Here is a 56,202-nt window from a genome sequence, read left to right on the forward strand (position 1 = left end):
GCGATGCGGTCACCCTCCACGACCATGGCGGTGGCGAAGGGGTCGGCGGGACTGTGCACCTCACCGCCGCGCAGCAGAACGGTGCGGGGAGAAGCCGGATCGGGGATGTGCTCGCTCATACCGGACAGTCTGGCCCCTGCGTGGGCACGCTCCGCACGCAGGGGGTGCCCCAGGGTGTGCTTCCGGTCAGATGCGCGGCGGGCGGGACTCGTACGGGGTGGACAGCACGACGGTGGTGCGGGTCGAGACCCCGGCGAGGCTGCGGATGCGGGTGAGCAGGTGCTCCAGTTCGAGCGGGGTGGCGACCCGGACCTTGAGGATGTAGTTCTCGTCGCCGGCGACGCTGTGGCAGGCCTCCAGCTCCGGGACCTCGGCGAGCCGGTCGGCGATGTCGTCGGGGGCGCTGGGATCGAAGGGTTTGACCGAGATGAAGGCGGTGAGCGGCAGGCCCACGGCTTCCGGGTCCACGATCGCGGCGTAGCCGCGGATCACACCGCGCTGCTCCAGGCGGCGCACCCGCTGGTGCACCGCCGAGGTGGACAGGCCGGTGGCCTTGCCCAGGTCGGTGTAGCTCATCCGCCCGTCCTTGACGAGCAGATCCACGATTTGTCGGTCCAACTCCTCCACCCGTTCAACCTACTGTGCGCGGGCGCGTATGCGCATCGCGCGCCGGATCGTGGACACCTCCGCGCCCTCTCGTGTGACCAATGCCACATGGGTGAACCCGTGTCCGCGGGGCAGCCGCGATTATGCGCGCGGCATGAAGGGAATTGCTGGTGGTGGCCAGGACCGCCCGTCAAGGAAGTCAGCGGTCCCCGCGGCCCACCCGAGGGGGATGGACATCATGCGACGCCTTCAGCAGGACTCCGCCGCCGCGAACATCGGCGCCCAGGAGGGCGACAGTTCCGGCGACGACGACGCGTACGACGCCTTCGACACCTTCGAGATCTACCGGGTGACCTGCCCCGACTGCCTGCAGCCGATCGCGCTGCTGGCGGACGAGGACACCCTTCCCGAGCACGCGCTGTGCCCGACTCCGTGGAACCCGTTCGGACTGACGGTGTGCCAGGGTTCCGGCCGCCCGGTGGCCGAGGCCCCGGAGACCGAGGACGCGCTGGACGCCCAGGAGCAGGACGCGGCCGTGCTGCTGACCCTGCCGGAGGGCCTGGACTGGCGCCGCCAGCCGTTCTCGCACATCGGCGGGCCCGGCACCCGTCCGCTGCGGGTGCCGCGGATGCGCCGCAGCGCCTGACCTCCCGCCCGCGGCCGTCCGGCGGCCGCGGCGGTCCTCGTACGCGTACGGGGCCCAGGGCCCGGCCTCAGCGGCTCACCAGTACCGGCCCTCGATCATCGCCTCCAGACTGGCCCGGTGAAGGATCAGCGCATCGGCGTCCTCCGGTACCGGCACCTCCCCGAAGTGCACCTGTCGGTAGGCCACTCTCAGCATCACGACGGCGTGCCGCAGCGCCGCGTAGAGGGTGTGGAACTCCATGTCGCGCGGGGTGTGCCCGGTGAGCCGGGCGTAGCGGCTCTCGACGGCGTCCCGGCGCAGCAAGCCGGGCAGTCCCCGCTGGCCGCTGCCCTCCGTGAGGTCCTGGAAGAAGCGGTGGAGGTAGATCATCCAGCCCAGGTCCAGTTCCCGGGGCCCGAGCGCGGCCATTTCCCAGTCGAGTACGGCGGCGGGTTCGAAACCGTCGTAGACGATGTTGCCGATCCGGGCGTCGCCCCAGGTCAGGACGGTCTCGCCGGGGTCGGCGGGCCAGTGGTCGGCGAGCCAGGCGAAGCCGCGCTCGATCAGCGGCGAGCGGGGCTTTCCCGCGACGACCCAGGCGTAGTAGGCGCGTTGGGCCGCGACGTGCCGCCGCAGGGCGCTCCCGGTTCCGGCGGCGGCCAGGAAGTCGGCCTCGGCGAGCGGGACTTGGTCGTGGAGCCGGGCGAGCACCCCGACGCTGGCGGCCTCCAGCCGGTCGCGTTCGGCGTCGGTGGCTCCGGAGAGCCAATTCCCCTCGTACGTATAGGGCATGACGTCCGGCGGCACCCGGCCGTCGGCCCGGGCCATGACGAAGAACGGGGCGCCGAGGTACGCCGGGTCCTCCTCCAGCCAGAGCGTGCGGGGCACCGGGAGGTCGGTGTGCGCGGCGACCAGCCGCATGGTGCGGTACTGGCGGGGCATGTCGTAGCGCGGGAAGACGGTGTACGCGGCCGGGTCGGCGGCCAGCCGCAGCGCGCAGGAGAGGGGGGTCCCTCCCGGTTCGAGCGCCGTCGAGAGCGTGGGGGACGGGGCCCCGGGGTGCTCGATGTCGAAGAGCAGCGTCTCGCTGGACATGCCGTTGGAGCCGGGGACGGTGGTGTGGGTGGCGCGGGCGCCGGGGAGTCGGGTACCGAGCCAGGCGGTGAGCCGGGAGGTGAGCTCGCCGGGGTCGCGGGTGGTGGTGCGGGGCCGGGGCGCGGTGCTCATCGGTCCGCCTCCGGGGCCACCGCCGCGTAGCCGGTGAAACCGCTGGGGTCGTGGCGCCCGAAGCTGCCGTGCTCGAAGATCCCGTAGCCGGTGCGGCCGTCGAGGGTGAAGCGGGCGGCGTGGTCGGTGACGCCGTAGGCGGCATGGGGGTGTGCCGCCGGGTCCTTGAGGTCGTAGCTGCGCCGGTCGGTCCAGCCGCGGCCGCGCCAGGTGCCGTGCTGCCAGTCACCGTCGGGGTCGGCGGGGGGATAGCCGGCGCCGACGGCCAGGGGCGAGGAGGTGAGGATCTCGGCGGTGAGGTCCAGGGGTTCGCGGGCCGGGCCGGTGAGGTGCACGACCGCGCGCTCGGGGTGCCGGGTGCCGGGCCGGTAGGTGATGTCCGTGTGGGGCCAGCCGAGTTGGGCGTCGGGGCGGTCCGGGCGGACCAGCCGCGCCTCGTTCAGGGTGCGGTACCCGTCGGCGTCCTCCTGGACGATGACCATGACGAACCGGTCGTCGAAGCGGACCGGGCACCAGATCCAGTGGAAGCCCTCGGGCCGCAGCTCCTCCCCGGCCCGGCCGGGGTCCTCGCCGGGGATCGGCCGCACACCCCAGCTGCGGTCGCGGGTCCCGGTCCACTCCCCCGCCGTGACGGCGATCTCCTCCCCCGCGACGCGGATGCGGCCGGTGCAGGTGCCCGCCTGGACGAACCGGCGGGCCTGGAGCGTCAGCCGGTCGCCGCGGTACTGGGTGTGGTGCGGTTCCCAGGTCGCCGGGAAGGCCGCGGTCCAGGTCAGGTCGTACGCCAGGCCGTCCGGGTCGCCGGGGTCCGCGGCGCAGGTCAGCCGCAGCCGGGCGAGCGGCTCCTCGACAATGATCGTGAGCGGGCCGACGGTGAGCGCCATCCGGTCGTCGGTGAGCGCGTCGGAGGCCCGTACGGCGTGCAGCCGGTCGCCGAGGCGGAGGGTGGCGTAGGCGTCGATCACCCCGGTGTTGGGGTAGACGCCGAGGCCGGCGATCAGCAGGGCCCGGCCCGAGTGGTCCAGGACGTGGAAGATGCACCGGTCGTAGGCGTTGCGGTCGCCGGTGGCGACGTGCCGCAGGGACAGCGGAACCTGGTGGATCGGGTATTCGTCGAGCGCGATGGGACGGTCGGACACTTCTCCTCCTGGGCGCTCGGGCAGGCCGGGCACCGCCCGGACTCGCGGGCCGCGGCGGGGAGTTGACGGTACGTCAGCTCGGCGCGGACGGCCAGACCCCGGTCGGGGTGAGGGGTGTCGACAGCGGCGGGCGGGCCGGGTACGCCGGCCCGCCCGGTGGGGATCAGCGGCCTTCCGGGCCCGCGAGGTGGCGGGCGATGACCATCCGCTGGATCTGGTTGGTGCCCTCGACGATCTGGAGGACCTTGGCCTCGCGCATGTAGCGCTCGACCGGGAAGTCGAGGGTGTAGCCGTAGCCGCCGAGGAGCTGGACGGCGTCGGTGGTGACCCGCATCGCGGTGTCGGTGCAGAATAGCTTGGCCATCGCCGCCTCCTTGGAGAACGGCAGACCGGCGTCGCGCAGCCGGGCGGCGGTGAGGTAGAGCGCCCGGCCGGCCTCGATCTGGGTGGCCATGTCGGCCAGCATGAAGCGCAGGCCCTGGAAGTCCACCAGGGGGCGGCCGAACTGCCGGCGCTCGGCGGTGTACGACAGCGCCTCGTCCAGCGCCGCCTGTGCGAGGCCGACGGCGCAGGCGGCGATGCCCAGGCGGCCGGAGTCCAGGGCGGACAGCGCGATGGCGAAGCCCTGGCCCTCGTCGCCGATGCGGCGGGCGTCGGGGACGCGGACGCCGTCGAAGTGCAGCTGGGCGGTCGGGGAACCCTTCATGCCCATCTTGCGCTCGGGGGCGGCGGCGCTCAGGCCGTCGGCGTCGCCGGGGACGAGGAAGGCGGTGATGCCGTGGGCGCCGCTGCCGCCGGTACGGGCCAGGACGGTGTAGAAGTCGGCCACGCCGCCGTGGGTGGTCCAGGCCTTGGTGCCGCTCAGGGTCCAAGTGTCGCCCTCGCGCTCGGCGCGGGTGGTCAGCGAGGCGGCGTCGGAGCCGGAGGACGGCTCGGAGAGGCAGTAGGCGCCCAGCAGGCCGCCACCGAGCATGGCGGGGAGGTGTTCGGCGCGCTGTTCCTTCGTGCCGTAGCCGGCGAGGGCGTGGCAGGCGAGGGTGTGCACGCTGACGCCGAGGCCGACGGTGAGGCGGGCGGCCGCGAGCTCCTCGACGACCTGGAGGTAGACCTCGTAGGGCTGGCCGCCCCCGCCGAATTCCTCGTCGTAGGGCAGTGAGAGCAGTCCGGATTCCGACAGCAGCCGGAAGGTCTCGCGGGGGAAGCGGCCGGCGTCCTCCTCCTCGGCGGCGGTCGGCCTGATCTCGCGCTCGGCGAGCTCTCGCACGAGCGTCATCAGGTCGCGGGCTTCCTCCGTGGGCAGCCTGCGGTCCACCGGCCGGGGGCCGTACTCGGTCATGGCGGCGCTCTCCTCCCTGTCGGGCGCTGCGGCGACACGCGCGCGGGGTGGGCGGCGGCGCCGTTTCCGTGGTGCCAGGCCGATGATCGCTTTCCGGGTCTCGGAAGGCGATGACCTGCGGCTGTGGCGCTAGGAGTATGCCCGATCGGCGGCCCCGCGTCACGGGTTGATCAACAGCGGGTACGGGTTCCGGCCCGCTACCCGGAAGGCACGCGGTGCCGCTACCGCCCCTCGGTGAAATTGGTCCGAACCATTGACGCACTGGTCTAGTCCTTCTACCTTCTCCTCAACGTTCAACGCGTTCATGCCAATTCGGAACGCAGGTCATCAAGGCTTCCCCCTCGCCCCCCTCCGAGGAGACGACATGCTCAGACCGCACCGGATGCGATCGCCGCGCCGGCTGATCGCCGCCGCCACCGCGCTGTGTACCGCGGCGCTGGCCGGCACCCTGCTCGCCGGACCGGCCTCGGCCCACCCGTCGGGCACCCACCACTCCTCCGCGGCCGCCGTCCCCACGGCGAAGCCGGCCGCGGCGGGCGGCAAGGTGGTCGGATACTTCACCAACTGGGGTGTCTACGACCGCAATTACCACGTCAAGAACATCGAGACGTCCGGGTCGGCGGCCAAGCTGACGCACATCAACTACGCCTTCGGCAACGTCCAGGGCGGCAGGTGCGCCATCGGTGACTCCTACGCCGACTACGACAAGGCCTACACCGCCGACCAGAGCGTCGACGGCAAGGCGGACACCTGGGACGCCGGTGCGCTGCGCGGCAACTTCAACCAGCTCAGGAAGCTCAAGAAGCTGCACCCGGGCCTCAAGGTGATCTGGTCCTTCGGCGGCTGGACCTGGTCCGGCGGCTTCGGCGAGGCCGCCAAGAACCCGGCCGCCTTCGCCCAGTCCTGCTACGACCTGGTCGAGGACCCGCGCTGGGCGGACGTCTTCGACGGCATCGACATCGACTGGGAGTACCCCAACGCCTGCGGGCTGACCTGCGACACCAGCGGGAAGGACGCCTTCACGGGCGTCATGAAGGCGCTGCGGGCGAAGTTCGGCCAGAACAACCTGGTGACCGCGGCGATCACCGCGGACGCCTCGGCCGGCGGCAAGATGGAGGCCGCCGACTACGCGGGCGCGGCCCAGTACGTCGACTGGTACAACCCGATGACGTACGACTACTTCGGCGCCTGGGACGCCAAGGGCCCGACCGCACCGCACTCCCCGCTCTCGTCGTACAGCGGCATCCCCAAGGCCGGCTTCAACACCACCGACACCATCACCAAGCTGAAGAGCCTCGGGGTGCCGGCGAGCAAGCTGCTGCTGGGCATCGGCTTCTACGGCCGTGGCTGGTCGGGCGTCACCCAGGACGCGCCGGGCGGCACGGCGACCGGCGCGGCGCCGGGCAAGTACGAGGCCGGCATCGACGACTACAAGGTGCTCAAGACCCGCTGCCCGGCCACCGGCAAGGTGGGCGGCACCGCCTACGCCAAGTGCGGTGACCAGTGGTGGAGTTACGACACCCCGGAGACCATCGGGACCAAGATGGCCTTCAAGAACGCCCAGGGCCTGGGCGGCACGTTCTTCTGGGAACTGAGCGGTGACACCACCAACGGCGAGCTGATCAAGGCCATCAACTAGCCGTCGGGACAAGGAACGCGGACGGGCGGGAGGTGGCGGCCTCCCGCCCGTCCGGCATGCCGCCCCGCCGGCCTCAGGCGGGCGGCCGCGGCGGGGCCGGGCAGGCCGGTTCGAACTCCTCGATCAGCCGGAGGGTGTCGCCCAGCCCGCGCACCAGCAGCGCCACCACCGTCTCGCGGGGCAGCTCCTGTTCCCCGATCCAGTCCAGGGTGACGCCCTCGACGCTGGAGAGCCAGCCGGTCAGCGCGGTGCGGGCGAGCGGCGGGATGTCGGTACGGCCCCAGGCGCCGAGCGCGATGGTGCCGAGCAACCGGGCACGCACCGTGTCGCGGATCGCCATGACCTCCGCGTCGAAGCCGACCCCGCCGGTGACGATGGTGCGGTAGGCGGCCTGGTGGTGCTGGGCGTAGCGCAGATAGCCGTCGACGGTGCGCTGGACGCGTTCGACCGGCGGCAGGTCATGGGTGGCGCCGGCCCGCTCGACGAGCTCGGCCACCGCGTCCTCGATGATCGCGAGGTAATAGCCGCGCTTGTTCGTGAAGTAGTAGTAGATCAGGCCCTTGGCGACGCCGGCCTGGCGGGCGATGTCGTCCATCGACAGCGCGTCGTAGGAGGTGTCGGCGAACAACTTCCGTCCGGTGGCTATCAGTTCGGCGCGGCGCGCCTGGGAGCGCACGGTGCCGCGAGCGGCCGGGGAGCCGCTCGCACCGCGCTGTTGACTCTTATTCAAAATCCGCCCTAGTCTCCAACTGCCAAGCGTTTCAGGCAGTATGACAGAGCGTCACCACCTGCGGCGGCCGCACTCCGCAGGGCTCCACCGGCACTTCCCTCGCGCATTCGACCGCTGCCCCGGGGAGGACGCAGTGAGCTCAACGACGAACATCTCGCCCGAGGGGCGAACCTCATGGAAGAAGACCGCCGTGGTGGCGCTGCCCGCGGTGTTCGCCGTGGGCGCGTTGGCGACGGTGATGGCGCAGGGCGCGCTGGCCGCCTCCTTCGCCGTCTCCGGCACCCACTTCCAGGTCTCGTCGGGCCGGCTGACCAGCAGCGGCCTGGCCTCGTACGTCCACACCGACCGGGACACCGACGGCCGGGGACACCCGGTGGCGCTGCTGGGCATCGGCAAGGCATCGCTCGCCGACATCTGCCAGTCGGCGCAGGTGCGGACGCCGGTGGGCACGGTCGTCTTCAAGCTGACCGCGGGCGGTCCGGCCGGTCCGGTCAGCGCCGACAGCCTGGTCATCGACGGTGCGGACCTGGTCGGCGACGCCCGGTTCGGCACCGCCCAGATCGGCCGGGACGCCTCCTCGCTGGACGCCGTACCGGGGGTGCACGGCCCGAAGGGCGCGTTCGGGCTCCAGGCCGGTGACATCGAGGTCGCCGGCGTCCGGTCCCACGCCTGGTCGGCCACCGGCGGGAACTTCCGCCTCAAGGGGCTGCGGGTGAGCGTGAGCCTGGACGGCCGGAAGTGTTTCTGAGCGCACCGCGCGCCCGGTGCGGGACCTGGCTGGAACGGCAGCTGCCCTGGCCGGACCGGCGGGCCCGGCTGCGCCGCTGGCGCCGGACCCGCCCGTTCTGGGCCGGGCTGCTGCTCCTGCTCGGCGGCGCGGAGCTGCTGCTGGTCCCGCTGTCGCCACTGGGTGTCCTGGTGAGCCTGGGCCTCGGCGGGCTGGCGGCGCTGGGCATCGGGCTGGCGCTGATGGTGGCGGGCCTGTTCCTGTGGTGCGCCCCCGCCGCGCACCACTACGTCAGCATCAACGCCCTGATCCTCTCCGTCCTCTCCTTCGCCGCGACCAACCTCGGCGGCTTCCTGGTGGGCATGGGCCTGGGGATCGCCGGCGGCGCCATGGGCTTCGGCTGGACCCCGGCCCGGCCGGAGGGCGCCGGCGGTGCCGAGGGCGGCGCCCGGGCACGGGACGCCGGCCGTACGGTCACCAAGGTGCTCGCCGTGGGTCTGCCGGCCGCGCTGCTCGCCGCGGTCGGCGGCCCGGCTCCGCAGGCCCGTGCGGCCGGCGGGATCCCCGCGCCGCCGCGCCCGCCGACCGTGACCACCACGATGTTCGCGCCGCAGGGCTTCACCCTGGCCGGGGTGGCGGAGGTGCCGACCGCCGACGGCCCGGTCACGGCGATGGTGCTGCGGATGAAGGCGGCGTCCCTGACCGACTACCGCCTGATCACCCGCGACCGCACCGGCCCCCAACTCGCCCTGAAGGCGGACACGTTGAGCCTCAAGGGCGAGGTGACCCTCTATCTCACCAGGTTCAGCTGCTGCCTGGAGGGCGTGCTCTGCCTGACCTTCACCCCCGACACCCTCCCGGTCCCGCCGGTCGTGCCGCCGTTCGTCTACATGACGGACGTGGACGCCGAACAGGCCCTGATCACCTCGGATCTGATCACGGCGGACGGCCTGCGGCTGCGGGCGGGAACCCGGCACGCCTGAGCGACGGCGGACAGGCGGGGTTTACGGTTCCGTTCCGGCCGAGCACCATCGGCACGTACGGTGCAGGAGCCGCTGCGGAGAGGTGACACGTGGTCAACCCCTGGCTGGCGATGGAGGCCGGCGCCGATCCGGTGGAACGCACCCGCACGGTGCGCCGGGCCCATGCCGCGTTCCTGGCCGACGGGACCGTCGCCCCGCCGGTCCGCCGGGTCGTCGCCGAGTCCTGGCGCCGGTCCGCACACGCGCGGGCCGCGTGGGACGGCGCCGCGCCGATCGAGCTGGACGACGCGGCGCTCCGGGCCCACCGCGAGAGCCATCCACTGGCCCGCGCGATGCCCGTCTTCCGGGACCTGCTGGGCAGCTTCGCGCAGGACGGGGCGCATCTGCTGGCCGTCTGCGACCAGCAGGGGCGGCTGCTGTGGGTGGAGGGGCACCGCGGGGTGCGGCGCAGCGCCGAGCGGATGAACTTCGTGGTCGGCGCGCGCTGGGACGAGCCGCACGCCGGCACCAACGCCCCCGGCACCGCGCTCGCCGCCGACCACGCCGTGCAGATCTTCGCCGCCGAGCACTACAACCGGCAGGTGCAGCGCTGGACCTGTGCCGCCGCGCCGCTGCACGATCCGCGGACCGGGCGGCTGCTGGGCGCGGTGGACATCACCGGCGGCGACCATCTGGCGAGCCCGCACAGCCTGGCCCTGGTGCAGGCCACCGCCCGGGCCGCGGAGGCCCATCTCGCGGCCGGGGCGCCGGAACCGGGCGCGTGCCTGTCCGTACTCGGCCGGGACGAGGCGCTGCTGGTCGTCGACGGCCGGCGGCTGCGGCTCGGACGCCGGCACAGCGAGATCGTGCTGCTGCTGGCCCGCCATCCCGCGGGCCTGACGGGTGATCAGCTCGCGGTGCAGCTGTACGGCGAGCGCGAGGTGCGCCCGGTGACGCTGCGCGCCGAGCTGTCCCGGCTGCGGCAGCTCGTCGGCGGGCTGCTGCACTCGCGTCCGTACCGCCTGAGCCGGCCGGTGGAGACCGATCTCGGCACGGTCGAGGAACGGCTGGCGGCCGGCGATCCGTGGTCCGCGCTGGACGGTTACGGCGGCCCGCCGCTGCCGTCGTCGGAGGCGCCCGGCGTGCGGCGACTGCGGGACGCAGCTGCGGACCGGCTGCGCGCCGCACTGCTCGCCGGGCGCGATCCGGGGCTGCTGGGCGCGTGGTCCCGTACGCCGTGGGGCGAGGACGACCTGGAGGTCTGGGAGGCCCTGGTGGACGCGCTGCCGGAGCGGTCACCGGCCCGCGGCGCCCCGCGCGCCACCGCGGACCGGCTGCGCGCCGAGTACGGCCTGCCCGACGGCGCGGTGCCCGCCCCGGCCGCCGCGCGGGTCGCAACGTTCCGGCAACCTCCGCGGCCCTAGGGTGCGCCCATCGCCCGCCGCACGGGAGCGGCGGGCAACAGCGCCGAGAGTGATGGGGAGGCCGCCTCATGGCCCGTTACGCCAGCCCGGGTTCCGCCGATGCCGTGATGAGCTATCTGCCGCGTTACGACCACTGGATCGGCGGCGAGTTCGTGGCGCCCGCATCGGGCCGGTACTTCGAGAATCCGACGCCGGTCAACGGAGCGCCGTTCACGGAAATCGCCCGCGGCACCGCCGAGGACGTCGAGCGGGCACTGGACGCCGCGCACGCGGCCGCGCCCGGCTGGGCCCGTACCGCGGCCGCCGACCGCGCCGCCGTCCTCCTCCGGATCGCCGACCGGATGGAGGCGAACCTCGAAGCCCTCGCGGTCGCCGAGAGCTGGGAGAACGGCAAGCCGGTACGCGAGTCCCTGGCGGCCGACATCCCCCTCGCGGTCGACCACTTCCGCTACTTCGCGGGGGCGCTCCGGGCCCAGGAGGGCTCGCTGTCGGAGATCGACGAGGACACCGTCGCCTACCACTTCCACGAGCCGCTCGGCGTGGTCGCCCAGATCATCCCGTGGAACTTCCCGATCCTGATGGCCGCCTGGAAGCTCGCCCCGGCGCTGGCGGCCGGCAACGCGGTCGTCCTGAAACCGGCCGAACAGACCCCCGCCTCCCTGCACTTCTGGATGAGCCTGGTCGCGGACCTGCTGCCGCCCGGCGTGGTCAACATCGTCAACGGCTTCGGCGTCGAGGCCGGCAAGCCGCTGGCGTCCAGCCCCCGGGTCGCCAAGATCGCCTTCACCGGTGAGACCACGACCGGCCGGCTGATCATGCAGTACGCCTCCGAGAACCTGCGCCCGGTGACGCTCGAACTGGGCGGCAAGAGCCCCAACCTCTTCTTCGACGACGTCTCCGCCGCCGACGACGACTTCCTCGACAAGGCGCTGGAGGGCTTCACCATGTTCGCCCTCAACCAGGGCGAGGTGTGCACCTGCCCGTCCCGCGCCCTGATCCAGCGCGGCCACTACGACGACTTCCTGGCGGCCGGCGTGGCCCGTACGGAGAAGATCGTCCAGGGCCACCCGCTGGACACCGACACCATGATCGGCGCCCAGGCGTCCAACGACCAGCTCGAAAAGATCCTCTCCTACCTGGACATCGGTCAGAAGGAGGGCGCCCGCATCCTGACCGGTGGCACCCGCGCCGAACTCGGCGGCGAACTGGAGGGCGGCTACTACGTCCGCCCCACCGTCTTCGAGGGCAACAACGACATGCGGGTCTTCCAGGAGGAGATCTTCGGCCCGGTGGTCGCGGTGGCCCCCTTCGCCGACTTCGACGACGCCATCGGCATCGCCAACGACACCCTCTACGGCCTCGGCGCCGGCGTCTGGACCCGCGACGGCTCCACCGCCTACCGCGCCGGCCGCGCCATCCAGGCCGGCCGCGTCTGGACCAACTGCTACCACGCCTACCCGGCCCACGCCGCCTTCGGTGGCTACAAACAGTCCGGCATCGGCCGCGAAACCCACAAGATGATGCTGGACCACTACCAGCAGACGAAGAACTTGCTGGTGTCGTACTCGCCGAAGAAGCTGGGGTTCTTCTAAACGCATGACGACGGGCGCCTGGCGTGGGCTTTCGCCCGTCAGGCGCCCCTCGCCCGGCCCCTTCGGAGCCGGGCCCGGTCTACGGCGTAACCCCGGTTTCTCCCGCCGCCCTACCGCTCCTGACACTCAAGAACGACCGGCGTAACGGCCCACGGCGCCGGCGCAAGGAGTCGCATCAGACGACGAGCCGGGCAGTACGCCGGTCATGCGTCACGCCGATCGACCGTTCGCCGCCTGACGGTCCACGTTCGCCGACTTCGCGGCGCCGGCAGCAAGATACGGCATGCACACTCCAGCTTTTGCTTCCTGACGCCTGCCGTCATCTCCCGATGAGGCGACCGCTACAGCAGACAGGGCACTGGCGACCACCACGGTCGCGGCTGTGACACCGAGAGCCCATGCGGTACGGGACACGTGCTTTCCCTTCTTTTCCCGAAACAGCAGGGCAGCACCAACTGCCTACGGAATCGACTTTCGACGCCGATTCCCTGCCTCCGGGAGGGACTATTACTCATGCCGGCGATCAACGCAAATCGCTTGACGGCAACGCGGACGCGGCAACTGGAGCCCCCAAAGAGCATGCACAACGCAGCAATTGGCATATGCTTTTGGCAAATGCGGAGTGCGAAACCCGCCAATGCATCCCGTTCGGCCTGAGATGGCAATTTGCATTGAGGCGGATAAGGGACTTATTGATCCTTTTGGGCGCCTTGGCCCCCGGGCCCCGGACCTGCATCCGTGGGCAGTCCCCTCATCTGCCGAAGGCGTACCAGCGCCCGGCGCGTACGGGACTCTTCCGCACGTGCCCCGATGCGCCGACTGATGCCGAGGCTGGCCTCTAGATGCACCGCTGCCTGCTGAAACCGTCCGGTGTCCTGTTCAGCGCAGCCCAGGTCATGGAGGACCACGGCCTCCTCGCCGGCGGCTTGGATGCGCCGTACGGACGAGAGCGCAGCGACATGATGGGGCAGTGCCTCCTCGCTGCGGCCGATCGCCCGGAGGGCTCTGCCCATACCGTTGCGCGCGATAACCTCTCCCCGGACGTCCGCAATGCTGCGCAGCGCCGGCAAAGCCTTCTCATACAGCAGGAGCGCTTCCTCAGCCTTCCCGGAGGCGGTGAGTACGCTGGCTAAATTCATTTCGAGAGTCGCATGGTCGCCCCTGCTCCCGATGCGCTTCGAAATCTCCATGGCTTCGCGATAAGCCTGCTCAGCCTCAACCAGGTTCCCCCTCTTCTGCTGGAGCTCTGCCACATTGTTCAGCGTCCGATACCGGCCCACTTGATCGCCGACACGTGAAAAGCCGGAGAGCGCCCGCAGAAAGCATTCCAGCGAGTCGTCGTTCTGATCCAGATGGAGATACGTGATGCCGAGGAGGTTGTAACTTCGCGCAACCTGCAGAGCATCCCCGGTACGCAATCTGAGGCTCAGGGAGTGTTTCTGCAGTTCCAGAGCCGTCGCATACCGGCCGGTGTGCCACAGCGGGATCGTCAGCTGGTGTATGGACTCGCTCTCCAACTCCGAGTCCGCCAACGTACGCGCTATCCGCAAGGCCTCACTCGCCGTTGTACGGGCCTCTTCATAGTGACCGCCATGGGCACACACCGTACTGAGATCGAGAAGAGCGCGCGCCCGCGCGGAGTCGTCGCCCACGGTCTGCCAGTGTGTGACGGCACTGCGCAGCAGGGGCCCGCCCGTTGCGAGGTATCCCTCCACGTCAAGGAAGCCGGCGAGCACGTGGACCATCAGGGCCAGGGACCCGACCGAGGCGCGAGCTCGGGTGTACTCCAGGGCGGCCAGCAGGTTCCCGCCTTCGGTGACGAACCACTGGTGGGCCTCGTCGGAATCCCTGAGTACCGGGAGGCCTCGGACATCGTGATCAGCCACCCCGGTGTCCGCCAGGTTCAGCGCCAGGCGCGAACGGAACGGGTAGGCCAGGCGGTCGGCCTTGTCCGCCACGCGGAGGTAGTGCACCACCAATCGCCGGAGTGCGTGCCGCGCTTCGGAGGCCGAGTCGCTGCCGATGTCGTTCGGCAGTCCCTCGTCGGCCAGCGTGCGGGCGAATTCCCGAAGGAGGTCATGCATGCGGAAGCGATGCGGGGACGGCTCGATGACGAGGTGGCGGGCGTTGAGCTCCTCCAGCGTACGTTCGGCCACTTCCACGGAGACGCCGGCCAGCGCCGCTGCGGCCGGTGGCCCGAACTCGGTCCCGAAGTGCCATCCGACACGGCGGAACACCAGTCTTTGCAGCGGTGCCAGGGCTCGGTACGACAGCGCGAAGATGTGCATCAGCCATCGTTCGCCGTCATGGATCTCCGCGAGGTGCCCACCCCCACTTCCCTTCAGCTGCCTCAGCAGGTCGGCATTGGTCCAGGACGGGCGGGACAGCAGCCGACTGGCCACCAGCTCGATGGCCAGCGGTACGTAGCTGCACAGCCGGGCTATCTCGGCGGAGTCGGCGCGGCTCGCCAACTGGTGCGGGCCGAGGCGGTGCTCGAACAGGGCTGTCGCCTCGTCGTGCGGCAAACCCTCCAAGGGCATCGGCCGCACGCCAGGCAAGCCGGTGATCCGTTGACGGCTGGTGACGATGACCACCGCAGACGGAGAGGCGGGGAGGAGGGGCTTGATCTGCTCAGCCCCTACCGCATCGTCCAGAATCACCAGCATCCGGCGGTCTTGCGTGGTGGTCCGCCACAGTGACGCCAGCTCATCGACGTTGTGCGGCAGGTTGTGCGGGGCCGTGGCCAGAAGGCGCAACAAGATGGTGAGCGCCCCGGCCGTGTCCAGCGGTGCCTGGTCGGAGGCATGCGCGCGGAGATCGACATACAGTCGGCCGTCGGGAAAGCGGTCGCTCAACTGGTGAGCCACATGCACTGCCAGGGAGGTCTTGCCCATACCACCCATACCGCTGATCGCCTCGACCGTGACGACCGGCCGCGCACAGTCAGCCGCCTCGCAGAGAGCCGCGGTGAGCCGACGGACTTCTTCATGTCGGCCGACCCACGGGACATCCCTGGGGAGGTTCCCCGTGACCGACCGACGTGTCCGGGACGGCCGCGACGCCGGTGCCTCTTTCGGCAGCAGAGCCCGCGCCGGGGTCCCTGACAGGATCTCCTGATGGATACGCTGCAGTCGGGGGCTCGCGTCGGTACCCAGTTGGCGGACCATCCGATGCTGTGTGCTCTGCAGCAACTGGGCCGCATCCGCGGTGCGTCCGCTGCCGTGCAGCGCGAGTGCCAGTTGCTCGACAAGTGCTTCGTCGCCGGCCCGTTCGCCGGCCAGCCTCAACAGCCCGGGAACCGCGTCCGCGAAGCGCCCTTCCCCCAGGAGGATCTCTGCCCGTAGCCGGGCGGCCGCCAGGCACTTCTCGCCAACTTCGGTGCGCACTTGCTCAGCCCAATAGGCGCTGATTCCGGCGAGCGGCTCGCCACGCCAGAGGCTGTCAGCCTGATCCAGCAGGACCACCGCCTCGTCCACACTGCCGCTCTCCCGCACGGAACTCGCCCGCGCGACCAGGCTGAGGTAGCGCCGCAGGTCCACGCAGTCCGGATCGGCCTCCAGAACATACGCATTGGCGCGACTCGTGATCTCGGGTGCATCATCTCCGGCCGGCTGCAACGCCCTGCGGATGCGGGATACATGTGCGTAGAGCGCCTTCTTGGCCTTCGCTGGTGGATTGTCGTCCCATACCCGTGCGATCAGGGTGTCCACGCTCACAGTGCGGCTGGCATCCCAAGCGAGCGCAGCAAGCGTCAGCCGAGTCTTCGTCGATCCGAGATCATTCCGTTGACCGGCGGCCCGTACCTCGACCGTGCCGGAAAGTCGAAACTGGCACTCCACCAGCGCCCCTCCCGCCGGCTCGGTCGTCCATTCTCCGAGAATGGCATGCACCTGGCCAAGATGCCTATATAGACTTCATTGAAGGCTGAATTTGACTTAATAGCGAACGTGTTTGCTCGTAGGGTGCAGATACGAGAGAGGTGCTTTGAGACTCTGCGGACACCGACGTACCGTTTGACATATGCCCAAGGCATGCGGTCCAGGTGTGAGGGGGAGGTTGCGGACGTGCCAACTCCGGAATTGGGCGACCCCGAAGAGCTGTTGTCGGCCATGGTCACTTCCGGCGCTCAAGATTCTTTGGCCTGGAGGGAATTGGCCTCCATTGTGCGCGCCGCCGCCCAGGAGGATCGGAGCCTTGACCGGGACTGGCTCACGGCCGTGGACGGAACCCCCACCGCGGTGCGTCAACTTGCCGCGACTTTGGATGAGTTGTCCCGGCGTGACACGCAGTTGAATCGCCGGCTCGGAACATGGCTTCGGCGCCACGCCCCGCCCTCGGGCTCATCCGTGTCGGACAACAGCATCGGCGGAACTGCCCGCATCAATGGTCCAAGCATCCAGGCGCACGAGGTAAGGGGCGGTATCCACATCCATCAACCCGCTCAGTTCCGGCCTCCGGTTCCGCACCAACTTCCCCCGGTGCGGGCCGAGCTGGTGGGACGCACCGCCGACCTCGAGGCGCTGGAGCGCCTTCGTTCGGGTCATCACGGACAGGCGCAGCTCCTGGTCGTGAGCGGACTCGCCGGCGTGGGCAAGACCACCCTCGTCTCCCGGTGGCTCCAGCAGTGCGCGGAGGACTATCCCGACGGCCGGCTCTATGCCGATCTGGGTGGCCACACAGGCGACGTTGGGCTATCCGTCCAGCCGGCGGAGGCATACCCGGGCGGACACCGGTCCGGGCCCAGTTGGGCCGACCCGTCGGACATTCTGGAAGGCTTCCTCCGGGCGCTCGGCCTCTCTTCGGTGCCTACCGGGACGGCTCAGCGCGTCGCCTTGTGGCGCTCCCTGACATCCGGACTGCGCCTCGCAGTCATGCTGGACGACGCCGCCACGGCAGCTCAAGTGCGCCCGTTGCTGCTCGGCGCACCGGGCAGTCTCACCGTGGTGACCAGCCGAAGCAACCTCACCGGCCTGGTGGTCGACGGAGCGGCCCTCCACCGGTTGGGCGCCCTTACTCCGGATTCGGCCGTGGAACTGTTGTCGGCAGGGGGTGGTGGAACGCGTGTGGCACAAGCACCGATCGCCGCCCGTGAAGTGGTCTCCCTGTGCGCGTGTCTGCCGCTGGCCGTCTGCCTGGCCGCTGCCCAGCTGGCGTTCCGTCCCCACTGGTCCATCTCCTCGCTGGCCGACAGCCTTGCTCAGGGGCACGGACCACTCGACAGCCTCCGCGTCGACGGAGAGGCCGTGGTCCGCACGGCGCTGGACAGCGCCTACCACCTGCTCCCCCGGGACGCCGCAGCCCTCTACCGACGACTGGGGCTCCTGCCCGCCGACCGCTACGACCTGCACATTCTCACCGCGATCAGCGGTCTGCGCCCCGACAGGACCGAAATGGCACTGAACGCATTGATGGAGGCGAACCTGCTGGAGGAGACCGGACCCGGCAGATACCGCCTGCACAGCCTGGTACGTTCCCACGCCTGCCGCTCCGGGGAAGCCGAAGAGCCTCCGGCCGAGCGTGCGGACACCCTTCGCCGCTTCACCGACTGGTGCCTACGCACCGCCACCAGTGCGGAGAGCATCCTCACTCCCAGCCATCGCACGGCCGCCCGTCATTACGCCTGTCCGTCCGTCCGCCCCACCCCGCTCGACGGGCCGGCAGAAGCACTGACATGGTTCGACGAACACCGCACCGGCCTCATGGGCGCCGTACGGCACAGTGCTCAAGCCGGGTGGCACACCACATGCTGGCAGTTGGTGGACGCGATGTGGCCGTGGTTCCTCCGGTTACGGCCCGCCGGCGCTTGGATCGAAGCGCACCGCCTCGCCCTCACCGCCGCACGAAGAGCCGGAGACCGAGCCGGGGAAGGCCGCATGCTGACGTCGGGCGCGATCGGTCTCAGGGACGCGGGGCAGTACGGAGAAGCACTGTCGTGGTTCACCGAGGCACTCGAACTTGCCGCGGCGGACAAAGACATGCGGCAGCAAGCCCAAGCGCTCAACGGGATCGGCCACGTCAAACTCCGGGCCGGCCGGCCCGACGAGGCACAGCAGCACTTCGAGCGCGCCCTCGAACTCCGTGAATCCCTCGGCTATCGCAGAGGAGCGGCGCTTTCACGGATCCGCCTCGGCGAGACAGCACTGGCCAACGGCGATCCGGCCCGGGCCGCCGAACATCTCGCCCTGGCTCACAGCACCCTCGAGCAGGAAGGCGAACGGTATGAGGCGGCTCGGGCGCTCGCGCTCCTGGGCCACGTACAGACCTGCCACGGATCCGGGGAGGAGGGCGTCCAGCGGTTGCGTGAAGCACTGCAGATGTTCCGGCAGCCGAGCGCTCACTCCCGCCATTGGCAGGGACGCTGCCTGGAATGGCTCGGTCAGTCGGCACAGGGGCAAGGTGACGTCGTCGAAGCAAGGCAGTGCTACGAGGCGGCCCGCGATCTCTACAAGCTCCTGAGCCCCCCTGACACGCAGCGGCTCGAAGACCGGCTGCGGCAGCTTTGAGCCGCAGCCGGTCATCCGGTCATCCGGTCACCGCGGCATCAGGCCTGTCCGGTACCTCAACCGCACAGGTGCTTGTCGCCTTCCGGCTACCCACGAACGGACAACGCGCAATGCTCCCGGAGCACCTCCCATCACCAGCCACGCGTGCAGGATCGACGCGATCACGTACGTCTGAGCCGGGAAGCCGGATGGCGGCGATTCCGGGCTCGCCCAGAGCACACCGACCGCACCTCGCACGGCGAGCACACATCCCCTCCCCGCGTGGGGCACGGCCACGATGAGGCAGCCGAGATGGCCTGCGAGGAGATCAACTGCTCGCCGATGAGCCTGGCCCAGGTCCAGCGGCGTACGGACGACAAGGAGGTCCGCATGCTTGGCCCAGCGGGACCGCTCCGGCGCATCCGGGTCCGCCCACAGATGGACATCAAGTGCCTGCCGAACCGGCCGTTGAGGTTTCTCTCCGTCACCGGTGCAGGGCACGACGTCCAGCTGGGCATCGACCACGCCGTCACCCACCGCCGACCGCCACCTGAGCGAAGCGGCAGGATCGTTGGCGAAGGCGCCCGTAGCCGCGTCGGGCGGACCGCTGACGGCCAGCCGGACCGCGGACCAGGCCGCTGCCGGCAGCGGTAACGCGCAACACTCCGCCCCTACGCCCGGCGTCACCTCGCTTCCCCCAAGCTTGTGTCCTCCCACTCCTCCAGGCACGGCGGCAGCGGAACCGGCGCCACCTCCGGCGCAATGGCCGGTTCACCCAGCCGCAGCAGCCGGTAGAGGAGCGCACGCATCCGGCGGTGGAACTGCCCGGGAGCGGAGGAGAGCAAGGAGGCCACCTGCTCGTACTGTCCCGTCCTGTAGTGCTCGGCGGCGTAGTCCAGTTGCTCCCTCAAGGGGTACAAGGGGGAGACAACAGGTGCCACGGCTGCCAGGTGGGCCGCGGGTGACTGCACGGAGATTTCCCGTCGCGGTCCCGGTGTGAGGAGCAGGGGGGCCTCGGTCAGAGTGGCGTATGCCGTCAAGGAACCGTGATCCCCGATGACCCAATCCGCCGCGATGAGCGGTGCCTGCCAGTCCGCTTCCGGGGGAACGACTGCGATTCCCCGGCCACGGCATGCCGCCAGCCAACTACGGACCTGCCAACCACCATGGCCGGCCCAGACATTCGGGTGGACCAGCATCGCCACCCGGTACTCCGAGCTGGGAAGCTCACTCAGCAACTGTGGCAACAGTGCTTCGAGCCGCCCGAAATTCGACGTGGGCCCCCACGTCGAGGTCACGACCACCAGCCGCTGTCCCTTGGCCATCCCCAGCGCCCGGCGATACTGCTCCCGACGCGGTGTGCTGCCGACGATCCGGTCGTAGCAAGGGTCACCGGCCACATGAGCCACGGCGAGAGCCTCGGGGCAGGAGCGCGCGAGCGTCTCCAGGTCGCGCTCGTGTGAGTAGACCACCGCCGCCGGGACGATCCGCCCGTCCCGCATCAGATGCTGACGGCTCATCATCCCCGGAGGGCGCTCCTCTCCGGGCGCCAAGGGGCCGGGGTTACGGAGCAGTTTGATGTGCCCCGCGCCATGTGAAAGGCGCACCAGCGGCGCGCGTACCTCGTGGACACCACGGGAACCCGCGGCCAGCGCCAGGTCGAACTCCGTGCGACGGGCTTGTTCCCACGGCACGGTGCCTATGCCAAGCCCCCGGAGGTATTGGGATACCCCCTCCCCGAAGGCATGTGGTGCAGCGGTGAAAACCACCTGTACCCGGAGATCCGCCTCCAGCAGGCTGAAGACCTCGCGAAGCCGCTGTGCGTACGTCACGGTGTGAGCGATGACGAGCACCTGTTTGCAGTCTCGTACGGTCGACCACTGCCCCTGCTGGACCAGCGCCGACTCTGTGACACTTCCGGACAACCTCTTCCCCCATGATTGTCGGTTGCGAACAGTCCTTGAGGGGGATTCCCCGGGCACACCTCGATTTGCTTGCAGACGCCTTGCAGAAAGCTTGCTGCCCCGCTCACCACGGGAACGGCCTGGGCGCCAGGGTCCGCTCCGTACAGCTTCACGCGGACCAGGTTCGCGTTGATCACCACATTCGTCGCGCCCCTGATCGTCACCGACACGTACTATGCGCCGGCAGGGAACACTTCTGGTTCCGACACACGACTCCTCCCACGTCGTACGGGTCCCGGTCCGAAAACGCAATCCACCAAGCACGTCAGTCTCCGCATGCCCGGCAGCGGATCATCTGGTATCGAGGAGGTCGCCCCGTTGGCAATTCATGCGAATGATGGCTCCAGTTCTGCGATTCTGTTCCGTTCTCAGCGCACCTTCACGGTCTGGCGCTACGGGGTCGGACACTCGCAACTGCTCCTTCGCGCGGTGCCGGACAGTGGGAACACCCTCTGCCTGGACCTGCTCTTCGAAGGCGTGCGTGCCATGCAACTGGTCACTCATTACAAAACGCTGGAGCTTCACACCGCAAGCGACAGCGAATCCCAGCAGATGCTGGAGTTCTCCGAACTGTCCCCTCCTTGGCGCGAACGGTATCGCGTGGTTTCCCTGCACTCGAGAAGCGGGTCAGGGCTCGTGCTGTGCAGTCGGATCAGTGCTCTGCGCGGCGGAGAAGACCCGGTGGGACTGCCGGAAGGCCCTGAGGGCCGTGAGGTCATCTGGAGCATGCGCCTGCAGTCGTGAGCAAGTCACCCGCGGTGGGGGAATTACTGGAGACCGGATTACCTCAGGTGTGCCGGTGCTTGGTGGTGCCGAACATCTCGTCCGTCGTCCCGGAGGTCACGAGGTGCTCCCTCGGTGGCGGCAGACACGGCCCGGACCGGCTCGGCGACAGGCGGATGTACATCGTCACGTGGTCGGGGCGGCACCGGCCGCGCCCGCCCGGGCCGGCTCGTACATCGGGCCGGACAACGACCGGCCGCTCCGCCGCGTCGGGTCCTCGGTCCAGCCGGTCAGGCGGCTGCCTGTCGGTGGCGGAAGGTGCGGCGGTAGGCCTGGGGGCTGACGCCGAGGGCGGTGTGGAGGTGTTGGCGCAGGGAGGTGCCGGTGCCGAATCCGGCGCGGTGGGCGACGAGGTCGACGGGCCAGTCGGTGGTCTCCAGGAAGTGGCGGGCGAGGTCCACGCGTTGCCGGGCGAGCCACTGGCCGGGCGTGCTGCCGGCTTCGTCGCGGAAGCGGCGGCTGAAGGTGCGCACGCTCATGTTGGCGTGCGCGGCGAGGTCGGCGAGGGTGAGCGGTTCGGCCAGGTGCCGCACTCAGCGTGGTCGTGCTGACCGGTGTGACGGCCTGGCGCCGGTGGAACGAGCCCCGCACGGCGGGGAGTTCGCGGCCGCCCGCCCGGCCCGGGGTGGCGAGGGCGTCGCTGATGACGGCAGCGGTGCTGTTCGTGCCGTGGGCGCTGTGGTGGGGAACGTTGCGCCCGTGAGGAACACCGCGGCCCCGGACCGGGGCCGCGGTGGCCGACGGCCCCCCCGGTGAGCCCTCCGCGCCCGCACCCGCGCCCGTTGGCCGGGCTCACGCCGCGTGGAGCGCGACCAGCAGGGCGGATGTGCACAGGGCGAGCATGCCGGTGGCATTGAGGAAGAGGTTGCGCCCGTAATCCTTGGCGCCCAGGTGCAGGGAGATGGCGACAAGGAAGTAGACCACCAGTGCGGCGGTGGTGAGAACGGCCAACGGCAGGAACCAGATGCCGACGATCAGGCCGGCCGCCGAGGCGGTCTTCACCACGGGCAGCCACCCCCAGTACCGGCGGGGAAAGCCCACGTCGTCCAGGCAGGCCCGGACGAATCCGACGGGCCCGACACACAGTGCGGCATCGCCGAGCTGGACGGCGGCCAGGCCGGCAAAGAGCCACCACGGATTGATCACCACAGATACCTCGTCTCGTAGCGCTGGAACGGCTGTCGCACGAGGGACGGATGCGGGCCGGCGATTCGTGACATCGCCACGTCGATGAGGGCGGCGGGCCGGCAGCGCGGCGGTCGGCCGCCCTGCCAGGGCCGGTCCCACGGGCGTGATGTCGCCCTGTTCACCAACCTGTGCTTCCACGGCCGCTTCTCGTTCGGCGGTGCCACGCCGGGCTCCGCCGCGCACTGGCCGCGGGCCCACCGCGCGCGGTACGCACTGTCGTTGACCGACTGATCCGTGCGGTACACGGCCCGCAGATCGAGGGTCGTCGGCGCCTTCCGCAGCAACTGGCCCGCCCTGAGCAGCCGTTCGGCCGCCTCGGCCGCCGCGCGCTCCGCGTCCGCCCTCGCCCTGCCTCGCACCACAGCCCACCACCCTCTTGTGAACGCGATGGAGCACCACCTCATGGGGCATTTAGCGAGAGCCGGCGAAGGCCTTCATTGCACTTTGCAATGTTTGGCAGCGTCATTATCTTTGTGACGCGTCATTATCTTTGTGACCGAACGGTTTCGGACACCCCGCGCCCCACCCCCCTGAACCCCCACCCGGCATGGCCGTGGCAGGATTCCCGATCATGACGCTTGAACCATCGGACCGGCCCGTCGCCCTGGTCACGGGGTCCACCTCGGGCATCGGCGAGGCCGTCGCGCGGAGGCTGGCGGCGGACGGCATGCGGGTCGTCGTGCACTCCCGGCGCAGCGCGGAGGCAGGGGAGGCGCTGGCGGCGGAGCTCGGCGGCGCGTACGTACGGGCCGACCTGGCGGTGGAGGAAGAGGCCCGCGGGTTGGTCGAGGCCGCGCTCGCCCGGTACGGGCGGCTGGACGTGCTGGTGAACAACGCGGGCATCAGCTGGCCGATCCCGCACCACGACCTGGCGGCGGCGACCCCGGCGGACTGGCGGCAGTTGCTGGAGGTCAACCTGATCGCGCCCTGGGTGCTGTGCACGGCGGCGCTGCCGGCACTGCGCGCATCCCCGGCGGGCGGCAGCATCGTGAACATCACCAGCCACGCCGGGGTCCGCCCCAAGGGCTCCTCGGTGCCGTACGCGGCGAGCAAGGCCGCGCTGAACCACGTGACCCGGCTGCTCGCGGCCGCGCTCGCGCCCGACGTACGGGTCAACGCGGTGGCCCCGGGACTGGTCGACACGCCCATGACGAAGGACTGGGCGCACGCGCACGAAATCTGGCGGGACCGCGCGCCGATGCGCCGCCCGGCCCAACCCGCCGACGTGGCCGACCTGGTGGCGTCGGTGATCGCCAGTACCTATCTCACCGGCGAGGTCATCCTGCTCGACGGCGGGCTGAATCTCACCTGACGCGCCAGGGCCGTAGCCCCGGGCCGGGCGGGCGGCCGGCGTTCACGCGCCCGCTGGAGCGTGCCGCTCAGGCCGCCGTGAACCAGGTGCCCAGCGCCTCGTGCAGACCGTCGCCCGTGGTGCCCTGCCAGGCGACGTAGCAGTCGGGCCGGAGCAGCAGTGCGGTGTCCAGTTCCGGGACGGTCACGGTGTCGACCTGCGACGCCCAGGGGCCCGCGTCGAGGGTGCCCGTGGGGTCCAGGAGGAGCGGCCGGCCGGTGCGGGTCAGCTCGCGCAGGCCCGGCAGGTCCGGCGCCCACCGGCCGACGAGCGCTCCGGTGGCCGGCCCCATGTCGTAGCTGATGTCCGCGCCCGAGAGCAGATCCGCGAGGTGCTGCCGCGTCGCCGGCTGGGCGAGCAACTCGCCGAAGAGTTCCCGCAACGCCGTCACCTCGCTGCCCGGCCGGGTCAGCAGCGACTGGGCCTGGGTGTGCATGGCGACCCGCCGCGCGGCCGGGGACCGCTCCGCCTCGTAGGTGTCCAGCAGCCCCTTCGGCGCGTGGCCACGCACGGCCGCGGCCAGCTTCCAGCCGAGGTTCACCGCGTCCTGGAGGCCCAGGTTGAGCCCCGGGCCGCCGATCGCCGAGTGCACGTGCGCGGCGTCCCCGAGCAGGAATATCCGGCCCGCGCGGTAGCGCGAGGCGATCCGGGTGTTGCCGCCGGACAGCCGCCGCATCGCATGCGGTCCCGGCCCGTTCGGCGGGTCGAGCGGCACGTCCGCGTCGAGCACCCGGGAGACACTGGCCCGCAGCGCGTCGAGCGAGGCCTCGCCCTCGGCCGGCTGTCCCCATTCCACCGTGCTGATCAGCGGATCGCCGCCGGGGAACGGCGCCCAGGCGATCAGGCCGTGGTCGGTCCGCAGGTGCCGGAACGGCGGCACGGTGCCGAAGCCGGGCACGACCAGCCCGCCGTCGGCATCGACCCACTCCCGGGGCACGCTGACATGTCCGGTGCGCGACACCGAATCGCCCGCGGTCACGCCGGGGAAGTCGATCCCGGTGAGCTTGCGGACCACGCTGTGCCCGCCGTCGGCGCCGACCAGGAACGCCGCTTCGACCGGCTCCCGCCCGCGCAGCTCGACCACCACCGACCGCTCGCCCTGCGTCAGGCCGATGACCTCGTGGCCACGGCGGATCTCGACGCCCAGTTCGGCCGCGCGCTCCGCGAGCATCCGCTCGATCCGGCGCTGCGGCACCTGCAACGTGTGGAGCGGGCTGTCCGGCAGGCCGGTCAGGTCGAGCGGGAACGCGCCGAAGACGTAGCCGGGTACCGGCTGGGGGGTGGCAGGGGCACCGGGCGCGGTCAGCCGCGCGTACAGTCCGCGCCGGTCGAGCATCCGGACGATCTGACCGACCAGGCCGTTCGCGCGCTGCTCGGAGGTCGGTTCGGTGCGGCGTTCCAGCACGAGCGGGCGCACACCGGCCAGGGCGAGCTCGCAGGCGAGCATCAAGCCGTTGGGTCCGGCGCCCGCGATGACGACGTCGATCATGAGTGGGTCTCCGTTTCCGGGCAGGGGCCATCGGCCCGGCGACTGCCGGGCTTGTGGTCCGGGGTGGTTGCCTACGGGGTCGACAGCCCCGCCGCGACCCGGGGGAGGGCGTCCGCGAGGAGACGGCTCACCGGTACCGGCGGGTCGGTGCGGAGGTGGTGCGCGATGGCCGTGTTGATCGCGGCGACGACCGCGGACGCGACGAGGTGCGGGTACAGGTCCTGCTGCAGATCGGTACCTGTACGGTCGGCGACGGCCGCGGCGATCTCGGCCTCGGCGATGGCACCGGCCCGCAACATCTCGCCCTGCAGGGCCGGTTCGGAGACCATCATGCGCACGCCGGCCGTCCACCGGTCCGCGTCGGCGACGGGATGAGCGGCCGCCTCGGCGTCCGGCCCGAACTGGGCCAGCACCGACCGGGTGATCGCCTCCCAGAGCGGCCCCTCCGGGCCCTCACGCAGCGCCTCCGCGATGCGGAGGCCGCGGTCGAGGTGGCGGGCGACGATCGCTTCGCCCTTGCTGGAGAAGTAGTTGTTGAACGTGCGCGACGAGACGCCGGCCGCCTCGGCGATGTCCTCCACCTTGACGTTGCCGAACCCGCGCTCGACGGTCAGCCGAACCGCCGCCCAGCTGAGCGCCGCGCGCGTCTCGGCCTTCTTCTGCTCTCGCAACCCCATGACGAAGACGGTAGCAAAACTTGCGCGGCGCGCAAACATGCGCGCCACGCAAGTTTCCGTCCGTCATCCCGACCGGGGACACCGGACAGCCGACGACCGCACCCTTCCGGTCGCTCTAGTTCGTGGTCGTTCAAGTTTCGTGGTCGCTCAAGTTCCGGTCGTTCAGGCCACGCAGAACTCATTCCCTTCCGGATCGGTGAGTACGGACCACTCACCCCCGGGCTCCTTCACGTGCCGGACCAGGGTCGCGCCGCGCTCCTGCAGCCGGGCCACGGTCGCCTCCCGCCGGCCGGGCTCGGTGTGGATGTCGAGGTGAAGCCGGTTCTTCCCGCCGGCCTTCGGCTCGGGAACGCGGTTGAACAGCAGGCGTCTGCCCCGGCCGGTGCCGCTGAGCGGGTCGAAGGGGTCATCGGGGTGCCGGACGGCCGCGGCGTCCCGCCAGAACAGCCGCCCCAGGAACTCGACGCACAGACTCTCGTCGACCGACCCGGAGGCCAGCAGCCGTTCGATCAAGGCGCTGTTGTCCTCGATCTGATAGCCCAACGCGTCCGCCCAGAACACGGCTTGACGGTGCGGATCACCGGCGTCGAAGACCAGCTTCCAACCAAGTGCCACGAGACTCACCCCTCAGTAGGCAGTTGCACTGCTCAAAGCCCGATGGATCACTATCCCTCGTCCCTGCGCGTCGGCCGAGCGTGCGGGTGTCTCCGCCGATTCGGGAGGGCCGGTCCGTGTCATTGTCGTACGGTCGGTCGCAACGCCTCCGAACTCGCCGCCCGCGTAAGGTGGCCGCCGTCGCCGATGGTGTCCTGGAACGCCGGGCGACGTGCATGGCATGAATGCCCGGACCGGCCAGGGCACGGACCATCTCCCCAGACAGGACGGTTGGGCTCGCTGCGGGCGTAAGGGGGCACAGTGGCTGAGCTTCTCAGTCGGCAGGAGCGGGAAGTGGAAATCCAATTCGCTTCTTGGGCGCTGCAAGAGGCGGACGACAACCTCGTCCCCGTCCCCTACCCGGAAGACCTCACATCGGGCGGCTTCCTGTCCTTTCGCGAACGAAGAATCGACGTCGAAAGCGGCGGACACACGCACACAGCTCTGCTGACTGCCGAAGTCTGGGATGCCCGTCCCACCGAAGAGGCGGAAGATGGCTGGGAGGCCGAAGGTGAGGGCGAGATCGAGTCTCCGACCGGAGAGCTGAGCGTCCGGGAAATGATGGGGTACTCGGCGACATACATCGAGCTGGGGAGGCCTCGGACGCTCTGGAAAGCACGAATCCGCTGCTCGGGGCGCGAGGCCGTGTACCGGCTGGCACAGATCGACGTTCCCAGCGGAGTCGAGCGCTACCTGGCGCAGTTCTGGCCCAGCGGCAGGTGAGGAGTGGGCGCCTGCCGGCGGAGTCGTCTCCGGGCTCCGTTCCGGCAGGCGCGAGAGAGGCGTGCACCTCCCAGATGAGGACGTTCCTCAGTCGGTGACCTTGAGGACGATCTTTCCGCGGGTGCGCTGGGTTTCGCCGAGGCGGTGGGCGTCGGCGGCTCGTTCCAGGGGGAGGACGTCGGCGACCTCCACGGAGAGGGCCCCGTCCGAGATCAGCCGGGCGACCTGGGCGAGGGCCGCGCCGTCGGGTTCGACGAGGAACGGGGTCGTGCGCAGGCCGCGGCCCTCGGCCCGGGCGGCGAGTTCCGGCGCCACGTCCGACGGGACGACGACCAGCAGACCGCCCGGGGCCAGGACGTCGAGGGAACGGGTGCTCGTCGCGTCCACCGCGTCACCGACGAGGTCGACCACCACATCGACGTCCCGCACCGCGTCCTCGAAGCGGACGGCGGTGTAGTCGATCAGCTCGTCGGCACCCAGCTCCCGCAGCCACTGGTGCTTGCCGGCGCGGGCCGTCCCGATCACCTGGGCGCCCAGGTGCCGGGCGATCTGCACCGCGAAGTGGCCCACCCCGCCGGCCGCGGCGTGGATCAGCACCCGCTGGCCCGGCCGGACCTCCGCGGCGTCGACCAGGATCTGCCAGGCGGTGAGCGCGGCCAGCGGCACCGCCGCCGCCTCCTCGTGGCTCAGGGCGGCGGGCTTGCGGACGAACTGCCGGGCCGGCGCGGTCACGTACTCCGCGTAGGCCGAGGCGGCCCGGGGGAACCAGGGCATACCGAAGACCTCGTCGCCCACCTTGAGCGTGTGGACGCCGAAGCCGACCTCCTCCACCACGCCGGAGACGTCCCAGCCCAGGGTGAACGGCGGGTCGCCGAGGACGCCGAGCCCGCCCACGGCGCGGGTCTTCCAGTCGACCGGGTTGACCCCGGCCGCGTGCACCCGCACCAGTACCTCGGTCGGCAGCGGCACCGGTCGCGCGACCTGCGCGACGCGCAGCACCTCGGGTCCGCCGAAGGTGTCCTGGACGACGGCACGCATGGTGGCGGAGGGGGTGGTCGGGGTGGTCATGGGGTGGCTCCTGGGGGTGATGAACGGGAAAGAGGGCTGGTGGCGGGGGTGAAGGGACGGTGACACGGTGGCGGTGACGTCTGGTGGACCGTGCCCCTCGCCGCTGCGTCCCGGAAGCTACCTCGGAGGCAGTAGTAACCAGCAAGGGCGTTTACTATCCAAAGGGAAGTACTGAGGGTGTGGAGAGGCGGCATGGGATGACGACGACGTGCAGGACGGGGAGTCATGACGAACACGACGTCTACGCGGCGCTGTGTCCGGGACGTGAGGTGTTCGACCTGCTGTCCAACAAGTGGACGGCGCTGGCGATCGGCGCCATGGAGGAGGGGCCGCAGCGGTTCGGGGCCCTGCAGCGCCGGCTCCAGGGGGTCAGCCCGAAGGTGCTGACGCAGACCCTGCGGCGGCTGGAGACCGGCGGCTTCGTCGACCGGACCGTCATCCCGGCCGTACCGCTGCACGTCGAGTACGCGCTGACCGACCTGGGGCGCAGCGTCGCCCAACCGCTCGCGGCCGTACGGCACTGGGTCGAGGCGCACCTCGACGAGATCGGCAGCCCGGCCGCGGCGGCGGGCTGACGTGCGCCCCGGGCCGTAGGACGACCCGTAGGACGACCCGTAGGCCGTCACGTACCGGCCTGCCCCGGTAGGGGCCGCTCAGGCCGCGAGTGTCGCGATGCCCAGGGTGAGCAGGGCGAGCGCCTTGAGCGACTCGGCGGCGGCGTAGAGCAAGTGGGCGCAGGAGCGCGGGAGTTCCTCGCCGGCCAGTACCCGGTCGGAGCGGCGGTTCAGGGCCGGGCGGACCGCCGTGAGCTGCGCCGTCAGGAGGAGGACGGGGACGGCCGTCAGGCTCACCACGGATGCCGGTGGACGGCCGAGGGCGACCGCGGTGATCACGACGAGGGCCAGCACCGCCTCGACCCGGTTCAGCGCCCGGAAGACGAGGCGGCCGATGCCGAGGCCGATGCGCAGGGTCACATCGGGCGCGCGGAACTTCAGCGGCGCCTCCAGGAAGGAGATGGCGAGGACCATCCCGAGCCAGACGAAGGTCGCCGCGACGGCCACGGCGGCGGGACCGGGGTTCATGGTGTGCATGCCGGTCACCGCCCCAGCCACAGGTCCGGGCCGAAGACCTCGTAGTGGATCGCTTCCGCGGGGACGCCGCGGCGCAGCAGGGCGCCGCGGACCGCGCGCAGGAAGGGCAGCGGGCCGCAGAGGTAGGCGGTCACGCCCGGGGGGAGGTCGACGGTGTCGAGATCGACCCGGCCGGTCGACGCCTCCGGGACCCGGTCGTCCGGCTCCTCGTACCAGAGATGCAGCCGGGCGTCCGGCAACGCGCCCACCAGGCCGCGCTGTTCGTCGCGGTGTGGGTGGTCGGCGGGGGTGCGGTCGGCGTGGAGGACGGTCACCGGGCGGGTGGATCCGCTGTCGGCGAGGTGGTCGAGCATGGACAGCATGGGCGTGATGCCGATACCGGCGGACGCCAGGAGCAGCGGGGTGTCGCCGTCCGGCAGGACCAGGTCGCCGAACGGGACGGAGACCGTGAGCTCGTCGCCGGTACGGGCGTGGGCGCAGAGCCAGTTGGACACCTCGCCGTCCGGCCGCCCGCCGTCCGCGTCGTTCCCGGCCCGGACCCGCTTGACGGTGATGCGCCAGTCGGCGCGGCCGGGCGCGGCGGACAGGCTGTACTGGCGGATCTGCCGGGCGCCGTCGGGGAGTTCGGCCCGGACGCTGACGTACTGGCCCGGGCGGAAGGGGGCGGTGGGGCGGCCGTCGGTCCGTCGCAGGACGAACGAGACCGCGTCGGGAGTTTCCGGCCGCCGTTCGGCGATCTCCATGCGGTGCCACACGTCGCCCTCGGCCGCGCCGGCCTCCTGGTAGAGCCGCGCCTCGACGGCGATCAGCGCATTGGCCATCAGCCAGTAGACCTCGTCCCAGGCCGCGGCGACCTCGGGGGTGACCGCGTCGCCGAGCACCTCGGTGATCGCCGCGAAGAGATGGCGGTGGACGACCTTGTACTGGTCGGAGGTGATGCCGAGGGAGGCGTGCTTGTGCGCGATCCGGGCGAGCATCGCGTCGGGGCGGGCGTCCGGGCCGTCCAGCAGCATGCCCGCGAACGCCGCGATGGAGCCGGCGAGGGCGCGCCGCTGCTCCCCGTTGGCCTGGTTGCCCCGGTTGAACAGGTCCCGCAGCAGCTCGGGGTGGGCGTCGAAGAGCTTCCGGTAGAACAGCTCGGCGATGTCGCCTATGGCGGCGCCGACCGCCGGGAGGGAGGCCCGGATGACCGGGGTGGACCGTTCGGAGAGCACCGCGACTCCTTAATTGGTTAACGATCTTCTTATTTAGGCGCGCAGGACGCGGATGCGGGCACGCGAGGTATCCGCACCGGTCGTCCGCAGGTGGTGGTGCCGGTGAGCCGAGAGGTCACCCCGGCGGGCGGCCGACCAGACCGATCAGCACCGGGCCGGTGGGCGAGGCCACCAGGTCCGCCACGGTGAGCGGGTCGAGCGTGGCGTAGAACGCCTCCTGGGCGTCGCGCAGCGCCCGGCGCAGGCGGCAGGCCGCACGCAGCGGGCACGGCGGGTCGCCCTCGCAGGAGACCACCTCGCCCTCGCCCTCCAGCTCCCGGACCAGCCAGCCGACCGACGCGCCGCGGCCGAGCCCGGTCAGCGCCAGGCCGCCGCCGCGGCCCCGTCGCGCCTCCACCACACCCAGGCGCTGGAGGCGGGTGACCGCCTTCGCCATGTGGGTGTAGGGCACGTCCATGGCCTCGGCCACCTCGCGCGTGGTCAGCGGGTCGCCCTCTCCGGAGACCGCCAGGCGCATCACGGAACGCAGCGCCAGGTCGGTGAACTTCGTCAGCCGCACACCCCGGACGTTAACAAAGACGCATGTTAGATTCCCATTCAGATGCGCCCGCGACGGTGTGGATTGCGCCACGGGCGAGGCCGCCGACGGGAACGGGGCCACGGAGGGTCCGTCCCGGCGGTGGTGGGCACCGCACATCGAACAGGGCACGTGTATGACTGTGGAAAACGACGGCTCCCCCGGACCGGCCGGTGAGGCACCGGTCCCCCGCGTGCTGTGTGACGCCGGGGCCCTGACCGCGGGCGCGGCGCTCGACGGTGCGCCGGCCGGTGCGCTGTGGCGGCTGGCGGAACCCGGACGGCAACTCGACGCCAATGTCGTCCGCATCCCGCCGGCCGGGCGGGTGGATCCGCACACCGAGCCGGACCTCGACGTCCTCCTGCTGGTCGTCGCCGGTGACGGCACCCTGCTCGCCACGGACGGCGCCCACCCGTTGGGCGAAGGAAGCCTGGTCTGGCTGCCGCACGGTTCGTCCCGTGGTCTCGTCGCGGGCGCGGGGGGCCTGGGTTACCTGACCGTCCACCCCCGCCGGCCGGGCATGCGGATCCAGCCCCCCTCGTCCGCCGACCACCTCCGGCCGTGAACCGCCGTCGGTCGTGAACCGCCGCCGGTCGTGTACCGCTTCGGCCCGGGACGGCCCGTGCAACCCTCGCGCAACCTCGTAGCGGATTAACTGGAGGCGGTCTGCCTGAAGTTGATGTGGAGGGTGGTGCAGCTGTGGACGCGGGTGCCGGTGTGGAGCGGATCGCGGTGACCAGGGCGGCGGGCGAATTACTGCGGGCCTTGCGGGAGCAGCACGGGCCGTTGATGTTCCATCAGTCCGGTGGGTGCTGTGACGGCAGTGCGCCGATGTGCTACCCGGCGGGCGAATTCCGTACGGGCGGGTCGGACGTGCTGCTGGGACGGCTGGCGGTGGCGGGGGTGCCCGAGCCGGTGGACTTCTGGATGTCGGCGGACCAGTTCGCGCGCTGGCGGCACACCCATCTGACCGTGGACGTCGTACCGGGGCGGGGCAGCGGGTTCTCGCTGGAGGCGCCCGAGGGGGTGCGGTTCCTGATCCGCTCGCGGCTGCTGACCGAGGAGCCGGCGGAGCGGCCGGCCCACGAATGAGGAGCCGGGCGGGAGAACGTGGTGAGACCCCACGCACGGGGGAGAGCGTGGGGTCTCATCTATAGGAACGGGTGACAACGGGAAGTGGTTCCCCTTCTGTGAAGATTCGGGGAAAGATTCTTTCGGGTTCGGTTCGGGTTCGGGGAAAGGGCCTCTCCGGCCTGGACTCCCCCGGCCTGGACTCCCCCGGCCAGGTGCCGCCCTCCCGCTCAGGTCTCGCCCTGCACCAGGCGTTCGAGCAGTTCCTGGAATTCGCCGTCGACGACCACCCGCAGACCGTCCCCGTCCGGCTCGCTGAGCGGGGTCATCACGCCCCGGCGCCACCAGAAGACCCGCGGGCTGATGGCGCCCGCCGCGTCCTCGTGACCGGCCGCCGCGAACTGGGCCATGGCCTGGAGCGCCGGGATCACCTGGGCGTCCTGGATGCGGTGGAACGCCAGCTGGTGGCGGAACGGCATGGCGACCAGCGCACCGTCCGGGGTGAGCCCGGTGCCCAGCAGCCGCTGGACCAGGTCGTCGAGCACCAGCACCCGGCTGGCGGTGAAGAAGGAGTCGCCGAGCAGGACTTCGAAGGCCGAGCCGTCGCCGCGGCGCACCGTCTCGTGCCCCTCGACGGGCAGCGCGCGGAGGTTGTTCATGGCCCGGATCCGCAGTTCGGCGACGTCCCCGAGGTCGCTCAGCGAGTCCTCGCTCAGCATCTGCACCGCTTCGGGCAGATCGAGCGCGAGCACCTCGCGCAGCCCGGGGGCCGGTTCCCGGCCGTAGCGGAAGGAGTCCGAGGCGGGCAGGGTCTCCTGGGCGACGACCCGGGGGTAGAGGCAGGCGCGGATCTCGTCCGCGGAGAGCACCTCCAGCGGCTGCGGGCCGTCCATGGTGCGCAGCACCTTGCCGACGTGGTCCCGGATCAGCCCGGGCCAGGCGCGTTCGCCGCGCCGGTCGCGGTGGCACACCGCGGCGAGGTTGCCGAGGCCGAACTGGCGCCCCGACGAGTCGGTGACCACGCCCGCGTACGCGGTGACCTCCAGGCCCTGTTCGGCGAAGGCCTGCCGGACCTGGGACCGGAAAACGCCGCCTTCCCGCTCGGAGAAGAAGCTGAACTCCTCGTCGCGTGCCAGGTCGCGGGAATCCCGCTTCGGTCCTCGGCGGAACAGGCCCATCTCTTCCTCCCGGCAGCGGCCACGCACAACGGCCATGAATGGGCCGATCGTAACGGGTGCGCCGGCCGGCCCCGTCACCCTGCTGACCACTGGTCACTGCCGTGACGCGGCAGGGCGACGGGGCGGGTGGGGACGGGGACGGGCGAGGGGGGACGAGGGGGGCGAGGGGGACGTGTGCGGCGGAAGCGGGTCGGCCGCCGCCGGCGGGTCAGCTGCCGATGGTGACGTCGATGCAGGCGTAGAAGGCGTTCGCGGTGTCGGCGATGTTCCAGACCGCGAGGATCTTCTGCCGGCCCGTGACGCTGCCGAAGTTGACGGTGTGGGTCACGGTCTCCGGGGGCTGTGCGCCGCCGCCGCCGAACTCGGCGACCTTCTTGCCGCCCGCGAAGTACTGCCAGGTACTGGTGGCGTGACGGGCCGTCAGTCGCCAGGTGAAGGTCTGGGTGTGGCCGATCGGGGTGACCTTCCAGCCCTTGGCGTCGTCGTCGAGTTCGGCGAACCGGCTGTTGCCGCCGCTGCAGCTGGTCAGCCCCTTGGGGCCCTCGACGCTCTGCGGCTCCCATTTGATGGGGCCGCAGTCGATGGTGCCGGCGGCGCACTGCGCCTGGCGGCTGGGTGGCGAGGAGACGTAACCGTGGGCGCCGGCCGGGGTGACCGGCATGGTGACGACGAGCAGCGGGGCGATGCCGGCGCCGATGGCGAGGGCCAGCCTTCTTTTCTTGTTCATGTCAACCCTTTCGCGAGGGGGGCGAGAGGCGCGAGGGGTGCACTGATTGGTCTAGACTTTACTCCGTGACCGTGTACGGTCAAGGGGTCCGGAGCGCCCCGTCCACCGCGGCAGGGGCCGCCGCTCCGCTGGAGGCCCGGACCACCAACTCCGGGGCGAGGCGGACCGTGTGGCACGGACCCGACGAACCGTCAGCCCGGCGGCGGGACAGCAGGCGGGCGGCCTCGGCGGCGAGGTCCGCGACCGGTTGCCGGACGGTGGTGAGCGCGGGGTCGGCCAGGCCGGCGAGCGGGATGTCGTCGAAGCCGGTGACCGCGACCTCGCCCGGGACGTCCGCGCCCAGCTGCCGCAGCCGTTGCAGCGCGCCGGCCGCGATCAGGTCGTTGGCGCAGACCACCGCGTCCGGGCGGGCCGGCCAGAGGAGGTCGACGGCGGCCCGGCCCCACTCCACCGAGAAGTCGCCGAGGGCGAGCCGGCCGGGGGCCGCCGGGTCGAGGGCGGCGGCGCCGTTCTCGTACGCCGTGCGGCGCTCGACGGCCGCGGACGCGGTGCCGGCGGCCCCGATGAAGCAGGGGCGGCGCCGTCCGGTGGCGGCCAGGTGGGCCAGCACGAGGGCCATTCCGGCGGCGTTGTCGACGGCGACGGAGTCGGCGACGCCGGGGCCGCAGCCCCGGTCCAGGAGGACCAGCGGCACCTGCGCGGCGGCGGCCGCCACCGCCTCCCGGCTGTGCCGTTCGTCGACCGGTATCAGCAACAGCGCGTCGACCTGCCGGGCCAGCAGGGCGCTGATCCGGGCCGCCTCGGTGGCCGGGTCGTCGTCGCAGTCGGCGAGCAGGACCGCGCGGCCCTCGGCGTGCAGGGCGTGCTCCAGCTCCCGGACGAGAGTGGGGAAGAACGGGTTGGTGATCTGCGGCAGGACCAGCCCGACGGTGCCGGTGGAGCGGCTGCGCAGGGCGCGGGCGACGTGGTTGGGGCGGTAGCCGAGGCGCTCGGCCGCCGCGCGGACGGTGCGGGCGGTCTCGGCGCCGACCGGACGGGTGCCGGCGAGCACACGGGAGACCGTGGCGATGGAGCAGCCGGACGCCAGCGCGACGTCCTTCAAGGTCACTTCGGCCACGGTGGCGCGCCCCTTTTGTCGACCCGTACCGGATGAGGGCGGCAAACGTTATCACCGCTCACCCACCGTGTCCGTGAGCCGGATCAAGCGGTCGTATGGCTCACATTTCGTTGACATCGGGAGGAGCGATGGGCGAAATTCTCGGAGAACGTTTTCCGGCGGTAGCCGCCTCCTGCGGGCGCACCCAGAGACTTCACCGCACCACCTCGCACCACCGTTCCGCAGAGCAAAGGGGCTCGTCCGTTGGCCAGAAAGATCATCCTCGACTGCGACCCGGGACATGACGACGCGATCGCCATGCTCCTGGCCCACGGCAACCCCGATGTCGAGCTGGTCGCCGTGACGACCGTGGTCGGCAACGCGTCCGTCGAGAAGGTGACCCGCAACGCCCTGTCCGTGGCGCGGATCGCCGGGATCACCGGTGTGCCCTTCGCGGCCGGCTGCCCGCGTCCGCTGGTGCGGGACATCGAGACGGCGCCGGAGATCCACGGCGACACCGGTCTGGACGGCCCGGAGCTGCCCGAGCCCACCCTCGCACTGGACCGCCGGCACGCGGTGGACCTGATCATCGACACCGTGATGGCGCACGAGCCGGGCGAGATCACCATCGTTCCCACGGCCGGCCTGACCAACATCGCGCTGGCCGCGCGCAAGGAGCCGCGGATCGTCGAGCGGGTCCGCGAGGTAGTGCTGATGGGCGGCGGCTACCACGAGGGCAACTGGAGCGCGGTCGCCGAGTTCAACATCATCATCGACCCCGAAGCGGCGCACATCGTCTTCAACGAGAAGTGGCCGGTCACCATGGTCGGGCTGGACCTCACGCACCAGGCGCTGGCCACCCCCGCGGTCGAGGAGAAGATCGCCGCGGTGGGCACCAAGCCGGCCACCTTCGTGCTGGAACTGCTGGACTTCTTCCGCGAGGCCTACCGCGAGAACCAGGGCTTCGAGCACCCGCCGGTGCACGACCCGTGCGCGGTGGCGTACGTCATCGACCCGGACGTGATGACCGTGCGCCGGGCCCCGGTGGACGTCGAGCTGCGCGGTGCGCTGACCGTCGGGATGACCGTGACGGACTTCCGGGCGCCCGCACCCGACGACTGCACCACCCAGGTCGCGGTCAAGCTCGACCACGAGCGCTTCTGGAACCTCGTGGTGGACGCGCTGGAGCGGATCGGCGACGTAGCGGAATGAACGGCACGAACGGCATGAACACCTCCACCACCCAGGCCACCCGGTCCACCGTCGAGGCGAAGGGACCCGGCTCCGGCGTCCGCATCGGGGTGCTGGTCACCGCGCTGCTGGCGGCCTGCTTCGCGTTCCAGCTGAACGCCAGCATGCTCAGCCCGGCGCTGAAGAACATCGAGGACACCCTCGGTGCCAGCTCGGCCGAGATCGGCCTCACCCAGACCGCGTTCTTCACCTCGGCGGCCCTGTTCTCCCTGTTCCTCCCCCGGCTGGGCGACGTCATCGGCCGCCGCCGGGTGCTCACCGGGATGCTCGGCCTGATGGTCGTCGGCTGTGTCATCGCTGCGCTGGCGACCAGCGTGCCGATGCTGTTCGCCGGCCGCATCATCCAGGGCGTCAGCGGTCCGGTCGTCCCGCTGTGCCTGATCATGCTGCGGGTCGAGGTGCGGGAGCCGAAGCGGTACGGCACCCTGCTCGGCGTGATCACCGCGGTCAACGGCGGGATCGCCGGTGTGGACTCCCTCGCGGGCGGCTACCTCGCCGACCGGCACGGCTTCGGCTCGGTCTTCTGGGCGATGGCCGTCGTCGCGGCGCTGGCGACCGTCCTCGTCGCCACCCTGACCCCGGAGTCCAGGGCTCCGGCCGCGGACGCCCCGGGCGCCCGCCGGATGGACTGGCCCGGCGTCGCCCTGCTCGTCGTCTCGGTCGGCTCGCTGCTGATCGCGCTCAACGAGGCGGGCAAGCTGGCCGCCGCCGACTGGCCGCTGATCGCCGTCCTCGTCGTGCTGGCCGCGGCCGCCTTCGGCCTGTTCTGGCGCACCGAGAACCGCAGCGGGCACCCGCTGGTCGCAACGAGGCACCTCAAGCAGCGCGCGACCTGGGCGACCCTGCTCACCACCGTGCTGACCATGACCGGCGTGTTCGCCGTGATGAACGGGCTGATCCCGGCGTTCGCGCAGGACGCGCAGGCCGGCCTCGGAATGAGCGCGGAGGCATCCGCCTGGTGGACGCTGTCGCCGTACGCGCTGGCCGGTCTGGCCATGGGCCCGCTGGCCGGCCGGCTGGCCGCCACCTTCGGCTACGGGCGCGTGCTGCGGTGCGGTCTGGTCGGCTCGGTGGCCACGGTGGTGCTGATGCTGGCGACGATGCACAGCCACTCGCACGTCCTGCTGCTGGTGACCTCGATCCTGGTGGGCGTCGCCTACGCGGGCGTCGCCAACATCGTCCTCAACGGGCTCGGCATCGTGCTCTCCCCCGGCGAGAACCCGGGCTTCCTGCCCGGCCTGAACGCGGGTGCGTTCAACCTCGGCGCGGGTCTGAGCTTCGCGGTGCTCTACGCGGTCAAGACCGCCGCCACGCCGGCCGATCCGGCCTCCGCCGGCGGCTACACCGCGGGCATGATCGCCGGTGTGGTCATCCTGGCGGCGGCGATCGCCAGCTCGTTCCTGATCCCGAAGCCGGTGGCGGCCGAAGCCCAGGACTGAGGGCTCACGGCGCGCCACCGGGGGATCCTCGGGCGGCTCACTCCGGCGTCGGCTCCTCCGTCCACCGCAGAATGGCGCCGAGCCCGCCGGAGGGCGCCCGTTCGGGATCGCGGACGATCACGACCTCGGCGCCGCTGGCCGCGGCCGACCGGATGAGCGCGTCGTCGGCCCGGGCGGCGGCCGGCCGCACATCGTCGCCGAGGTACTGCAACTCGGTGCCGCGCACGGCCAGTTGGTCGGCGCCGTCACCGACCCAGACCTGACGTCCGGTGTCCGCGCCGTGCGGGTCGACCAGCAGGGTGTCGATCCGGTGTTCCCGGGCCGCCTCGACGAGCGCGGGGATGCCGGCCGCGGCGTGCGGGGCGCTCTTGCCGCCGGGGCCCTCGCCGGTGCGGAAGCGGTCGGTCACCTCCACGACGTGCTGGCGTTCCTGCTCGGCCCGGACCTGGGCGATGTCCCGTTCCACCAGGTCGCTCTCGGAGCCGGCGGCGCGGCCGCCGTGTTCGCTCTCGTAGGTGATGCCGCGCAGCTGCTCCGGCAGCTTCTCGTGCACGAGGTGCCGCTCGCGGGCGTCGCCGATGAGGATGACGGCCTCCGCCCCGTGCTCCTGCGCGGTCCGGCGGATCGCGTCGGCGATCTCCCCGGCGTTCTGCTCCCAGGTGTTCTCCACCTTGGCCTGGAAGTGGGTCTCGGACCAGTCCGAGGACGTGGTGCGGTGGACGGGCCACTCGGCGCCGGTGACCTTGCCGGCGTCCTCGCTGCCCTGCTGTCCCAGGACGGCCAGGTCCGCCCCGGTGCGGTCCAGCCGGACCACGAGGCAGACGGGGTCGTCGCCGATCGCGGCCAGGAAGGGCGCGATCCGGGGCACCGGCCCCCAGGCGGCGAAGGGTGTGGGCGGCGGCCCGGGCAACGGCGCGTTGAGCACGACCTTGCCGTTGGTGGCGAACAGCACCCGCCCGGCGTGCGACTGCGGTTCCCCTTCGCGCCGCGTGACCAGGGCCTCGTGCACGGCGCCGCAGGTGGCCTCGTCCGCGCCGAGCGCGAAGAGCTGCGCGGTGGTCGCGCTCGCCGTCAACTCTTGCTGTTTCTCGGCGTCCTCGGTGCCGTGCGAGATATCGGCATAGACGGTTGCCCATGGGCCCGGCCGATCGATGACCGGTCGAAGGAGCGAGAGTCGCATGGCGCTGCCTCCTTGGGTTCTCCCGGTATGCGTGGGGCTTGTCTGCGGTTGGCTGCGTATGCGGTGGGACGCGTATGCGTCGGCTTGTCTGCGGTTGGCTGTCATACGAATTCCCGATCCCCCAGGGCGTATGCATTGCGGTCCGGCCCGGGATATGCCTTCGGGGCGATCACGCAGTGTGGTGATACGGGTGAATTCCGTGCAGGGGCTTGAAACGACCGCGTCGGGTTGTTAGGGCGGAGGGACCAGGGAAACTGGGAGAAAGCGTCGGGTCGGCACGACTCGGAGACCGGAGGCAGCGATGGTCATGGAACACGGAATGGACAAGACCGGCCCCGCCCGGGACGACATGATGAAGAAGCAGCTGCGCGGGCAACTGGCCGCGGAGCGCTCGCTGCGGACCGACGAGGAACACGAACTCCAGCCCGCGGGCGAGGACCAGCCGGTGCCGGCCCGGTCGCCCGCGAGCGACTACCGCGGCGGTACGCCGAGCGGAATGACCGAGCAGGACGTCGGACTGCGCTCCGAACTCGCCCAGCACCTCGGCCGGAGCCTGTACCCCGCCGACAAGAACACGATCATCGAGACGCTGCGGCGCAACAACGCGCCGGACCGGCTGGTGGACCTGGCGCAACGGCTGCCGGCGCACGACCGGTACGTCAATGTCCAGGCCATCGCCGAGGCCATCGGACTGCACACCGAGCACGTGCGGCGCTGACCCGGCCGTCCGCCCCCTGACGCTGCCGAGCGGCGCCGGGAGGCGGACAATTGGTGACAGAGAGCCCCGCCGCAGCCCGCGGCGGGCGAGCGGACGGGAGAGGGAGGGCGGTCATGTCCGACGACGCGATGGGCGACGAGGTCTACCAGCCGCCCAGCTCCGACCCCCAGGACAACCCCAACGATCTCGACATGGAGGACGCCCTCGACGAGCCCGACCTCGATGCCATGCTGGACACCGGCTATTCGCCGCCCGAACGGCCCTTCGTGGTCAATCACGAGGGCACCACGGCACGGGAACTGCACGACCGCGAGTCGCTGGAGCACCGGCTGGCCGTGGAGGTGCCGGACGTGCTCCCGGTCGACGGCGACGGCATCGGCGATCTGCCGGGCGGCGTGGGCGAACCGGTGGATCTGGAGTGCGGCGAGGAGCGGGCCGGCCGGCTCGTGGGCACCGACGAGGGCTTCTGGCGCGGCGGCAGCGACGACATCGCCGCCCGGGACGTCGGCATCGACGGCGGTGCGGCGTCCGCGGAGGAGGCCGCGGTGCACATCGCCCGCGACAATGCGGGGGACGGGGAACTGGAGGCATAGCCCCGGGATTCCGCCCCGGGCCGGGTCCCGGAATGTCTTTCGTCCCGCCGCTCGCCCTGCCTTTCGTCCCGCCGCTCGCCCTGCCCGCCCGTGAGATGCCGGACCCGTGAGATGCCGTATCCGTGAGATGCCGTATCCGTGAGATGCCTTATCCGGGAGATTCAGAAGATTTCCTCGGCGGTGGACCGGACGATACGGGCCCCCATAGTGCGTTCCCTCATGCGCGGCGTGCGCGGCGCGGCTTTCGCGGGATCGCGGTGGATGTGCACGCAGGCGTCCTCGACGCCGATGACGCCGGGGCCGGACCCGCTCATCGCCGGTTTCCCGGCTCCCCGGCCTCCTCCTCGGCGACCCGTTTGAGGGTGCGCCCGCTGCGGACGGAGCGGGCCCGGCGGGCGTCGGGGGTGCCACGCCGTTCGGCCCGTTCGTCGTTCTCCTTGACCAGCAGCCAGGACTCCCGCTTCCCGGAGCCGTCACCGCCGCGGAACCGGGTGAGCGCATAGCCGCCGTGCAGTTTGCTGCCGTCGAGCCAGAAGGAGGCGTGGCCCTGCTCCAGTGCCTCGCCGAACGTGCGGGTGCGGCCCTTCTTCTTCCCCGGCAGCGGGCGGTAGCTGCCCTCGTCCCAGACGATGACGGTGCCCGCGCCGTACTCCCCTGCCGGGATGACGCCCTCGAACTCCCGGTACTCCAGCGGATGGTCCTCGGTGGGCATGGCCAGCCGCTTGTCCTGCGGATCGGTGGACGGGCCCTTCGGCACCGACCAGGACTTGAGGACGCCGTCGACCTCCAGCCGGAAGTCGAAGTGCAGGGTGCTGGCGTCATGGATCTGCACCACGAAGCACGGGGTGCCGCCGGAGGAGGTCTGCTCGCCCTGCGGCTCGCGGGTCCGGTCGAAGTGCCGTTTGCCGCGGTACGTCGTCAGTCCGTTCCTGTCACCCACGGGTCCGCCCGCCTTTCCTCGGCTGCCGCATCTCTCACTGTGGCGCGCGGCGGGCGGCGCCGCACGTACGGCCCGGGGCCCGCCCCACGGCTCTCCGAGTACCCGGTCGGGTGAGTATCCCGCCCGCCAAGGGGCACGCGAGGGCCGCGGGAGCGAGTTTGGATCCTGACCCCTGACCGCAGAGGCGAGTGCCGGGAGGAGCCATGGGCGTGGGGAGGCTGCTGCGTGACTGGCCCGTTTACCGGCAGCTGACCGGCGGCGATCCGCTGGGCCGCGGACGCGCCGCGATGTCCGCGCGCACCGAAGCGCTCCGGCCGCGGACGGAGACCGCCGACCGGGTGGTGAAGTCGGTCTGCCCGTACTGCGCGGTCGGCTGCGGACAGCAGGTGTACGTCAAGGACGACCGGGTGGTGCAGATCGAGGGCGACCCCGATTCGCCGGTCAGCCGGGGCCGGCTGTGCCCCAAGGGCTCGGCGACGCTCCAGCTGACGACCGGGCCGTCCCGGCGCCACCAGGTCCTCTACCGCCGGCCGTACGGGACCGACTGGCAGCCGCTCGACCTGGACACGGCCATGGACATGATCGCCGACCGGGTGATCGAGACCCGCCGGGAGACCTGGCAGTGGGAGGCGGACGGCAAGCGGGTGGCCCGCACGCTCGGCATCGCCAGCCTGGGTGGCGCGACCCTCGACAACGAGGAGAACTACCTGATCAAGAAGCTGCTGACCGGTCTGGGCGTGGTCCAGGTGGAGAACCAGGCCCGGGTCTGCCACAGCTCGACGGTCGCGGGCCTGGGCACCTCGTTCGGGCGCGGCGGGGCGACCACCTTCATGCAGGACCTGCAGCACGCGGACTGCATCGTCATCGAAGGCTCGAACTTCGCCGAGGCGCACCCGGTGGGCTTCCAGTGGGTGATGGAGGCCAAGGCCCGGGGCGCCCGGATCATCCACGTCGATCCGCGCTTCACCCGGACCAGCGCGCTGTGCGACCTGCACGTGCCGATCCGGGCCGGCACCGACCTCGCCTTCCTGGGCGGGCTGATCCACCACGTGCTGTCCGAGGGGAAGGACTTCCGCGAGTACGTCCTCGCCTACACCAACGCCGCCACCCTGATCAGCGAGGACTTCCGGGACACCGAGGACCTCGACGGGGTGTTCTCCGGCCTGGACGAGGAGGGGCGCCGCTACGACCCGGCGAGCTGGCAGTACGAGGGCACCGACGTCCAGGCCCCGGCCGGCGACGTCGAGCAGCTGCACGACCGCCGGCTCGAAGACCTCCGCGGCGCCGCCCACCACGCCCCCGGCCACGCCGAGACGCACGGCTCGGGCGGACCGCAGGCCGCCGCCGAGGCGCCGCGGGACCCGACCCTGACCCACCCCCGGTGCGTCTACCAGATCCTCAAGCGGCACTACGCCCGCTACACCCCCGAGCTGGTCGAGCGGACCTGCGGGATCCCGCGCGCGACGTTCCGGCAGGTGTGCGACGCACTGACCGCGAACTCCGGGCGCGAGCGGACCAGCGCCTTCGTCTACGCGGTCGGCTGGACCCAGCACACGACCGGCTCCCAGTACATCCGGGCCGCGAGCGTCCTGCAGCTGCTGCTGGGCAACATCGGCCGCCCCGGCGGCGGCATCCAGGCGCTCCGCGGCCACGCCTCCATCCAGGGCTCCAGCGACATCCCCACGCTCTTCAACCTGCTGCCCGGCTACCTGCCGATGCCCCATGCGCACGCCCACGAGGACCTGGACACCTTCGTCGCGGCGAGCCGCACCGACAAGGGCTTCTGGGCCGACATGCGGGCGTACTTCGTCAGCCTGCTCAAGGCGTACTACGGCGATGCCGCGACGCCGGAGAACGACTTCTGCTTCGACCACCTGCCGCGGCTCACCGGCTCGCACAGCACCTACGACACCGTCCTGGCGCAGCTGGACGGCGTCTGCAAGGGCTACTTCCTGATGGGCGAGAACCCCGCCGTGGGCTCCGCCAACACCCGGCTGCAGCGGCTGGGCATGGCCCACCTCGACTGGCTGGTGGTCCGCGACTTCTCGCTCATCGAGTCGGCGACCTGGTGGAAGGACGGGCCCGAGATCGAGAGCGGCGAGCTCGCCACGGAGGACATCGGGACCGAGGTGTTCTTCCTGCCGGCCGCCTCGCACACCGAGAAGTCCGGGTCGTTCACCAACACCAACCGCTGGCTGCAATGGCACCACGCCGCCGTCGAGCCGACGGGCGAAGCCCGCAGCGACCTGTGGTTCATGTACCACCTGGGCCGGCGCATCAAGGCGAAGCTGGCGGCGTCCACCGACCCGAGGGACCGCATGGTGCGGGACCTGACCTGGGACTACCCGGTCGAGGGCGAGCACCGCGAGCCGGTCGCCGCCGCCGTCCTCGCCGAGATCAACGGGCACGGCCCGGACGGCGCCCCGCTGCGTGCCTACACCGAGCTGACGGACGACGGCTCGACCCGCTGCGGCTGCTGGATCTACTGCGGGGTCTACGCGGACGGCGTCAACCAGGCGGCCCGCCGCACCCCGCACACCGAGCAGGACTGGGTCGCCGCCGAGTGGGCGTGGGCCTGGCCGGCCAACCGCCGGATCCTCTACAACCGGGCGTCGGCCGCCCCGGACGGCACGCCGTGGAGCGCCCGCAAGGCGTACGTGTGGTGGGACGCCGAAGCGGGCCGCTGGACCGGCCGGGACGTGCCGGACTTCGTCCCCGACCGGGCGCCGGATCACGTACCGCCGCCCGGGGCGCGGGGGCCCGACGCGCTGCGCGGCGACGACCCGTTCATCATGCAGGCGGACGGCAAGGGCTGGCTGTTCGCCCCGTCCGGGCTGCTCGACGGGCCGCTGCCGACCCACTACGAGCCGCAGGACTCGCCGTTCGGCAACGCCCTGTACCCCGACCGGCCGCGCTCCCCCACGCAGGCGCGGTACGTCCGCGAGGGCAACCGCTACCACCCCAGCGGCGACGAGCCGGGCGCCGAGGTCTTCCCGTACGTGCTGACCACCCACCGGCTGACCGAGCACTTCACGGCGGGCGGGATGAGCCGCTGGTCGTCCCATCTCGCCGAGCTGCAGCCGGAGTTGTTCTGCGAGGTGTCCCCGCGGCTGGCCGCCGAGCGCGGTCTGACGCACAACGGCTGGGCGACGATCGTCACGGCCCGGAACGCCATCGAGGCGCGGGTGGCGGTCACCGACCGGATCAGGACGCTGACCGTGCACGGCCGCGAGGTGCACCAGATCGGGCTGCCGTTCCACTGGGGCCCCAACGGGGTGGTCACCGGTGACGCGGCCAACGAGCTGATGGCGATCGTGCTGGACCCCAACTCGCACATCCAGGAGGACAAGGCGCTCACCGCCGACATCCGCCCGGGCCGCCGGCCGCGCGGCCCCGCCCTCCCCCGCCTGGTGGCGGAGTACCGGCGGCGTGCGGGGATCACCGAGCACACCGGAGAGGACCGACGGCCATGACCGACAGCCTGCTCAGCGGCCCCGAGCCGGACCCGGCCGGCGACGCCGGGCACGCCGGTGCCCCGCCCCGGGTGGGGTTCTTCACCGACACCTCCGTCTGCATCGGCTGCAAGGCGTGCGAGGTGGCGTGCAAGGAGTGGAACGCCCTCCCCGAGGACGGGCTGACGCTCACCGGCATGTCCTACGACAACACCGTCGGGCTCGGGGCCTCCACCTGGCGGCACGTGGCCTTCATCGAGCAGTCGGCGCCGCAACCGCCGGTGCCCGCGCCCGAGGGCCGTACGGTGCTGCCGCTCGCCGAGGACGCGGACCAGTCGGCCGGCGGCGACCTGCGCTGGCTGATGTCCTCCGACGTCTGCAAGCACTGCACCCACGCCGCCTGCCTCGACGTCTGCCCGACCGGCTCGCTGTTCCGCACCGAGTTCGGGACCGTGGTGGTGCAGGAGGACATCTGCAACGGCTGCGGCTACTGCGTCCCGGCCTGCCCCTACGGGGTGATCGAGCAACGCCCCTCCGACGGCCGGGCGTTCAAGTGCACGCTCTGCTACGACCGGCTCGGCGCCGGGCAGGAACCCGCCTGCGCGAAGGCCTGCCCGACCGAGTCGATCCGGTTCGGCCCGCTCGACGAGCTGCGCGAGCGCGCGGCACTGCGGGTGGACCAGCTGCACGCGGCCGGGGTGTCCCAGGCCCGCCTCTACGGCCACGACCCGGCGGACGGGGTCGGCGGCGACGGGGCGTTCTTCCTGCTGCTGGACGAGCCGGAGGTCTACGGACTGCCGCCGGACCCGCAGGTCACCACCCGGGACCTGCCCGCGATGTGGCGGCACGCCGGCGCGGCGGCACTGTCGCTGGCGGGCGGTTTCGCGCTGTCCTTCGCGCTGCCCGCCGTGCTGCGAGGGAGGGGGCGGCGATGACCGGCCCCGACCGGCCGGGCGACCGGCGCACACGGCGGTCCCGCAAGGGCGAGGAACTCATGGTCCCGCGCGCCGAGTTCGCCTCCTACTACGGCCGTCCGGTCATCAAGGCGCCCTCCTGGTCGGCCCGGGACATCGCCGGGTACTTCTTCCTCGGCGGCCTGGCCGGCGCCGGTTCGGTGCTCGCCGCGGGCGCCCAGCTGACCGGCCGGACCACGCTGGCGACCGGGATGAAGGTCTCGTCGCTGGCGGCCGTCTCGCTGTCCGCCGCGGCGCTCGTCCACGACCTCGGCCGGCCCGCCCGGTTCGGCAACATGCTGCGCGTCATCAAGCCGACCTCGCCGATGAGCGTCGGTTCCTGGCTGCTCAGCGGCTACGGTCCGGCGGCCGGGGCGGCGGCGGTGTGCGCGGTCAGCGGGCGGCTGCCGCGGGCCGGCGCCGCCGCCACCGCGGCCGCCGCGGCGCTGGGGCCGGCCGTGGCCACGTACACCGCCGTGCTCGCGGCGGACACCGCGGTGCCGGCCTGGCACGGCGCGCACCGCGAACTGCCCTATCTCTTCGCGGCCTCCGCGACCGCCGCGGCGTCCGGCACGGCACTGGTGCTGGCACCGCCCCGCGAGACCGCGCCGGTGCGCTGCGCCGCCGTCCTCGCGGCCGCTGCCGACGCGGCGGCGATGCGGGCGGCGAAACGGCGGCTGGGGATGGTGGCGGAGACCTACCGGGCGGGCCGGGCCGGCCGGCTGCTGCGCGGGGCGGAGCTGCTGCTCGGTGCCGGCGCGGTGACCGCGGCGCTCGGCGCCCGCCGTTCCCGGGCGGCGGCCGTCACCGCCGGGCTGGCGCTGCTCGCCGGGTCGGCGTGCACCCGGTTCGGCGTCTTCGCCGCCGGGATCGCCTCCGCGCAGGACCCGGCGTACACCGTCGTCCCCCAGCGCGCCGCGATGAACCCGTCCGGCGGACCGGGACCGGGCCCGGCCACCGACCGCCCGGACGGCCGCACCGAACAGCAAGCATCAGACTGACCGTCCTCGACCGCAGGAGTCCACGTGACACGACGTCGCCCTCGGATCGTGATCGTCGGAGCCGGTTTCGCCGGCTACGAATGTGCCCGCACGCTCTCCCGAACGGCCAAGGGAGCCGCCGAGATCGTGCTGCTCAACCCCCATGACTACTTCCTCTACGTACCGCTGCTGCCGGAGGTGGCGGCGGGCATCCTGGAGCCGCGCCGGATCTCGGTGTCGCTGACCGGGACCCTGCCGGGCGTCCGGCTCGTCCTCGGGCAGGCCCACGACGTGGACCTGGACGCCCGCCGGGTGGCGTACACCGACCCGGAGGACCGCGAGGGCACGCTGGACTACGACCGGCTGGTGCTGACCGTCGGCAGCGTCAACAAGCTGCTGCCCGTCCCCGGTGTCGCCGAACACGCCCACGGCTTCCGCGGGATGCCGGAGGCGCTCTACCTGCGCGACCACATCACCCGCCAGTGCGAACTGGCCGGGGCGGCCGAGGACCCGCGCGAACGGGCCGCCAGGACCACGTTCGTGGTCGTCGGGGCGGGCTACACCGGCACCGAAGTCGCCGCCCACGGCGTGCTGTTCACCGATGCGCTGGCCCGGCAGAACACCGGACTGCGGGACGGGCCGCGGCCCCGCTGGCTGCTGCTGGACATCGCCGACCGGCTGTTGCCGGAGCTGGACGAGCGGCTCTCCCGCACCGCCGAGCGGGTGCTGCGCGGCCGCGGGGTGGACGTCCGTACCGGCACGTCGGTCAAGGAGGCCACCTCGGACGGGGTGCTGCTGGACGACGGCGAGTTCGTCGACAGCCGCAGCCTGATCTGGTGCGTCGGCGTCCGCCCGGACCCGCTGGTGGACTCGATGGGGCTGCCCACCGACCGGGGGCGGCTGTGCGTCGACGCGTACCTGGGCGTGCCCGGCCATCCGGAGGTGTTCGCCTGCGGTGACGCCGCGGCCGTCCCGGACCTGACCCGGCCGGGCAAGGTGACGCCGATGACCGCCCAGCACGCCCAGCGGCAGGGCAAGGTCGCGGCGCGCAATGTCGCGGCGTCCTGCGGCCACGGCGCCCCGCGCGCGTACGAACACCACGACCTGGGGTTCATGGTCGACCTGGGCGGGGTCCAGGCCGCCGCGAACCCGCTGCACATCCCGCTGTCCGGCCCGTTCGCCAGTGCCGTCACCCGCGGCTACCACCTGATGGCGATGCCCGGGAACCGGGTGCGGGTGGCCGCCGACTGGCTCCTGGACGCGGTGCTGCCCCGGCAGGGCGTCCAGCTCGGCCTGGTGCGGTCCTGGTCGGTGCCGCTGGACACCGAGACACCGGAGGTGGCCCGGGTACCGCGCTAGGCTCTCTTCAAGGCCCTCTCCGCGTAGTCCCGGCGCTTGTTCGGGCAGGTGCCGGGTATCCGCCCGGAATGGAGAAGCTGACCGTGGGAACCACGTATCCGTCCGCGCCCCTCGCCGCTCCGCACGGGACGAGCGGCGCCCTGCTCACGATCGTCGGGGTCCTCGTTGTCGCCGTGCTGCTCGCGGCGTTCGTCCGGGGCCGGCGCATCAGGAAGCGCGAGCCGGGCCCGCCCGACCCCGAGTCACATCCGCGGCTGCCGCACGGCGGGCCGGTGGGCGATGTCATGGAGCGCCGTGAGCCCGAGGAACTCCCCCGGAGCGACCACCGGCGCGGGCCGCACGAGCTGAGGGGCAACGGCATCGGGTCCCGGCGCCGCGAGTAGGCACGCCCCGGCGCCCGGCAGGTGTCGTCGGGGACACGCTGACCGGCCCCGTCGCCGCGCGGGGAAAGGGCCGGGCGGGTGAAATCGCCGGGCCGGCCGGCGGCATGGCGGTCCTCGCCCGTGGTGGCCCGTCGAGTATCCAGGAACATGTCCCTTCGTCATCCCGTGGACCGCGGCGGCAAGGAACGGGGGCGGTTCGCCGAACTGGCCGAAAGGGCCTCGCATTTCACCAGTTCCCCGCTGTTCTTCGCGCTGTGCCTGGTCCTGATCGCCCTGTTCCTCGCCGTTCACCTCGCCCATCTGTCATTGGCGTGGCAGCTGCTGGCGGGGGATTTCATGACCGCGGTGACCCTGCTTCTGCTCGCCCTGCTCAAGAACTCCGAGCTGCGGGCGGAACACGCGATCCAGCGGAAACTCGACGCCCTGGCGGCCGCGCTGCTGGAGTCCCGGGAGGGCCAGGGTGGAAAAGCCGCGGAGGACCTCAGGAAGGCGATCCGCATGGAGGAGGAAACGTGAGCATGGACGTCGAGAAGAGCCCGGTCGCCCCGGCACGGCGCGGCCGGTGAGCGCGGTCCAGGGGCGGCGGGCCGCGACCGGGGGGCCGCTGCCGCTCCCGGCGGCGCGGATCGTCGCTCCCGAGATCGACGGGCCCGAGGACGTGGTGGCCGACGCCGACGGCAACGTCCTGACGGGTGCCGCGGACGGCACGGTCTGGCGGGTGCGGCTGCCGGAGACGGGAGCGGCCGACCAGGCAGCACGGTCGGCCCGGGCGGAGGCCGTGGGGCACACCGGCGGCCGGCCGCTGGGGCTGCATCCGCTTCCCGGTGGTGAGCTGCTCGTCTGCGACGCCTACCGCGGTCTGCTGCACCTCACGCCCCGGGACGGCACGGTCCGGGTGCTGGCCGACGAGGCGGCCGGCGAGCCGCTGCGGTTCTGCAGCAATGTCACCGCGGCGCCGGACGGCACGGTCTACTTCACCGTCTCCAGCCTCCGCTACGGACTGGACGAGTGGCCGGGCGACATCCTGGAGCACCTCGGGACGGGCCGGCTGCTGCGGCTGCGGCCCGGCGGGACGCCCGAAGTGCTGCTGTCGGGGCTGCAGTTCGCCAACGGCGTGGCGCTGGCGCCGGACGGGTCGTTCCTCCTCGTGGCCGAGACCGGGGCCCGCCGGCTGCGCCGCTACTGGCTCACCGGACCACGCGCCGGCCGCCCCGAGACCCTCGCCGCGGACCTGCCCGGTTACCCCGACAACATCTCCCTCGCCGACGACGGCCTCTTCTGGGTGGCCCTCGCCGGCCCGCGCCAGCCGGCCCTGGAGCTGGTGCACACCCTCCCCCACCCGCTGCGGCGGGCGGCCTGGCGGGCGATGCGGCGGGTGCGTCCCATCCCGCCGCCGCATCCGACCGTGCGGGTGCTGGGGATCCGCCCCGACGGCCAGCCGGCGTGGGACCTGCGGGCCGCCAGGTCGCCGTACCGGATGGTCACCGCGGTCTGCCGTACGGGCAGCCGGCTGGTCCTGGCCAGCGTCGCCCAGCGCGGCGTGGCGGTGTGCGCGCTGCCCGGCGCGGAGTCCCTGACCGGGCACTGAGGCGGCCGCTTCGGCCCCGTCGGGGGGCGCGCGAACCCGTCTACCGGACCCGCTCGGTCGTTTCCTCCTCCTCGTCGGGGAGTTTCACATCGCTCACCGCGATGTTGACCTCCACGACTTCGAGGCCGGTCATCCGCTCGACCGCGGCGATGACCTGTTCGCGGACCGCTCGGGCGACGTCCGGGATCACCTCGCCGTATGCGGCGATGATGTCCAGGTCGATGGCGGTCTGCTTCTCGCCGACCTCGACCCTGACCCCGTGCGTGCCGCCCGACCCTCCGCCGGGCACCCGCCTGCGCAGCTCGCCCACGGACCGCGCGAAACCGCTGCCCAGGGCGTACACGCCGTCCACATCACCGGCCGACAGATAGGCGATCTTCGTCACCACGTTGTCGGCGATGGTCGTCCGCCCGAGGGTCCCGGCGTTCCGCGACCCGTGCTCGGTGACCTCGGTCATCCCGCTCACCCCTCGCTCCGTCGCCTGTGCTTCGTGCCGTGTGCTCCGTACGGAGAGGAGCGTCGGCCCTCTCTTCACGCTAGAGCCCGGCAGATGAGGTCGCCTCTCCTCCTTTGCCGACCCGGCAACCGGAATTGTCGGCCGCTCCCCTGCGACGGACGCACCGGCGGCCGCGTCCCACGGGACGCGGCCGCCGGGATGCGCTCCGGGGTCAGGCGGCCCCGTTGGTCCGGCGGCGGCGCAGCACCAGGACGGTGCCGGTCGCGCCGGCCGCCACCACCGCGGCGCCGATCGCGGCCGGCAGCACGGGGAAGGCGGAGTCGGTGGCCGCGGCGGTGTCCTCCACGGCCGGGCCCGGGTCGATGGCGGTCGCGATCGGGGCGACGTGCCGGATCGGGCCGACGGACCTGACCGAGCCGTCCTTGTTGAGCAGCACCTGCTTCTTGTTGGGGTGCCGGAAGTCGAACATGCCCTGCAGGGAGCCGGCCCGGGTGTCGAAGGCGGCGTCGCCGATCCGGCCGGTGTGCCAGTTGTCCTCGATGAACTTGATGATCGAGGTCTGCTCGGTGCGGGTGTGGTCGATCTTGTTGACCTTGCTGTACGGCGAGACCACCAGGAGCGGCTGCCGGGTGCCGGGGCCGCAGCGGTCCGCGTAGCCGCCGGCGGCCGCGGGGCCCGCCTGGCAGGCCGGGCTGTCGGTGGGCTTGCCGTTGGAGCCGGTCGAGGTGTCCTTCGAGCCGTTGCGCGGCTTCGCGTAGGCGTGGTCGTACCAGCCGTCGGAGTCGTCGTAGGCGATGACGACCGCGGTGTCCTTCCACTGCGGGGACTGCTGGATGCGGTTGATCCGGTCGACGAGGAAGTGCTGTTCGTCGATCGGGTCGGAGTAGGCGGCGTGCGCGTCCTGGTATTCGGGGGCCTTGACGAAGCTGACCGCCGGCAGCTTGCCCGCCTTCAGCGCGGCGTCGAAGTCGGTCAGGTCGTAGTTGTGGTTGGCCGGTCCGGCGTGGCCGATCTCGTCGACGCTCTTGGGCGGCAGGTGGTGCGGGTTCGCGGTGGACCGGTAGTACTGGAACGGCGCGTGGTGCGGGCTGTAGTCGACGACCGGCGCGCCCCCGACGTTGGCGTGGGTGGTGCCGCCGCACTTCGCGTAGTGGCCGTCCGCGCCGTCCCACGCGGTGCTGGGCCGGAAGCCGCCCTGGAACCAGCCCCAGCTGACGTGCCGCGCGTTGAGCAGGTCGCCGATGTTGCGGCCCTGCATCGCGGCGACCGCGTTCTTGCCGGTGTGGTCCTTGTTGGAGCAGTCGTCGTAGGCCGGGTCGGGGTCGCTGATGATCGTGCCGACGCCGCGGGCGTCCGGCGAGTGCACGGCGTGCGGGTCGGGCTTGTCGGTCTGCCGCGGGTGCTCCGTGCCGGAGGCCGGGTCCATGGAGACGACGCCGTGCGTCTGCCCGGAGACCAGGTTGAGGGCGCCGGGGGTCGAGGGGCCGTAAGTGGAGCTGAAGGAGCGGTCGTTGAGGGCGTAGTGCTGGGCGTAGTTCCACAGCCCGGTGACGGTGTTGCCGTCGTAGTAGTCCATCACCAGTCCGGGCTCGCCGAAGAGACCGCCGGAGCACTTGCCCGAGTCGGTGTTCTGGACGAACTGGTCGGCCTTGCCGCCGTTGTAGGCGTACTGCTCGGGCCCGTAGTCGTGGTTCTGGTCGCAGGTCATGGCCTGCTGCGGGGTGAGCCGCTTGGGCGCGTACTGGTTGGGGTTGTGCTCGAGCAGACCGGCGGTGCGCAGGTTGTCGATGTCCCGGGGGGTGTGCGGGGACGGGGTGAAGCGGGTGCCGTCGGTGTTCGCGGCCTTGGGGTACGTCGCGAAGTAGTGGTCGAACGAGATGTTCTCGTCGAAGAGCACGACCACGTGCTTGATGGGGGTGGAGGTACGGGAGGGGGTGGGCTGGTGCCCGGCGGCCCAGGTCGGCGCCGTGGTACCCAGGACGGTGAGGGCCGCGGCGCCCGCGAGGGCCCCCAGGCTCCTTATCGCCGGTCGTCTTCCCCTGCTTGCCATGCTCGTTCACCCTCCGGACGGGGACGTGGTCGTGCTGTACGCCCGGATGCTCGGCCGGGCGGGCAGCGGCTCGGCAGAGTCATGATGACGGGCGGGTGAACACTGCGTCAGGTAAGCCGGGCCAAAGCTTGACCGGGTGTTGACCCTTTCGGCGGCCGGTCAGGTGAGCAGGGCCCGGCCGTACCAGTCCGAGGTGTCGCGTACGCCCGGCAGTGCGTAGAAGTAGCCGCCGCCGAACGGGGTCAGGTAGTCCGTCAGCGGTTCGCCGGCGAGCCGGTGCTGCACGGCCTCGAACTGGGCGGCCAGGTCGCGCTGGTAGCAGCAGAACAGCAGGCCCATGTCCAGGTTTCCGTTGCGGTCCACGCCCTGGTCGTAGTTGTACGAGCGGCGCAGGATCCGCTGGCCGTCGGTGGCCGGGGTGCGCGGGTTGGCCAGCCGGATGTGGCTGTCCAGGGGGATGACGTCGCCCTTGGGGTCGCCGGCGTAGTGCGGGGTGTCGTGTTCGTGGTCGCCGTCCAGGGGCGCCCCGGTCTCGCGGTTGCGGCCGAACATCCGCTCCTGTTCGGTCAGCGACACCCGGTCCCAGAACTCCACCAGCATGCGGATCAGCCGCACCACCTGGTAGCTGCCGCCGACCGCCCAGGCCGGTTCGCCGGAGTCCCGGCCGGCCCAGACCAGCCGGTCCATCTCCCGGGCGGACCCGGCGTCCGGATTGGCCGTGCCGTCCTTGAAGCCCATGAGGTTGCGGGGCGTGCCGGAGGGGCGGGGCGGGCTGCTGAAGCCGTCCATCCGCCAGCGCACCTGCATGCCGCCCCGGGTCTGCCGGGCGAGGTCCCGCAGGGCGTGCAACACGGTGTCGGTGTCGTCGGCGCACAGTTGGAGGCTCAGATCGCCGTGGCACCACTCGGGGCGGAGGTCGTCGTCGGGGAAGGAGGGCATGGCCGTGAGGCGGCGCGGCGCCTGGCCGTGCAGTCCGAAGCGGTCGTCGAAAAGGGAGGCGCCCACGCCGACGGTCACCGTCAGCGCGCCGGCGGCCAACCGCGGTCCGAGGATGCCGGAGTCGATGGGCGGGCCGGTGATGCCGGGATCCGCCGGTGTGCCGCCGCCGGTCAGGGCACGGGCCCGGGCGGTGAGGGTGCGCAGCAGCTCGGCGAGCTCGCGGCGGTCACCGGCCGTGACGTCGAACGCGGTGAAGGCCGTGACCCGGCGGGGCGCGGTGAGCACCGAGGTCTGGTGCGGCCCGTGGAAGGGCACCGGCGGTGCGGCCGCGGTCCCGAGCGCGGGGCCGGGCACCGGTACCGTGCCGCCGGTCCCCGGCGAGCCCTGCGCGGGCGCCGCACCGCCGGCCGCCAGTCCGGCCCCGGCGAGGGCCGCGCCCCGCAGGAATCCCCGTCTGCCGACTCCGTTCACGCCACTCATCCGCTCACACCGTTCTGCGCGCGTCGCACAGCGTCGCCACCGACGCCAGCCGTTCCACCAGGTCTCCCAGCACCGCGTCGGCACGCTCCCGCTGCCGGCGGTCGAGGCGGTCCAGCGGCGTCCAGCGCCCGTCCCGCCGGAAACCGTCGAGCAGGTCCTGCGCCCGGTCCAACTTCCGTTCCAGTGCGGGCAGTTCGGGGTACCGGGTGACGAGCAGGGGGCGCAGCCGGGCGAGCACGGCACGGGTGCCGTCGAGGTTGGCGCGGGCGGTGGCGAGGTTGCTGCCGCTGCCGTAGTCGGTCCGCCCGGTGAGCTCGAACTGGAGGGTGTTCTCCAGGATCTCGTGGGCCCGCAGGCCGAGGTCCGCCGGTTCCATCCGGGCCTCGGCCCAGTCGTCCCGCAGCGCCTTGACGGCGGCGGCGAGTGCGGTGGCCGGTCCGCGCAGGGAGGCGGTGGTCCGCCCGTGCCACAGCCCGTACTCGATCCGGTGGAAGCCGGTGAAGGCCGGGTCCCGGACGCCGTCCGGCAGGCCGGCGGTGGTGCCGTTGATCTTTCCGTCCGCGTCGCCGAACGCCCCGTAGGCCGCGCCCAGCCGTTCGTAGGCGAGGTGCGCGGACAGCCAGGCGTCCTCCGCCGCGGCGCGGTCGCCGTCCGCCAGGGCGTCCCGCAGGCGTCCGGTCTCACCGACGAGGCCGTCCAGGCCCCGGCCGACCCACTTCTGGTAGGCGAGCGCCGGGGGGATCAGGTCGTGCTCGGTGACCGGGGCCGCCGCCGGGCCGGCCGGGCCGCCACCGGTGACCCGTGCCGTCGGTCCGGTGACCGCGTGCGTGTCGTCCGGAAGGCACATGAAGGCGTACGCGCCCCGGCCCAGCCGGATCCGCAACTGGCGTGTGGTGCCGGGCCCGATGCCCTCCACCTCGCCGTAGACGGAGCCGTCGGCGGGGTTCTTGAGGTAGACCTCGGCCGCGGTGTCGGAGGTGTTGTGCAGATCGAAGACCTGGAGTCCGGGGTGCGGGTGCTGCCATCCGCGGCCGCACCTGCTGGGCGACACCTCGATGCCGGTGTGCGGCAGCCCGTCCGGCGCGGCCCGCCCCGCCTCCGCGTCGTCCGCCCCACCGGTCAGCAACAGCCCGGCCAGCAGCCCCCCGGCCACGAGCACACCACCGACCGCGCCGGTCCGAGTGGTGGAACGCATGCTGCTCCTGGCCTTGTCCTGGTCGTGGTCCCGGTCCCGTCCGGGCGAACCCGACGCCACCCGGCCGGCGCTCTTCGCCGCCGGACGCCGCCGGCCTCCATGCTAGGCAGCGCCCCGCCTCCGAACACCCCTTCCCCCGCACCGAGTCCGAGAGTTTCCCGGCAGTTCACCGCGCCGCTACGACCTGCGGCCGGCCGGCGCTCCGGTCGCCGCGGCCGGCTGACCGCGACGGTGGCCGCGCCCGGACCGCATCCGGCCGGCCGACCGGGCCGGTCAGCCGGGAACCCCCATGCGCTGCGTGCCGACGACCGACAGCAGCCGAAGCGCCTCCTCCGACGGTGAGCCGGGGGCGGCGGTGTAGATGACGACGCGCTGGTCCCGGTCGGCGATGTCCAGGACGTCGCAGCGGACGGTCACCGGGCCGACGAGGGGGTGCGCGAAGGTCTTGCAGAGGGTGGGCCGGTCGGTGACGTCGTGCGCGGCCCAGAGCCGGGCGAACTCCTCGCTGCCGGCGAGGAGTTCCTCGACCAGGCCGGTCACCTCCGGGTCGTGGGGATAGCGGGCCGCGGCGGCGCGCAGGTGCTGGGCCGAGGTCCGGGCGAACTCGTCCGCGTCCGAGACGCCGTACAGCCGCCGGTGGTCCCGGTGGGGGCCGAGGAAGGCGCGCCGGATCAGGTTGCGGTCCCGGCGCGCGAGGGCGGAGAAGTCCTCCATCAGGGCCGCGGCCAGGTCGTTCCAGGCGATGACCTCGTACGTCGCCGATATCACCAGCGCCGCGGCCTCCGGCAGCCGGTGCAGCAGCTCGACGATGCTCTGCCGCACCTCCCGCGAGGGCCCGGGCGGGGGTCCGGGCGGGGCACCGGCGAGGTGGTGGAGGTGGTCGCGCTCGGCGTCCGACAGGCGCA

Annotated in this window: 53 protein-coding genes and 1 pseudogene (2 of these 54 cut by a window edge); 25 read left to right on the top strand and 29 right to left on the bottom strand. The window is 71.9% G+C overall.

Annotated elements, in window-relative coordinates; genetic code table 11:
- Both V2J85_RS22590 and V2J85_RS22595 read right to left on the bottom strand, forming a co-directional pair.
- Positions 1–119 carry the 5' end (the start) of an amidohydrolase gene (locus tag V2J85_RS22590; RefSeq protein ID WP_330822567.1) on the bottom strand. The gene continues 1,522 nt to the left of window position 1, outside the view, so the window shows 119 of its 1,641 coding nt (coding positions 1–119); it begins with the start codon at positions 117–119; its stop codon lies beyond the left edge, outside the window.
- A 67-nt stretch (positions 120–186) separates the two neighbouring features.
- Positions 187–627: an Lrp/AsnC family transcriptional regulator gene (locus V2J85_RS22595; protein WP_261954418.1), complete on the bottom strand. Its 441-nt coding sequence runs from the start codon at positions 625–627 to the stop codon at positions 187–189.
- 208 nt (positions 628–835) lie between these two features.
- On the opposite strand from V2J85_RS22595, the gene V2J85_RS22600 reads away from it, so the two are divergent.
- Positions 836–1,252, top strand: coding sequence for a hypothetical protein (locus V2J85_RS22600; protein ID WP_261954419.1), 417 nt, complete (start codon positions 836–838; stop codon positions 1,250–1,252).
- A gap of 75 nt (positions 1,253–1,327) precedes the next feature.
- Here the strand turns inward: V2J85_RS22600 and V2J85_RS22605 are convergent, their stop codons facing one another.
- The 3 genes from V2J85_RS22605 to V2J85_RS22615 all read right to left on the bottom strand — a co-directional run bounded on the left by V2J85_RS22605 (position 1,328) and on the right by V2J85_RS22615 (position 4,933).
- A complete protein-coding gene (locus tag V2J85_RS22605; RefSeq protein WP_330822568.1) occupies positions 1,328–2,458 on the bottom strand; it encodes a phosphotransferase family protein in 1,131 nt (376 codons plus the stop codon).
- Entirely contained in the window at positions 2,455–3,597 is a 1,143-nt protein-coding gene (locus tag V2J85_RS22610; RefSeq protein WP_330822570.1) for an Rv3169 family protein, read from the bottom strand. The genes V2J85_RS22605 and V2J85_RS22610 overlap by 4 nt, the downstream gene beginning before the upstream one ends.
- 163 nt (positions 3,598–3,760) lie before the next feature.
- Positions 3,761–4,933 carry an acyl-CoA dehydrogenase family protein gene (locus V2J85_RS22615; RefSeq protein WP_261954422.1) on the bottom strand — a complete coding sequence of 391 codons (1,173 nt, stop codon included), beginning with the start codon at positions 4,931–4,933 and terminating at the stop codon, positions 3,761–3,763.
- Positions 4,934–5,297: 364 nt separating this feature from the next.
- Here V2J85_RS22615 and V2J85_RS22620 point away from each other — a divergent pair, with 364 nt between their 5' ends.
- On the top strand, positions 5,298–6,572 hold the full coding sequence (locus V2J85_RS22620) for a glycoside hydrolase family 18 protein (protein ID WP_330822571.1): 1,275 nt from the start codon (positions 5,298–5,300) through the stop codon (positions 6,570–6,572).
- A 73-nt stretch (positions 6,573–6,645) separates the two neighbouring features.
- Here the strand turns inward: V2J85_RS22620 and V2J85_RS22625 are convergent, their stop codons facing one another.
- Entirely contained in the window at positions 6,646–7,302 is a 657-nt protein-coding gene (locus tag V2J85_RS22625; protein WP_261954424.1) for a TetR/AcrR family transcriptional regulator, read from the bottom strand.
- Between the two features lie 238 nt (positions 7,303–7,540).
- Between V2J85_RS22625 and V2J85_RS22630 the strand changes: the two genes are divergently transcribed.
- The 4 genes from V2J85_RS22630 to adh all read left to right on the top strand — a co-directional run bounded on the left by V2J85_RS22630 (position 7,541) and on the right by adh (position 12,007).
- Entirely contained in the window at positions 7,541–8,050 is a 510-nt protein-coding gene (locus V2J85_RS22630; RefSeq protein ID WP_330822618.1) for a DUF6230 family protein, read from the top strand.
- Positions 8,041–9,012: a DUF6114 domain-containing protein gene (locus V2J85_RS22635; RefSeq protein WP_330822573.1), complete on the top strand. Its 972-nt coding sequence runs from the start codon at positions 8,041–8,043 to the stop codon at positions 9,010–9,012. The genes V2J85_RS22630 and V2J85_RS22635 overlap by 10 nt, the downstream gene beginning before the upstream one ends.
- Before the next feature lie 89 nt (positions 9,013–9,101).
- Positions 9,102–10,415 carry a GAF domain-containing protein gene (locus V2J85_RS22640; protein WP_330822574.1) on the top strand — a complete coding sequence of 438 codons (1,314 nt, stop codon included), beginning with the start codon at positions 9,102–9,104 and terminating at the stop codon, positions 10,413–10,415.
- 68 nt (positions 10,416–10,483) lie between these two features.
- Positions 10,484–12,007 (top strand): aldehyde dehydrogenase, encoded by a 1,524-nt coding sequence (gene adh / locus V2J85_RS22645; protein ID WP_330822575.1) that lies wholly within the window; start codon positions 10,484–10,486, stop codon positions 12,005–12,007.
- Positions 12,008–12,696: 689 nt separating this feature from the next.
- Here the strand turns inward: adh and V2J85_RS22650 are convergent.
- Entirely contained in the window at positions 12,697–15,897 is a 3,201-nt protein-coding gene (locus V2J85_RS22650; protein ID WP_330822576.1) for an AfsR/SARP family transcriptional regulator, read from the bottom strand.
- Between the two features lie 174 nt (positions 15,898–16,071).
- On the opposite strand from V2J85_RS22650, the gene V2J85_RS22655 reads away from it, so the two are divergent.
- Positions 16,072–18,510: a tetratricopeptide repeat protein gene (locus V2J85_RS22655; protein WP_330822577.1), complete on the top strand. Its 2,439-nt coding sequence runs from the start codon at positions 16,072–16,074 to the stop codon at positions 18,508–18,510.
- Positions 18,511–19,172: 662 nt separating this feature from the next.
- On the opposite strand, the gene V2J85_RS22660 is transcribed toward V2J85_RS22655, so the two are convergent.
- Positions 19,173–20,342 (bottom strand): hypothetical protein, encoded by a 1,170-nt coding sequence (locus tag V2J85_RS22660; protein ID WP_261954430.1) that lies wholly within the window; start codon positions 20,340–20,342, stop codon positions 19,173–19,175.
- 240 nt (positions 20,343–20,582) lie between these two features.
- On the opposite strand from V2J85_RS22660, the gene V2J85_RS22665 reads away from it, so the two are divergent.
- Positions 20,583–21,197: a hypothetical protein gene (locus tag V2J85_RS22665; RefSeq protein WP_330822578.1), complete on the top strand. Its 615-nt coding sequence runs from the start codon at positions 20,583–20,585 to the stop codon at positions 21,195–21,197.
- Positions 21,198–21,466: 269 nt separating this feature from the next.
- Here the strand turns inward: V2J85_RS22665 and V2J85_RS22670 are convergent.
- Positions 21,467–21,769 (bottom strand): annotated as a pseudogene (locus V2J85_RS22670) (helix-turn-helix domain-containing protein); the annotation flags it as partial.
- A 5-nt stretch (positions 21,770–21,774) separates the two neighbouring features.
- Here V2J85_RS22670 and V2J85_RS22675 point away from each other — a divergent pair.
- A complete protein-coding gene (locus tag V2J85_RS22675) occupies positions 21,775–21,939 on the top strand; it encodes a hypothetical protein (RefSeq protein WP_261954432.1) in 165 nt (54 codons plus the stop codon).
- An 89-nt stretch (positions 21,940–22,028) separates the two neighbouring features.
- On the opposite strand, the gene V2J85_RS22680 is transcribed toward V2J85_RS22675, so the two are convergent.
- The gene (locus V2J85_RS22680; RefSeq protein ID WP_330822579.1) at positions 22,029–22,382 is read right to left on the bottom strand and encodes a DoxX family protein; all 354 of its coding nucleotides are present in this window, start codon (positions 22,380–22,382) and stop codon (positions 22,029–22,031) included.
- Complete coding sequence (locus V2J85_RS22685; protein WP_330822580.1) at positions 22,379–22,786, bottom strand: hypothetical protein; 408 nt, start codon at positions 22,784–22,786, stop codon at positions 22,379–22,381. The genes V2J85_RS22680 and V2J85_RS22685 overlap by 4 nt, the downstream gene beginning before the upstream one ends.
- 209 nt (positions 22,787–22,995) lie before the next feature.
- Between V2J85_RS22685 and V2J85_RS22690 the strand changes: the two genes are divergently transcribed.
- The gene (locus V2J85_RS22690; protein ID WP_261954435.1) at positions 22,996–23,736 is read left to right on the top strand and encodes an SDR family NAD(P)-dependent oxidoreductase; all 741 of its coding nucleotides are present in this window, start codon (positions 22,996–22,998) and stop codon (positions 23,734–23,736) included.
- A 67-nt stretch (positions 23,737–23,803) separates the two neighbouring features.
- Here V2J85_RS22690 and V2J85_RS22695 read toward each other — a convergent pair whose 3' ends face one another.
- From V2J85_RS22695 to V2J85_RS22705, 3 genes are all read right to left on the bottom strand, one after another.
- Positions 23,804–25,264, bottom strand: a complete 1,461-nt coding sequence (locus V2J85_RS22695; RefSeq protein ID WP_330822581.1) for an FAD-dependent monooxygenase — start codon at positions 25,262–25,264, stop codon at positions 23,804–23,806.
- Between the two features lie 71 nt (positions 25,265–25,335).
- A complete protein-coding gene (locus V2J85_RS22700) occupies positions 25,336–25,941 on the bottom strand; it encodes an acyl-CoA-like ligand-binding transcription factor (protein ID WP_330822582.1) in 606 nt (201 codons plus the stop codon).
- 162 nt (positions 25,942–26,103) lie between these two features.
- The gene (locus tag V2J85_RS22705; protein WP_261954438.1) at positions 26,104–26,556 is read right to left on the bottom strand and encodes a VOC family protein; all 453 of its coding nucleotides are present in this window, start codon (positions 26,554–26,556) and stop codon (positions 26,104–26,106) included.
- A gap of 300 nt (positions 26,557–26,856) precedes the next feature.
- Between V2J85_RS22705 and V2J85_RS22710 the strand changes: the two genes are divergently transcribed.
- On the top strand, positions 26,857–27,318 hold the full coding sequence (locus tag V2J85_RS22710; RefSeq protein WP_330822583.1) for a hypothetical protein: 462 nt from the start codon (positions 26,857–26,859) through the stop codon (positions 27,316–27,318).
- A gap of 87 nt (positions 27,319–27,405) precedes the next feature.
- Here V2J85_RS22710 and V2J85_RS22715 read toward each other — a convergent pair whose 3' ends face one another.
- Positions 27,406–28,386 (bottom strand): NADP-dependent oxidoreductase, encoded by a 981-nt coding sequence (locus tag V2J85_RS22715; protein ID WP_330822584.1) that lies wholly within the window; start codon positions 28,384–28,386, stop codon positions 27,406–27,408.
- Between the two features lie 197 nt (positions 28,387–28,583).
- On the opposite strand from V2J85_RS22715, the gene V2J85_RS22720 reads away from it, so the two are divergent.
- Positions 28,584–28,961 carry a winged helix-turn-helix transcriptional regulator gene (locus V2J85_RS22720; protein WP_261954440.1) on the top strand — a complete coding sequence of 126 codons (378 nt, stop codon included), beginning with the start codon at positions 28,584–28,586 and terminating at the stop codon, positions 28,959–28,961.
- A 78-nt stretch (positions 28,962–29,039) separates the two neighbouring features.
- Here the strand turns inward: V2J85_RS22720 and V2J85_RS22725 are convergent, their stop codons facing one another.
- From V2J85_RS22725 to nsrR, 3 genes are all read right to left on the bottom strand, one after another.
- Entirely contained in the window at positions 29,040–29,468 is a 429-nt protein-coding gene (locus tag V2J85_RS22725) for a hypothetical protein (protein ID WP_330822619.1), read from the bottom strand.
- Between the two features lie 14 nt (positions 29,469–29,482).
- Positions 29,483–30,691, bottom strand: a complete 1,209-nt coding sequence (locus tag V2J85_RS22730; protein ID WP_330822585.1) for a globin domain-containing protein — start codon at positions 30,689–30,691, stop codon at positions 29,483–29,485.
- Between the two features lie 115 nt (positions 30,692–30,806).
- Entirely contained in the window at positions 30,807–31,250 is a 444-nt protein-coding gene (gene nsrR, locus V2J85_RS22735; RefSeq protein WP_261954442.1) for a nitric oxide-sensing transcriptional repressor NsrR, read from the bottom strand.
- Positions 31,251–31,404: 154 nt separating this feature from the next.
- Here nsrR and V2J85_RS22740 point away from each other — a divergent pair, with 154 nt between their 5' ends.
- Positions 31,405–31,833 carry a cupin domain-containing protein gene (locus tag V2J85_RS22740; RefSeq protein WP_261954443.1) on the top strand — a complete coding sequence of 143 codons (429 nt, stop codon included), beginning with the start codon at positions 31,405–31,407 and terminating at the stop codon, positions 31,831–31,833.
- A 134-nt stretch (positions 31,834–31,967) separates the two neighbouring features.
- Positions 31,968–32,360 (top strand): DUF779 domain-containing protein, encoded by a 393-nt coding sequence (locus V2J85_RS22745; protein WP_261954444.1) that lies wholly within the window; start codon positions 31,968–31,970, stop codon positions 32,358–32,360.
- A gap of 209 nt (positions 32,361–32,569) precedes the next feature.
- On the opposite strand, the gene V2J85_RS22750 is transcribed toward V2J85_RS22745, so the two are convergent.
- The 3 genes from V2J85_RS22750 to V2J85_RS22760 form a co-directional block, all read right to left on the bottom strand.
- The gene (locus V2J85_RS22750) at positions 32,570–33,517 is read right to left on the bottom strand and encodes a DUF1444 domain-containing protein (RefSeq protein WP_261957314.1); all 948 of its coding nucleotides are present in this window, start codon (positions 33,515–33,517) and stop codon (positions 32,570–32,572) included.
- A gap of 208 nt (positions 33,518–33,725) precedes the next feature.
- Complete coding sequence (locus tag V2J85_RS22755; RefSeq protein ID WP_330822586.1) at positions 33,726–34,244, bottom strand: lytic polysaccharide monooxygenase auxiliary activity family 9 protein; 519 nt, start codon at positions 34,242–34,244, stop codon at positions 33,726–33,728.
- A 79-nt stretch (positions 34,245–34,323) separates the two neighbouring features.
- On the bottom strand, positions 34,324–35,352 hold the full coding sequence (locus V2J85_RS22760; protein ID WP_330822587.1) for a LacI family DNA-binding transcriptional regulator: 1,029 nt from the start codon (positions 35,350–35,352) through the stop codon (positions 34,324–34,326).
- A 252-nt stretch (positions 35,353–35,604) separates the two neighbouring features.
- Between V2J85_RS22760 and uriH the strand changes: the two genes are divergently transcribed.
- Both uriH and uriT read left to right on the top strand, forming a co-directional pair.
- Positions 35,605–36,552, top strand: coding sequence for a uridine-preferring nucleoside hydrolase UriH (uriH, locus tag V2J85_RS22765; RefSeq protein ID WP_261954447.1), 948 nt, complete (start codon positions 35,605–35,607; stop codon positions 36,550–36,552).
- Positions 36,553–36,566: 14 nt separating this feature from the next.
- On the top strand, positions 36,567–38,030 hold the full coding sequence (uriT, locus tag V2J85_RS22770) for a uridine transporter UriT (protein ID WP_261957315.1): 1,464 nt from the start codon (positions 36,567–36,569) through the stop codon (positions 38,028–38,030).
- Between the two features lie 37 nt (positions 38,031–38,067).
- Here the strand turns inward: uriT and V2J85_RS22775 are convergent, their stop codons facing one another.
- Positions 38,068–39,210: a baeRF2 domain-containing protein gene (locus tag V2J85_RS22775; protein ID WP_261954448.1), complete on the bottom strand. Its 1,143-nt coding sequence runs from the start codon at positions 39,208–39,210 to the stop codon at positions 38,068–38,070.
- 319 nt (positions 39,211–39,529) lie between these two features.
- Here V2J85_RS22775 and V2J85_RS22780 point away from each other — a divergent pair, with 319 nt between their 5' ends.
- Positions 39,530–39,928 (top strand): DUF2795 domain-containing protein, encoded by a 399-nt coding sequence (locus tag V2J85_RS22780; protein WP_410011224.1) that lies wholly within the window; start codon positions 39,530–39,532, stop codon positions 39,926–39,928.
- Between the two features lie 113 nt (positions 39,929–40,041).
- Complete coding sequence (locus tag V2J85_RS22785) at positions 40,042–40,521, top strand: DUF5709 domain-containing protein (RefSeq protein WP_030804186.1); 480 nt, start codon at positions 40,042–40,044, stop codon at positions 40,519–40,521.
- 161 nt (positions 40,522–40,682) lie between these two features.
- Here V2J85_RS22785 and V2J85_RS22790 read toward each other — a convergent pair whose 3' ends face one another.
- Positions 40,683–40,835 carry a hypothetical protein gene (locus V2J85_RS22790; RefSeq protein WP_330822589.1) on the bottom strand — a complete coding sequence of 51 codons (153 nt, stop codon included), beginning with the start codon at positions 40,833–40,835 and terminating at the stop codon, positions 40,683–40,685.
- Entirely contained in the window at positions 40,832–41,461 is a 630-nt protein-coding gene (locus V2J85_RS22795) for a DNA polymerase ligase N-terminal domain-containing protein (protein WP_261954451.1), read from the bottom strand. Before V2J85_RS22795 ends, V2J85_RS22790 begins: the two co-directional genes overlap by 4 nt.
- A gap of 203 nt (positions 41,462–41,664) precedes the next feature.
- Between V2J85_RS22795 and fdh the strand changes: the two genes are divergently transcribed.
- The 7 genes from fdh to V2J85_RS22830 all read left to right on the top strand — a co-directional run bounded on the left by fdh (position 41,665) and on the right by V2J85_RS22830 (position 50,176).
- Positions 41,665–44,934 (top strand): formate dehydrogenase, encoded by a 3,270-nt coding sequence (gene fdh, locus V2J85_RS22800; RefSeq protein ID WP_330822590.1) that lies wholly within the window; start codon positions 41,665–41,667, stop codon positions 44,932–44,934.
- A complete protein-coding gene (locus tag V2J85_RS22805) occupies positions 44,931–45,848 on the top strand; it encodes a 4Fe-4S dicluster domain-containing protein (protein ID WP_330822591.1) in 918 nt (305 codons plus the stop codon). Before fdh ends, V2J85_RS22805 begins: the two co-directional genes overlap by 4 nt.
- Entirely contained in the window at positions 45,845–46,867 is a 1,023-nt protein-coding gene (gene nrfD, locus V2J85_RS22810; RefSeq protein WP_261954454.1) for an NrfD/PsrC family molybdoenzyme membrane anchor subunit, read from the top strand. The genes V2J85_RS22805 and nrfD overlap by 4 nt, the downstream gene beginning before the upstream one ends.
- A gap of 48 nt (positions 46,868–46,915) precedes the next feature.
- Complete coding sequence (locus V2J85_RS22815; protein WP_261957316.1) at positions 46,916–48,205, top strand: NAD(P)/FAD-dependent oxidoreductase; 1,290 nt, start codon at positions 46,916–46,918, stop codon at positions 48,203–48,205.
- A 68-nt stretch (positions 48,206–48,273) separates the two neighbouring features.
- Positions 48,274–48,588, top strand: a complete 315-nt coding sequence (locus V2J85_RS22820; RefSeq protein WP_261954455.1) for a DUF6479 family protein — start codon at positions 48,274–48,276, stop codon at positions 48,586–48,588.
- Positions 48,589–48,735: 147 nt separating this feature from the next.
- On the top strand, positions 48,736–49,104 hold the full coding sequence (locus tag V2J85_RS22825; protein WP_330822592.1) for a low affinity iron permease family protein: 369 nt from the start codon (positions 48,736–48,738) through the stop codon (positions 49,102–49,104).
- A 46-nt stretch (positions 49,105–49,150) separates the two neighbouring features.
- Positions 49,151–50,176: an SMP-30/gluconolactonase/LRE family protein gene (locus V2J85_RS22830; RefSeq protein ID WP_419836823.1), complete on the top strand. Its 1,026-nt coding sequence runs from the start codon at positions 49,151–49,153 to the stop codon at positions 50,174–50,176.
- Between the two features lie 40 nt (positions 50,177–50,216).
- Here the strand turns inward: V2J85_RS22830 and V2J85_RS22835 are convergent, their stop codons facing one another.
- The 5 genes from V2J85_RS22835 to V2J85_RS22855 form a co-directional block, all read right to left on the bottom strand.
- A complete protein-coding gene (locus V2J85_RS22835) occupies positions 50,217–50,633 on the bottom strand; it encodes an Asp23/Gls24 family envelope stress response protein (RefSeq protein ID WP_261957318.1) in 417 nt (138 codons plus the stop codon).
- A 211-nt stretch (positions 50,634–50,844) separates the two neighbouring features.
- Positions 50,845–52,683 carry a phospholipase C gene (locus tag V2J85_RS22840; RefSeq protein WP_330822593.1) on the bottom strand — a complete coding sequence of 613 codons (1,839 nt, stop codon included), beginning with the start codon at positions 52,681–52,683 and terminating at the stop codon, positions 50,845–50,847.
- 159 nt (positions 52,684–52,842) lie between these two features.
- Positions 52,843–54,102, bottom strand: a complete 1,260-nt coding sequence (gene efeB, locus V2J85_RS22845) for an iron uptake transporter deferrochelatase/peroxidase subunit (RefSeq protein WP_330822595.1) — start codon at positions 54,100–54,102, stop codon at positions 52,843–52,845.
- A 4-nt stretch (positions 54,103–54,106) separates the two neighbouring features.
- A complete protein-coding gene (locus V2J85_RS22850; RefSeq protein ID WP_261954459.1) occupies positions 54,107–55,297 on the bottom strand; it encodes an EfeM/EfeO family lipoprotein in 1,191 nt (396 codons plus the stop codon).
- Between the two features lie 273 nt (positions 55,298–55,570).
- Positions 55,571–56,202 carry the 3' portion of a helix-turn-helix transcriptional regulator gene (locus V2J85_RS22855; RefSeq protein WP_261954460.1) on the bottom strand. Its footprint extends 220 nt past the window's final position, so 632 of the gene's 852 nt are visible here — the last part of the coding sequence; the start codon falls outside the window, past its right edge; it ends in the stop codon at positions 55,571–55,573.

The organism is Streptomyces bugieae (genome assembly GCF_036352915.1).
Lineage (GTDB): Bacteria > Actinomycetota > Actinomycetes > Streptomycetales > Streptomycetaceae > Streptomyces > Streptomyces endophytica.

Excerpts from the sequence above, each read along its gene's own strand:
- V2J85_RS22695 (WP_330822581.1), bottom strand. The coding sequence starts at position 25,264 with ATGATCGACGTCGTCATCGCGGGCGCCGGACCCAACGGCTTGATGCTC.
- V2J85_RS22805 (WP_330822591.1), top strand. The coding sequence starts at position 44,931 with ATGACCGACAGCCTGCTCAGCGGCCCCGAGCCGGACCCGGCCGGCGAC.
- V2J85_RS22775 (WP_261954448.1), bottom strand. The coding sequence starts at position 39,210 with ATGCGACTCTCGCTCCTTCGACCGGTCATCGATCGGCCGGGCCCATGG.
- V2J85_RS22790 (WP_330822589.1), bottom strand. The coding sequence starts at position 40,835 with ATGAGCGGGTCCGGCCCCGGCGTCATCGGCGTCGAGGACGCCTGCGTG.
- nrfD (WP_261954454.1), top strand. The coding sequence starts at position 45,845 with ATGACCGGCCCCGACCGGCCGGGCGACCGGCGCACACGGCGGTCCCGC.
- V2J85_RS22820 (WP_261954455.1), top strand. The coding sequence starts at position 48,274 with ATGGAGAAGCTGACCGTGGGAACCACGTATCCGTCCGCGCCCCTCGCC.
- V2J85_RS22630 (WP_330822618.1), top strand. The coding sequence starts at position 7,541 with ATGGCGCAGGGCGCGCTGGCCGCCTCCTTCGCCGTCTCCGGCACCCAC.
- V2J85_RS22840 (WP_330822593.1), bottom strand. The coding sequence starts at position 52,683 with ATGGCAAGCAGGGGAAGACGACCGGCGATAAGGAGCCTGGGGGCCCTC.
- V2J85_RS22690 (WP_261954435.1), top strand. The coding sequence starts at position 22,996 with ATGACGCTTGAACCATCGGACCGGCCCGTCGCCCTGGTCACGGGGTCC.
- V2J85_RS22600 (WP_261954419.1), top strand. The coding sequence starts at position 836 with ATGGACATCATGCGACGCCTTCAGCAGGACTCCGCCGCCGCGAACATC.
- V2J85_RS22715 (WP_330822584.1), bottom strand. The coding sequence starts at position 28,386 with ATGACCACCCCGACCACCCCCTCCGCCACCATGCGTGCCGTCGTCCAG.
- V2J85_RS22780 (WP_410011224.1), top strand. The coding sequence starts at position 39,530 with ATGGACAAGACCGGCCCCGCCCGGGACGACATGATGAAGAAGCAGCTG.
- V2J85_RS22720 (WP_261954440.1), top strand. The coding sequence starts at position 28,584 with ATGACGACGACGTGCAGGACGGGGAGTCATGACGAACACGACGTCTAC.
- V2J85_RS22615 (WP_261954422.1), bottom strand. The coding sequence starts at position 4,933 with ATGACCGAGTACGGCCCCCGGCCGGTGGACCGCAGGCTGCCCACGGAG.
- V2J85_RS22825 (WP_330822592.1), top strand. The coding sequence starts at position 48,736 with ATGTCCCTTCGTCATCCCGTGGACCGCGGCGGCAAGGAACGGGGGCGG.
- V2J85_RS22755 (WP_330822586.1), bottom strand. The coding sequence starts at position 34,244 with ATGAACAAGAAAAGAAGGCTGGCCCTCGCCATCGGCGCCGGCATCGCC.
- V2J85_RS22605 (WP_330822568.1), bottom strand. The coding sequence starts at position 2,458 with ATGAGCACCGCGCCCCGGCCCCGCACCACCACCCGCGACCCCGGCGAG.
- V2J85_RS22620 (WP_330822571.1), top strand. The coding sequence starts at position 5,298 with ATGCTCAGACCGCACCGGATGCGATCGCCGCGCCGGCTGATCGCCGCC.
- uriT (WP_261957315.1), top strand. The coding sequence starts at position 36,567 with ATGAACACCTCCACCACCCAGGCCACCCGGTCCACCGTCGAGGCGAAG.
- V2J85_RS22700 (WP_330822582.1), bottom strand. The coding sequence starts at position 25,941 with ATGGGGTTGCGAGAGCAGAAGAAGGCCGAGACGCGCGCGGCGCTCAGC.
- V2J85_RS22835 (WP_261957318.1), bottom strand. The coding sequence starts at position 50,633 with ATGACCGAGGTCACCGAGCACGGGTCGCGGAACGCCGGGACCCTCGGG.
- fdh (WP_330822590.1), top strand. The coding sequence starts at position 41,665 with ATGGGCGTGGGGAGGCTGCTGCGTGACTGGCCCGTTTACCGGCAGCTG.
- V2J85_RS22785 (WP_030804186.1), top strand. The coding sequence starts at position 40,042 with ATGTCCGACGACGCGATGGGCGACGAGGTCTACCAGCCGCCCAGCTCC.
- V2J85_RS22725 (WP_330822619.1), bottom strand. The coding sequence starts at position 29,468 with ATGAACCCCGGTCCCGCCGCCGTGGCCGTCGCGGCGACCTTCGTCTGG.
- adh (WP_330822575.1), top strand. The coding sequence starts at position 10,484 with ATGGCCCGTTACGCCAGCCCGGGTTCCGCCGATGCCGTGATGAGCTAT.
- V2J85_RS22850 (WP_261954459.1), bottom strand. The coding sequence starts at position 55,297 with ATGCGTTCCACCACTCGGACCGGCGCGGTCGGTGGTGTGCTCGTGGCC.
- V2J85_RS22740 (WP_261954443.1), top strand. The coding sequence starts at position 31,405 with ATGACTGTGGAAAACGACGGCTCCCCCGGACCGGCCGGTGAGGCACCG.
- efeB (WP_330822595.1), bottom strand. The coding sequence starts at position 54,102 with ATGAGTGGCGTGAACGGAGTCGGCAGACGGGGATTCCTGCGGGGCGCG.
- V2J85_RS22750 (WP_261957314.1), bottom strand. The coding sequence starts at position 33,517 with ATGGGCCTGTTCCGCCGAGGACCGAAGCGGGATTCCCGCGACCTGGCA.